This is a genomic window from Wolbachia endosymbiont (group A) of Anomoia purmunda, assembly GCF_947251545.1.
In the GTDB taxonomy this organism is placed as follows: Bacteria; Pseudomonadota; Alphaproteobacteria; order Rickettsiales; family Anaplasmataceae; genus Wolbachia.
Map to the genome: position 1 here is coordinate 57,672 of NZ_OX366362.1, position 57,671 is coordinate 115,342.

Annotated in this window: 45 protein-coding genes, 1 tRNA gene and 4 pseudogenes (2 of these 50 cut by a window edge); 26 read left to right on the top strand and 24 right to left on the bottom strand. The window is 35.0% G+C overall.

Translation table 11 applies throughout. The annotated features are described in order from the left end of the window. A pseudogene (locus OPR57_RS00300) lies at positions 1-150 on the top strand (IS110 family RNA-guided transposase); it begins 796 nt to the left of the window's first position. An 847-nt stretch (positions 151-997) separates the two neighbouring features. Here the strand turns inward: OPR57_RS00300 and OPR57_RS00305 are convergent. Beyond that, positions 998-2,401, bottom strand: a complete 1,404-nt coding sequence (locus OPR57_RS00305) for an NAD(P)H-dependent flavin oxidoreductase (RefSeq protein WP_265036605.1) — start codon at positions 2,399-2,401, stop codon at positions 998-1,000. A gap of 166 nt (positions 2,402-2,567) precedes the next feature. On the opposite strand from OPR57_RS00305, the gene coaE reads away from it, so the two are divergent. After that, a complete protein-coding gene (coaE, locus tag OPR57_RS00310; protein WP_265036607.1) occupies positions 2,568-3,155 on the top strand; it encodes a dephospho-CoA kinase in 588 nt (195 codons plus the stop codon). 19 nt (positions 3,156-3,174) lie between these two features. Beyond that, a complete protein-coding gene (locus OPR57_RS07965; protein ID WP_265036609.1) occupies positions 3,175-3,351 on the top strand; it encodes a hypothetical protein in 177 nt (58 codons plus the stop codon). Between the two features lie 86 nt (positions 3,352-3,437). Here OPR57_RS07965 and OPR57_RS00320 read toward each other — a convergent pair whose 3' ends face one another. Continuing rightward, positions 3,438-4,616, bottom strand: a complete 1,179-nt coding sequence (locus OPR57_RS00320) for a ribonuclease D (RefSeq protein WP_265036610.1) — start codon at positions 4,614-4,616, stop codon at positions 3,438-3,440. Between the two features lie 424 nt (positions 4,617-5,040). Between OPR57_RS00320 and OPR57_RS00325 the strand changes: the two genes are divergently transcribed. The 10 genes and pseudogenes from OPR57_RS00325 to OPR57_RS00370 form a co-directional block, all read left to right on the top strand. After that, entirely contained in the window at positions 5,041-5,211 is a 171-nt protein-coding gene (locus OPR57_RS00325) for a hypothetical protein (protein WP_265036612.1), read from the top strand. 66 nt (positions 5,212-5,277) lie between these two features. Then, positions 5,278-5,490, top strand: coding sequence for a hypothetical protein (locus OPR57_RS00330; protein WP_006279675.1), 213 nt, complete (start codon positions 5,278-5,280; stop codon positions 5,488-5,490). A gap of 5 nt (positions 5,491-5,495) precedes the next feature. Further along, a complete protein-coding gene (nuoG, locus tag OPR57_RS00335) occupies positions 5,496-7,544 on the top strand; it encodes an NADH-quinone oxidoreductase subunit NuoG (RefSeq protein ID WP_265036613.1) in 2,049 nt (682 codons plus the stop codon). Then, positions 7,528-8,553, top strand: a complete 1,026-nt coding sequence (gene nuoH / locus OPR57_RS00340; RefSeq protein WP_265036614.1) for an NADH-quinone oxidoreductase subunit NuoH — start codon at positions 7,528-7,530, stop codon at positions 8,551-8,553. The genes nuoG and nuoH overlap by 17 nt, the downstream gene beginning before the upstream one ends. Then, a complete protein-coding gene (gene hemB, locus OPR57_RS00345; RefSeq protein ID WP_265036615.1) occupies positions 8,546-9,541 on the top strand; it encodes a porphobilinogen synthase in 996 nt (331 codons plus the stop codon). Before nuoH ends, hemB begins: the two co-directional genes overlap by 8 nt. A gap of 146 nt (positions 9,542-9,687) precedes the next feature. After that, on the top strand, positions 9,688-10,446 hold the full coding sequence (locus tag OPR57_RS00350; protein WP_265036616.1) for a phosphatidylglycerophosphatase: 759 nt from the start codon (positions 9,688-9,690) through the stop codon (positions 10,444-10,446). 44 nt (positions 10,447-10,490) lie between these two features. Further along, positions 10,491-11,330 carry a glycine--tRNA ligase subunit alpha gene (locus tag OPR57_RS00355; RefSeq protein WP_265036617.1) on the top strand — a complete coding sequence of 280 codons (840 nt, stop codon included), beginning with the start codon at positions 10,491-10,493 and terminating at the stop codon, positions 11,328-11,330. Positions 11,331-11,333: 3 nt separating this feature from the next. Beyond that, entirely contained in the window at positions 11,334-13,451 is a 2,118-nt protein-coding gene (gene glyS / locus OPR57_RS00360; protein ID WP_265036618.1) for a glycine--tRNA ligase subunit beta, read from the top strand. Then, positions 13,435-15,252, top strand: coding sequence for an excinuclease ABC subunit UvrC (uvrC, locus tag OPR57_RS00365; RefSeq protein ID WP_265036619.1), 1,818 nt, complete (start codon positions 13,435-13,437; stop codon positions 15,250-15,252). Before glyS ends, uvrC begins: the two co-directional genes overlap by 17 nt. A 240-nt stretch (positions 15,253-15,492) precedes the next feature. Then, a pseudogene (locus tag OPR57_RS00370) lies at positions 15,493-16,089 on the top strand (transposase); the annotation flags it as partial. A 63-nt stretch (positions 16,090-16,152) separates the two neighbouring features. Here OPR57_RS00370 and OPR57_RS00375 read toward each other — a convergent pair. Next, complete coding sequence (locus OPR57_RS00375) at positions 16,153-17,328, bottom strand: aspartate aminotransferase family protein (RefSeq protein WP_265036620.1); 1,176 nt, start codon at positions 17,326-17,328, stop codon at positions 16,153-16,155. 65 nt (positions 17,329-17,393) lie between these two features. On the opposite strand from OPR57_RS00375, the gene OPR57_RS00380 reads away from it, so the two are divergent. The 3 genes from OPR57_RS00380 (at position 17,394) to recF (ending at position 20,559) form a co-directional block, all read left to right on the top strand. Next, positions 17,394-18,821: a sensor histidine kinase gene (locus OPR57_RS00380; RefSeq protein WP_265036622.1), complete on the top strand. Its 1,428-nt coding sequence runs from the start codon at positions 17,394-17,396 to the stop codon at positions 18,819-18,821. Positions 18,822-18,995: 174 nt separating this feature from the next. Continuing rightward, positions 18,996-19,463 carry a thioredoxin-dependent thiol peroxidase gene (gene bcp / locus OPR57_RS00385; RefSeq protein WP_265037623.1) on the top strand — a complete coding sequence of 156 codons (468 nt, stop codon included), beginning with the start codon at positions 18,996-18,998 and terminating at the stop codon, positions 19,461-19,463. A 16-nt stretch (positions 19,464-19,479) separates the two neighbouring features. Further along, positions 19,480-20,559, top strand: a complete 1,080-nt coding sequence (recF, locus tag OPR57_RS00390) for a DNA replication/repair protein RecF (protein WP_265036623.1) — start codon at positions 19,480-19,482, stop codon at positions 20,557-20,559. Between the two features lie 549 nt (positions 20,560-21,108). Here recF and OPR57_RS00400 read toward each other — a convergent pair. Continuing rightward, entirely contained in the window at positions 21,109-21,291 is a 183-nt protein-coding gene (locus OPR57_RS00400; RefSeq protein ID WP_265036624.1) for a hypothetical protein, read from the bottom strand. Between the two features lie 330 nt (positions 21,292-21,621). Here OPR57_RS00400 and OPR57_RS00405 point away from each other — a divergent pair. The 7 genes and pseudogenes from OPR57_RS00405 to glyA all read left to right on the top strand — a co-directional run bounded on the left by OPR57_RS00405 (position 21,622) and on the right by glyA (position 30,644). Beyond that, a pseudogene (locus OPR57_RS00405) lies at positions 21,622-22,433 on the top strand (IS5 family transposase). 811 nt (positions 22,434-23,244) lie between these two features. Beyond that, entirely contained in the window at positions 23,245-24,669 is a 1,425-nt protein-coding gene (gatB, locus tag OPR57_RS00410) for an Asp-tRNA(Asn)/Glu-tRNA(Gln) amidotransferase subunit GatB (RefSeq protein ID WP_265036625.1), read from the top strand. Between the two features lie 260 nt (positions 24,670-24,929). Beyond that, positions 24,930-25,736: a hypothetical protein gene (locus OPR57_RS00415; protein WP_406831471.1), complete on the top strand. Its 807-nt coding sequence runs from the start codon at positions 24,930-24,932 to the stop codon at positions 25,734-25,736. A gap of 161 nt (positions 25,737-25,897) precedes the next feature. Beyond that, positions 25,898-26,599 (top strand): hypothetical protein, encoded by a 702-nt coding sequence (locus tag OPR57_RS00420; RefSeq protein ID WP_265036628.1) that lies wholly within the window; start codon positions 25,898-25,900, stop codon positions 26,597-26,599. Between the two features lie 83 nt (positions 26,600-26,682). Continuing rightward, positions 26,683-27,879, top strand: a complete 1,197-nt coding sequence (locus OPR57_RS00425) for an IS4 family transposase (protein ID WP_406831627.1) — start codon at positions 26,683-26,685, stop codon at positions 27,877-27,879. 199 nt (positions 27,880-28,078) lie between these two features. Then, on the top strand, positions 28,079-29,299 hold the full coding sequence (locus OPR57_RS00430; protein WP_265036629.1) for an MFS transporter: 1,221 nt from the start codon (positions 28,079-28,081) through the stop codon (positions 29,297-29,299). Positions 29,300-29,366: 67 nt separating this feature from the next. Further along, positions 29,367-30,644, top strand: coding sequence for a serine hydroxymethyltransferase (gene glyA / locus OPR57_RS00435; RefSeq protein ID WP_265036630.1), 1,278 nt, complete (start codon positions 29,367-29,369; stop codon positions 30,642-30,644). Positions 30,645-31,171: 527 nt separating this feature from the next. On the opposite strand, the gene OPR57_RS00440 is transcribed toward glyA, so the two are convergent. From OPR57_RS00440 to OPR57_RS00465, 6 genes are all read right to left on the bottom strand, one after another. After that, a complete protein-coding gene (locus OPR57_RS00440; RefSeq protein WP_265036632.1) occupies positions 31,172-31,357 on the bottom strand; it encodes a hypothetical protein in 186 nt (61 codons plus the stop codon). 252 nt (positions 31,358-31,609) lie between these two features. Continuing rightward, on the bottom strand, positions 31,610-32,848 hold the full coding sequence (locus tag OPR57_RS00445) for a hypothetical protein (protein ID WP_265036634.1): 1,239 nt from the start codon (positions 32,846-32,848) through the stop codon (positions 31,610-31,612). A gap of 17 nt (positions 32,849-32,865) precedes the next feature. Beyond that, complete coding sequence (locus OPR57_RS00450; protein WP_265036635.1) at positions 32,866-33,156, bottom strand: GIY-YIG nuclease family protein; 291 nt, start codon at positions 33,154-33,156, stop codon at positions 32,866-32,868. Continuing rightward, the gene (locus OPR57_RS00455) at positions 33,153-33,314 is read right to left on the bottom strand and encodes a hypothetical protein (protein WP_265036636.1); all 162 of its coding nucleotides are present in this window, start codon (positions 33,312-33,314) and stop codon (positions 33,153-33,155) included. Before OPR57_RS00455 ends, OPR57_RS00450 begins: the two co-directional genes overlap by 4 nt. Positions 33,315-33,511: 197 nt before the next feature. Continuing rightward, the gene (locus OPR57_RS00460; protein ID WP_265036638.1) at positions 33,512-36,847 is read right to left on the bottom strand and encodes a peptidase M2; all 3,336 of its coding nucleotides are present in this window, start codon (positions 36,845-36,847) and stop codon (positions 33,512-33,514) included. A 129-nt stretch (positions 36,848-36,976) separates the two neighbouring features. Continuing rightward, the gene (locus OPR57_RS00465; protein WP_265036641.1) at positions 36,977-37,849 is read right to left on the bottom strand and encodes an Rpn family recombination-promoting nuclease/putative transposase; all 873 of its coding nucleotides are present in this window, start codon (positions 37,847-37,849) and stop codon (positions 36,977-36,979) included. A gap of 281 nt (positions 37,850-38,130) precedes the next feature. Between OPR57_RS00465 and OPR57_RS00470 the strand changes: the two genes are divergently transcribed. From OPR57_RS00470 to OPR57_RS00480, 3 genes and pseudogenes are all read left to right on the top strand, one after another. Next, a tRNA-Val gene (locus OPR57_RS00470) sits at positions 38,131-38,203 on the top strand. A 113-nt stretch (positions 38,204-38,316) separates the two neighbouring features. Continuing rightward, complete coding sequence (locus OPR57_RS00475; protein ID WP_265036642.1) at positions 38,317-39,126, top strand: cation diffusion facilitator family transporter; 810 nt, start codon at positions 38,317-38,319, stop codon at positions 39,124-39,126. Positions 39,127-39,178: 52 nt separating this feature from the next. Next, positions 39,179-40,384 (top strand): annotated as a pseudogene (locus OPR57_RS00480) (hypothetical protein); the annotation flags it as partial. Positions 40,385-40,433: 49 nt separating this feature from the next. On the opposite strand, the gene plsY reads toward OPR57_RS00480, so the two are convergent. The 14 genes from plsY to bamA all read right to left on the bottom strand — a co-directional run. Further along, a complete protein-coding gene (plsY, locus tag OPR57_RS00485) occupies positions 40,434-41,009 on the bottom strand; it encodes a glycerol-3-phosphate 1-O-acyltransferase PlsY (RefSeq protein WP_265037627.1) in 576 nt (191 codons plus the stop codon). A gap of 73 nt (positions 41,010-41,082) precedes the next feature. After that, a complete protein-coding gene (locus OPR57_RS00490) occupies positions 41,083-41,289 on the bottom strand; it encodes a hypothetical protein (RefSeq protein WP_265036644.1) in 207 nt (68 codons plus the stop codon). 28 nt (positions 41,290-41,317) lie between these two features. Beyond that, a complete protein-coding gene (locus OPR57_RS00495; RefSeq protein WP_320157496.1) occupies positions 41,318-42,784 on the bottom strand; it encodes an alanine/glycine:cation symporter family protein in 1,467 nt (488 codons plus the stop codon). A 1-nt stretch (position 42,785) separates the two neighbouring features. Continuing rightward, positions 42,786-44,129 (bottom strand): alanine/glycine:cation symporter family protein, encoded by a 1,344-nt coding sequence (locus tag OPR57_RS00500; RefSeq protein ID WP_265036645.1) that lies wholly within the window; start codon positions 44,127-44,129, stop codon positions 42,786-42,788. Between the two features lie 22 nt (positions 44,130-44,151). Next, positions 44,152-44,922: a CDP-alcohol phosphatidyltransferase family protein gene (locus tag OPR57_RS00505; RefSeq protein WP_265036646.1), complete on the bottom strand. Its 771-nt coding sequence runs from the start codon at positions 44,920-44,922 to the stop codon at positions 44,152-44,154. Further along, complete coding sequence (locus OPR57_RS00510) at positions 44,919-45,611, bottom strand: phosphatidylserine decarboxylase (RefSeq protein ID WP_265037631.1); 693 nt, start codon at positions 45,609-45,611, stop codon at positions 44,919-44,921. Before OPR57_RS00510 ends, OPR57_RS00505 begins: the two co-directional genes overlap by 4 nt. 179 nt (positions 45,612-45,790) lie before the next feature. Next, a complete protein-coding gene (recA, locus tag OPR57_RS00515) occupies positions 45,791-46,858 on the bottom strand; it encodes a recombinase RecA (protein WP_010963008.1) in 1,068 nt (355 codons plus the stop codon). A 475-nt stretch (positions 46,859-47,333) separates the two neighbouring features. Beyond that, positions 47,334-48,086, bottom strand: a complete 753-nt coding sequence (gene surE, locus OPR57_RS00520; protein WP_265036647.1) for a 5'/3'-nucleotidase SurE — start codon at positions 48,084-48,086, stop codon at positions 47,334-47,336. 235 nt (positions 48,087-48,321) lie between these two features. Beyond that, positions 48,322-49,665 carry a signal recognition particle protein gene (gene ffh / locus OPR57_RS00525; protein ID WP_265036650.1) on the bottom strand — a complete coding sequence of 448 codons (1,344 nt, stop codon included), beginning with the start codon at positions 49,663-49,665 and terminating at the stop codon, positions 48,322-48,324. After that, on the bottom strand, positions 49,650-51,209 hold the full coding sequence (locus tag OPR57_RS00530) for a proton-conducting transporter transmembrane domain-containing protein (protein WP_265036652.1): 1,560 nt from the start codon (positions 51,207-51,209) through the stop codon (positions 49,650-49,652). The genes ffh and OPR57_RS00530 overlap by 16 nt, the downstream gene beginning before the upstream one ends. Positions 51,210-51,512: 303 nt before the next feature. After that, on the bottom strand, positions 51,513-54,425 hold the full coding sequence (locus tag OPR57_RS00535) for an FAD-dependent oxidoreductase (RefSeq protein WP_265036654.1): 2,913 nt from the start codon (positions 54,423-54,425) through the stop codon (positions 51,513-51,515). Positions 54,426-54,470: 45 nt separating this feature from the next. After that, the gene (gene fabZ / locus OPR57_RS00540) at positions 54,471-54,911 is read right to left on the bottom strand and encodes a 3-hydroxyacyl-ACP dehydratase FabZ (RefSeq protein WP_265036655.1); all 441 of its coding nucleotides are present in this window, start codon (positions 54,909-54,911) and stop codon (positions 54,471-54,473) included. A 4-nt stretch (positions 54,912-54,915) separates the two neighbouring features. Further along, complete coding sequence (locus OPR57_RS00545) at positions 54,916-55,425, bottom strand: OmpH/Skp family outer membrane protein (RefSeq protein WP_265036657.1); 510 nt, start codon at positions 55,423-55,425, stop codon at positions 54,916-54,918. Then, positions 55,426-57,671, bottom strand: the 3' portion of a protein-coding gene (bamA, locus tag OPR57_RS00550) for an outer membrane protein assembly factor BamA (RefSeq protein WP_320157497.1). 91 nt of this gene lie beyond the right edge of the window; 2,246 of the gene's 2,337 nt are visible here — the last part of the coding sequence; its start codon lies beyond the right edge, outside the window; the stop codon is at positions 55,426-55,428.

Sequence of the window (57,671 nt, forward strand, 5' to 3'; positions counted from 1 at the left end):
CTGCTACAAGGTCAAAATCTATACTTGGCGCCTTTTATTCTAAGCTTGTTGAAAGTGGTAAGAAGAAGATGGTAAGTTCTAATGCGTAAAATTATAGTTATTGTTAATGCCAGACTTAAAGAAGCAATTAATTTACACAGCAGTCACTGAAATGGGTTAATGAATATGTGAATAAGTACGTTCACACAGACTTAAAGTACTTATACCAATTCCCATGACGCGGGACAATAACGAAGAAGAAGCCCATACTGAAGCAAGTAGAATAGCGGGGTAAAGTAGCATCATTGTCTATCCGATTCCTGTGTAGTGGGAACTGGTATTATTCACATATTCATTGGCTTAAGCAGGCAGTAGCTGTTTGATATAAAATTCTATTTCTATGACAAACGGGTTTTTATTGCCCACATGATTGAACAAAGTTACAGAATTACACAAATAAAAAATTAAAAAAAACATAGTTGATTGGGTGGAAAAGAAGGTAAGACGCAACTTAATGCGAGCCAGGAAAGCAAAGAAAAGGTTTGGTTGGAAGAAGTGGAGTAGCGAATGGATATACAAAACGCTGGGTCTATATTCAGACTACAGAATAAGGTATTACAAACCGAAAGCATCACCAGTACAATACGTTATAAACTTTGGCAAAGAATCTGCTAGGAAAGCGTAGTGCGGATGCTGCGTTTGAGGAGGCGGGAGCTAGAAACGTTAACATGGGAATTTGGATTGAGACCCACCACGAAAGTGATGACCAAACCCTAAAGTAGGCGCGCCAGTTCTCGATCCTACATATTTTTTTGAAGGTCAAATCCAGTTTAGGGTCGAGAAATTTTGATGGCAAAAATGCCTAAAAAACATTAATAATTATACACTATTCTATACAAATATTCAATCTTTTTTGATATTTGTTCAAGTGTGGCAGAAAAACTTATTCAAATAAAGTAGGTGGTAAAATATAAACATTTTATAAAGTGAAAAATGGACTTTTCAGGCCACTGCTGACTCAATACCCAGTCAATATCCTTTCTACCAGTTCTTTTACTGTCGGTACGTAGCCATTCTCATAAAACGGATCTTGCTTGAATTTATATACATTATGTCCGGAAAACATGAGTTCGTTCTCAATATCACCATCGTGTATAACGTTTTGCAGTGTTTTTTGTATGCAAAAACTACGCGGATCTGGCTTTCGTCCTGTTGAATGGTCACCATGATCTTTCCAATTGCTAAACAAACAATGACTTAAGCATCCCATACAATTGATTTGATCTTGTCTTATCTCTGCAAACTTGCCTGGCGTCACAAAAATAACAGTTGTATCTGGAGTTTTCATTGCTTCTGTATACCCTGCTTTAGTCCATGTATTTGCCAGTTCTTTGTCTTTTGCAGTAAGGTAGATCTTTCTACCTCTGCTACCCATTGCAAATTCATTATCAAATTCTTCGCTAGCATTTTCTGAAAACTTTATTTGACGTGAATTCCGTTCCTGCAACTCACGTATGAAGTTATTTTTTACTGCAGATGAGTAAAACCCTGTTGGACTGAATTTATTTAAAAATACATCACCTTCTTCTAAAGTGAGTAGCTTCTTTTTCCACTCTGCAGAAATTGAGCTTTCTTTCGTCAAAAGTGGACGAGTGCCAAACTGAAAAGCTATCGGTCCAATTTGCAGATTGTCAAACCAATGTTTCCAATCTTTCAAATGCCACACTCCTCCTGCCATAACAATTGGTGTTTCTGAAAGACCGATCTCGTTCACGAAAGATCTAAGCTCTGCAACTCTTTCAAATGGAGCATGTGGTAGCTCTGGATCTTCACTGTTACTGAGTCCATTGTGCCCTCCAGCAAGCCATGGATCTTCATACACTACTCCACCAAGCAAATAGGAAGATATTCTTTGGTAAGCACGCTTCCATAATGCTTTAAAAGCACGCACCGATGAGATAATAGGGTAATAATAAACCTGATATTTAGCTGCAATTTCTCCAAGCCTATAAGGCATGCCAGCACCGCAGGTAATACCATGAATCAAACCTTTCGCTCCTTCTAATATGCCATGAAGCACGCGTTCTGCTGCTCCCATCTCCCAAAGTACATTCATGTGTATTCTTCCATGACCTTTTGATATTTCATTTGCTATTCTTGCCTGACTAATTCCAGCTTCAATACTATACTCAATCAATTCACTATGCTTTTCATTTCTTGTTTTGCCTTTGTAAATCAGCGGCACTAACTCGCCATTATCATCAATAAGCTTAGCATTTGCACCAGAAAATGTACCCACAGCATCTGCTGCAGCAAATGCTCCGCTTGATCTTCCATCACTAACTGCAATGCCTTTGCCGCCCTCGATGATTGGCCACACTTCCTTTCCTGAAATTACTATCTTTTTTATCTTATTTTTCAAAACTTCCTCGCAATCTTTCACTCTATTTTACTTAATTACTAAAAAAATGATAGCTGTTTATTTTTTCTTGTATCATCAGAGCCTCTGCATAGCCAAATTTGGGTTTTTAGTAGACACAGCAGCTACTGTAAATATAGTTTCAAAAGAAGTTAATGCATTTTGCTATATGATTATAGGTCTAACAGGCGGAATTGGGGTAGGAAAGAGCTTTGTAACTAATTGCTTTCAAGAGTTTGGTGCTGCTGTCTTTAATGCTGATTCTGTTGTACACCAACTTTATAGAGTGGATAAAAGCATAATAAGTTATGCAGAAAAAAATTTTCCTGGAGTGGTGGCAAATGGTGAAATAGATAGAACAGTACTGTCTAAATATTTCTTAGCCTATGATGAAAATTGGAGACAATTTCAATCTTTGGTTCACTCTGCTGTGCTGCGTGAATTAGAATTTTTTATTGCTAAGGAAAAAAAGATCGATAGAAAGCTTTTAGTTTTAGATGTGCCGCTTCTATTAGAAACAAAATTTTATTTATATTGCAACCTTATTGTTTTTGTCCATGCAGATAGCGTTGTGCAAGCTCAAAGACTTAACGAACGCAACATAGATAAAGAAAAGCTAAATTTAATCTTCAATGTTCAGTTATCTATTGAGGAGAAAAGGAAGATGAGTGACTTTATTATCGATACCAGTGTAAGCAAAGAGTATGTTTTTTCTCAAGTAAAAAAAATAGTGAATTCATTAAACCTAAACACGTAGCTCTACGTCATACCGTCACTTGGCCGCTAACAAGCAGCGGGATGACGGTTGTCAGGGTAGCTGTCATCCCAGTAGCCTCCCTCTCTTGTCATCCCAGTGCTTGACACTGGGATCTAGCTTTTTGGTAATTTTATCGAAAATGTTTGCTCGTTTACAATCAATTTTCCTGGATCCCAGTGTCTGGGCACTGGGATGACACCCTACTTAACCGTCATACCGCCGCGGTATCTCTTAGCCGCTAACACCTAGCGGGATGACGATTGTCGATAAATCTAAGTTACTTTAGCAACAGTTATTCTCCACCAAATTACTCTGAATTTTGGTTATATTATTTGCGGATTTCACTGCTGAAATTTCAAACCTCGAGTTTGTGTTCAGAAATAATTCGATTGACCTACCAAAAAAATCATATCTCCACCCCTTGAATAATTTATCTGTCTGTCCAGATATTGACCCGGTTAACTCATCTTTTGAAGAAACTAATTTCCTTGATATGTTACTTTCTTTACATTTACTATCTAAAATAATTGAGAGTATATCAAGTACAGATTTGTCATAATTACTCGATAAGGTGTTGTTTTGCTGCATCCAATTTCTCTCATTTTCATTAAAAATATTTACAAACTCTAGTAAATCTGCATCTTTTATATTTTTTGTATTCCTCTTGAGGTCATCTAAAATCTCATCAACATGCTCTACATTTTTTTCAATAAAATCAGCTATTACAGCATTATTGATTATTTTATTACGGTTCATATTATAGCGCTGTGCTAAGGTTTCTTGCCACTCACTAACTGCTTTAACAGTTAGTATCAATCTTGGATTTACTTCATAATTAAATTTAATCCTCTTCCATGCATCTTTTGGGCTATGTAAATACTTATTTATATCAACTATTGATTCCATCTCTTCTTGAAACCAACCCATCCTATTATTTTCTTCAAGTTTATTGCACAATATTTGGTATAGGTCATATAGGTGTACCACGTCTTTTACTGCATAATCTAACTGATCTTCGGACAATGGACGCCTTAACCAATCTGAATTTTTAGCTTTAATTTTATCCAGTGCTATCCCTTGATATTGCTCCACTACTTTTGAGTAACCAATGAAGTCATGATAATAATGACAAAACATAGCAGCAACTTGGGTATCAAAAATGGGAGTGGGAATACATTTAAACACAGTGAGTAAGGATTCTATATCCTGCCGGCAGCTATGAAACACTTTGGTTATCCCCTGATTTAGCATTATTTTCTTAATGAATGATAGATCAATTTCTGGCACTAATGCATCTACAATAAAACTCTTCTCTCCGTAAGAAATTTGAATTAACGATAATTTTGGGTAGTAGATTAAATTATTTCTAATGAACTCCGTGTCAACTGCTATAAATTTCGGCTTTTTTGCTATCAATCCCTCACATATGTCCTCCAGCTCCGACGTTGTATTAATTAACATATATTTTTTATTCAGTGGTTCTACTTTACCACTTACATTAAATTTTTGCAATTAATGACTTCTTGCAGAACTTTCTATCACTCATTGGTGTCATTCAAGTAGCTTTTCCATGGCTTTGTTGCATCGCTAGCTATGATGGATTAAAGATAAAAAAGATGGCGAATATTAGTAGCTTATTATTCTGGTATTTATAACAAGAACGGTCAGTGAATACCTAAATTTGAGTAAAAGAAATTTCACTACCATTCACCAATCCGGCTAAAATTCAAGAATTTCAATGCTTTAGCTATTTTCAATAGAATTAAATTTATTAATATAAATAACAAATTACTATTCTTAAATTTGATCAGATTGATTGCAAAAAAACAAGATTTTCAATAGGTTGCTTATAATCCTAACTATAGTTAGCCTTTCATAAGTAGCGATGCAACAAAGCCATCCCAGTGTCAGCTACTTGAATCTGCCACGCAAATTGCCTGCAAATTGCAATGTTCGTACAGCTGTGCGTCATGCGCTGGAATGGCATCAAGGGGTAACTTTTTATTTAAACAATGATTGTAAAATGATTATAATAAGAGATCTATTGAAATTTTAAAGTTATTAAATATTGACGCTATATACTTAAGTGTTAAAATAGAATGAAAAGTTTTTAGGAGTTTATATGGCAGCAGGTGGGAAAGCAAAGACAGCTAGTAAAAATAACCCTACTCAGCGTAAGAAAGCTGAGCAAAAAATGTATAAAGATAAACCGGTAAAACCTGTTAGATATATAGATCGTGACTCGCGCATGAATTATATGTCTGCTCAATATGACAACGGCAATCTGGTTGAAGATGAGGTGAGCGGCAATCCTATAAAGTGGGAAGCTGTATAATAGTTGTGGTTAAAGTTACTATTAATTCTAAGGAATGTGAAGTAGAGCATGGGCTCACTATAATTCAAGCTTGTGAAGTTGTGGGCGTTGAAATTCCACGTTTTTGTTATCATGAGCGTTTAGCAATTGCTGGTAACTGCAGAATGTGTTTGGTTGAAGTGGAGGGTGGGCCTCCAAAACCAGTAGCCTCTTGTGCAATGCCAGTTGCAGAAGGGATGGTTATTCACACTGATACCCCTAAGGTTAAAAAAGCACGCGAAGGAGTACTCGAGTTTTTGCTAATTAACCACCCGCTTGATTGCCCAATTTGCGATCAGGGTGGTGAATGCGATTTGCAAGATATCACGATGGCTTATGGGAAAGGAACCAGCAGACTTGATGAGCATAAGAGGGCTGTGCCAAAAAAACACTTCGGACCACTGATTGAGACTGCGATGAATCGATGCATTCATTGCACTCGGTGTGTTAGATTTTTGTCTGATGTTGCAGGTACAAATGAACTTGGAGGAATCGGAAGGGGAGAAAATGTAGAGATTAGCACTTACATAAAAAGGCATATTAGTTCTGAATTATCTGGAAATATCATAGATCTCTGCCCGGTAGGGGCTTTAACTTCAAAGCCTTACTCCTTTACAGCGCGTCCATGGGAGCTATCATATTGTGAGACTATAGATGTGCTAGATGCTGTGGGTAGCGCAATTAGAGTTGATTATCGTGGCCTGGAAGTTATGCGGATATTGCCAAGACTGAGCGAAGAAGTGAATGAAGAGTGGATATCAGATAAAACCCGCTTTGCCTATGATGGACTAAAAGTTCAGCGTCTTGATCGACCTTATGTAAAAAAAGATGGTAAATTAGCCCCAGTTGATTGGAATGAAGCATTAACTGTTGCTGCAAAGAAATTAAAGAATACAAAATCAAATAAAATAGCTGCAATTGCAGGTGATTTAGCAGATTGTGAGTCTATGCTTCTACTCAAAGAAGTGATGCAGAAGCTCGGCTCGGGGAATATAGACTGTAGGCAAGATGGTGCAAAGCTTGTACCAAGTAATCGTGGATCGTATGTGTTCAATACCACTATTGAAGGTATAGAAAATGCAGATTTGTGTCTGCTTATAAATACAAATCCAAGGATAGAAGCACCGATCATTAACGTAAGATTGAGAAAGAGATATTTACAGGGCAACTTTCCTGTTGCAAGTGTTGGTCCTGACATTGAATATTTATATCATGTTGAGAAATTGGGCGATAATCCTGGTATTTTGAGTGAAATAGCAAATGGAAATCATAAGTTCTGTGAGCTGCTGAGTGCTGTTCAGAGCCCTATGCTGATTATCGGTCAAGATGCATTAGTAAGAGACGATTCTGAATCAGTTCTAGTTCTGGCTGGCAAAATTGCAGAAAAATTTAACATGGTCAGAGATGACTGGAATGGCTTTAATGTGCTGCATAAAGCTGTAGCAAGAGTTGGTGGGCTAGATATTGGGTTTGTTCCTAAAAAAGGCGAAAGGGATATTAATCAAATATTGGAACATGCAGAAAGTGGTGAAATAGAAGTAGTTTATCTTCTTGGTGCAGATGAAATTGATACATCAAAATTAGAAAATACATTTGTAATTTATCAAGGTCATCACGGTGATAAGGGTGCACATGTGGCAGATGTTATCTTGCCTGGTGCTGCATATACAGAAAAATATGCAACTTATGTAAACACTGAAGGTCGAGTGCAAAGAACAAATTTAGCTGTATTTCCTCCAGGTGAAGCGAAGGAGGATTGGTTAATTATTAAAAATCTCTCGCAATATTTGGATCTCTCTTTACCATATGATAGTTTATTTGACGTGAGAAAAAAATTAGATACTATCGGTCCACAGTTTAGAAATGCTGATCAAGTGGTAAAGAACACATGGGTACCAATTAGCAATGGTAAAATAAATTTAAGTAATACACCTTTTACTTTAAAGGAGTGTAATTTTTATATGACGGATTCAATAAGTCGCGCTTCAAAAATAATGGCAGATTGTACTAAAGCTTTTTATGAACACGCTAGTTAATATTTTATTTATTTTAGTACCTCTACTACTTTCAGTTGCATATTTGACATACTTTGAGCGTAAGGTCCTTGCTGCAATTCAACTGAGGCACGGCCCAAGTGTAGTTGGACCTTTTGGGCTATTGCAGCCGTTTGCAGATGCCATCAAACTCATAATTAAAGAGCCGATAATACCATTTAGAGCGAGCACTATACTGTTCATTATGGCTCCAATGCTTACCTTTATCTTGGCATTAATTGCCTGGGCAGTTATACCGTTTGGTGCTGAAGTAATTGTAGAAAATGGCCAGCAAGTAGTTATTCCTAAGGTTATAGCAAATATTAATGTTGGAGTGCTTTATGTGCTAGCTATATCGTCGCTGGGAGTATACGGCGTAATTATTGCAGGCTGGTCAAGCAACTCCAATTATGCATTCCTTGGCGCTATACGGTCGGCTGCTCAGATGATTTCATATGAAATTTCAATAGGCTTAATAGTTGCTACAGTTGTTGTTACAACTGGTACGTTGAACCTTGGAGAGATGGTGGTAGCGAAACACAATATGCCATTTTGGGTTGATTTGCTACTAATGCCTATAGGAATAATATTTTTTATTTCTTTGCTTGCAGAAACTAATCGTCACCCATTTGATTTACCAGAAGCTGAAGCAGAGCTTGTCTCTGGATATAACGTTGAATATTCATCCATGCCTTTTGCCCTTTTTTTTCTTGGAGAATATGCAAATATGATTTTAGCAAGTGCTATGATGACGATATTCTTTCTAGGAGGGTGGTATCCTCCGTTAGAACTTGGTTTGCTTTATAAAATTCCAGGTTTGATTTGGTTCGTTTTGAAGATAGTTATACTTTTATTCGTATTTATTTGGATTAGAGCAACAATACCTCGTTATCGATATGATCAGCTAATGCGCCTTGGTTGGAAAGTATTTTTACCAATATCAGTGTTTTGGGTGATACTCATTTCAGGGGTGTTGCTCTTTACTGGGAATTTGCCTGGATCCAATGTTTAATTTCCCAAATACAAGATTAAGACGCAGGCGCTCGAGCAAATGGGTTCGCAATTTAACAAGTGAAAATAGTTTATCAATAAATGATTTAGTTTTTCCTCTATTTGTTCATGACAGAGAAGAAACAACTGAACCAATTTCTGGCTTACCAGGTATAAAGTGTTATTCAATAGATGGATTAGTGTCTATAGTTAAGGAAGCTAAAGATTTAGGAATTAATGCTGTTGCAATTTTTCCTGTAGTTGATAGTAAATTAAAATCTGAAAACGCTGAGGAAGCATATAATTCTGACAACTTAATCTGCAGAGCAATTTGTGCTGTAAAATTAAAGGTACCTGAAATTGGTATTATTGCAGACGTTGCATTGGATCCATACACTATTCACGGCCATGACGGCATTTTAAAAGCCAATCAGATGGATGTAGAAAACGATGAAACTATATCAGTGCTGTGTAAGCAAGCGTTTGCTTTAGCGAAAGCAGGATGTGATATAGTTGCTCCTTCTGATATGATGGATGGTAGAATAGGAAGAATCAGAAAATCATTAGATGATAACAACTTTCAAGACGTATTAATATTATCTTATGCAGTAAAATACTGCTCTAGCTTCTATGCTCCATTCAGGCAAGTCGTTGGTTCATGTGGGCTATCACATTCTATAGACAAAAGTGGTTATCAAATGGATTATAAAAATGCGTGTGAAGCAATGTGCGAAATTGAAATGGATATAAATGAAGGTGCAGATTTTATTATGGTTAAACCTGGTATGCCATATTTGGATATTATCAAAACAGCAAGTGATAAGTTTAATTTTCCGATTTTTGCTTACCAAGTAAGCGGTGAGTACGCAATGATAAAAGCTGCTGCAAATAATGGCTGGCTAGATTATGACAAGGTGATTTATGAATCTTTGATTGGTTTCAAACGTGCGGGTGCAAGTGCAATATTCACTTACGCTGCACTTGATATTGCAAAAAATTTAAGTGCATAAGCCCTATAAAATTATTAAATTTTTGGCGCATGTTCTTCTACTGTTGCTGCATATTACTTAAAGTTTTCCAATACATGTTTTAAGTTGTTGATAAGTCCGTTACAATACAGTATTATAAATAATATAAACCAAGTGTTACTTAGAACATGGGGATTTTTTTTGAATTTTTGGGAAAGATGCTAGGCAAGGTTTTTCCTGCCAAAACAGTAAGCTCTTTTTTGGGAATAGGATATTTACCAGGTTGGCAGAACTATTGGTCTTCTTTTTTAATATTATTTATTGTCGATGTTATATTAACTCTTACATATGGAGGCGAATATTTACTATATAAAATGCCAAATTCAGGAATAGTTGTAGCTGCTATTTTTACAAAATTGGCAATAGTTATGTTAGTAATGCAATTAATTGGAATATTTATTTTTCATGCTCAGGACCCTTCAGCAAACAGTGGTGAAGACATAGTAATACAAATAGCGTCAGGGCAAGTACTGACTGTAGCACTTTCAATGCCAGCAATAATGTCAATCTATTATGCTGTAAGTAAACTATATGGGAATATATGTAAGCAGATGTTTCAATGCCCATTTTGGTTTAATGATTTTATGCACTTTTTCTTTTTTCTTATTATACCTTACGTATTTTTTAATGTCGTAGAAGTGATAAAACCATGGCCAATAAGTTCAATACAGCTCAGCTATAATAATGCAATGTCAATTACATTTGAGGGAATTTTTCACACATTTTATGCGGTGATTTTAGTGTATTTAACAGCATTTATATTCTGCGATTTAACTATGCATGATGCAATTGTCCTAAATAAAAGCATAATTCAGTATGTGAGGGAAAGTTCAGCAGTTTTAGGTGATTATTTACATGATACTGTTAAAAAAATAGGTATTGAATAGTACTTATTTATTTATATATTTAGTATAAAAAGTGTACAATTTGTGTGAACTTACAAAGTATAATAAAAGAGTTGCAAGATTTTTGGGCTGGTGAAGGGTGCGTTATACTTCACCCATACACATCTGAAGTTGGTGCTGGCACATTACACCCTGCAACAATTATGTCTGCAATTGATACAAAACCGACAAAAATTGCATATCTACAACCAGTAATTAGGCCAGCAGATGGGCGCTATAGTGATAATCCTAATCGTTTGTATCAACATCACCAATATCAAGTTATAATAAAGCCATCTGGTAATAATTTACAAGACGTCTATTTAGATAGCTTAAAAGTTCTTGGCATATCTACAGAAAAATATGATATTAAGTTTGTTGAAGATGATTGGGAAAATCCAAGTGTTGGTGCATCAGGACTTGGGTGGGAAGTTACATGCAATGGAATGGAAGTAACACAGCTTACTTATATACAGCAAGTTGGAGGGATTGACTGCAAGATGATTCCTGGTGAGGTGGCATATGGGTTGGAACGTTTAGCAATGTGCATACAAGGTGTAGATAATGTTTATGATATAATTTGGAACGATAACGGTGTAACTTACGGAGATATTTTTAAACAAAGAGAATATGAATTTTCTTATCTAGCATTAGATTATTATGATACTAAAGTGGTACAGCAGCAATTCGAAGATACGGAAAAATTGTGTAAGTTCCTTATTGAAAAGGAGCTACCAATGGCAGCTTATGATCAATGTATTAAAACTAGTCACCTACTTAATCTGCTTGATGCAAGAGGTGTGCTTGGTGTGAATGAACGTACAGCTTATATTGGTAGAGTTAGAGAGCTAACAAAAAAATGTTGTGAATTGTACATGAGTAAATAGCGTATGTCGTTGCAGTTATTATTTGAGTGCCTTTCAGAAGAAATACCACCGAGAATGCAGAATGTAGCTACAACTCAAGTTAAGAGCTGTATTGCCAATGTTTTTAACAAAAATAATGTAAAATTTACATCAATGGAGGTTTTTGTAACGGCACGTCGCATTACTCTATTTGTTGACAACATAAATGCTTTGGAGCTAAAGGATTCCAATAACGAAGTTAAGGGACCAAACATTAATGCACCAAAAAGTGCTATCGAAGGTTTTTTAAGAAAATATCAGAAAAATGAAGAAGATTTGCTCGTTCGAAAAGTAAATAATGAGAATTTTTACTTCATTAAAAGAGAAAGCTGCTCATTTAACATTCAAGAGTTTCTTAAAAATCAACTAGGAGAAATATTAAAAAATTTCTCTTGGCCAAAAAGTATGAGATGGGGCGAAGGAAAAGAAAGGTGGGTTAGGCCAATCAAAAACATTTTATGCATTTTAAATGACGAGATAATACCTGTATCTTTTGCAGGGATTACAACATCTAACACAACATATGGCCATCGATTTCTCTCAAGTGGTAGGGCGCTTACTGTTAAAACACCTAAAGACTATTTTGAATTGCTAGAAAAAAACAGTGTAATTCTCCAAATGGACAAAAGAAAGCAATTTATACTAGATCAGATTAATAAATTCACAAAAGAGCAGAATTTACAACTTGAGAAAAATGATTATCTACTGAATGAACTAACGGGGCTTATAGAGTGGCCAATCGTACTGTTTGGTGAAGTAAATCAAGAAAAGTCATTTGGATTACCGAAGGAAGTAATACTTAGTATAGTTAATACACAACAAAAATACCTTGCTTTAAGTAATGGAAAGAGAATTTCACACTTTGTCACTGTTGTCAACGTCAACAATGGTGAAGTTGTTAAAGGGCACGAAAGAATATTAGAAGCACGTCTTGCTGATGCCCAATTTTTAATATCTCAAGATAAAAAGGAAAATCTAGATTATTATGTCAAAAAATTAGGTTCGATATTATTTCATGCTTCTCTTGGCAGCGTGGGGGAAAAGGTGAAGCGTATTACGGCTCTGTCAAAGTATATAGCTATATTTATTCCACATGCTTCGCTGATAAAAGTTGAACGTGCTGCATATTTGGCGAAAGCTGATTTGGCAACATCGATAGTAAGAGAGTTTCCAGAATTACAAGGAGTAATGGGTGGATATTATGCTTCTTATTTTCAAGAAGATAGAGAAATAGTGGAAGCTATAACTGAACACTATAAGCCAATCGGGCCAGAGCAGGAGTGTCCTAAATCCCCTTCAGCAATTGCTGTGTCAATTGCAGACAAAGTGGATAGCTTAGTTGGTTTAATTGCAGCAGGTGAGAAAATCTCTGGTTCGTATGATCAGTTTGGTTTGCGGAGAATGACAATTGGTATAATTAGGACAATACTTGAAAATAATTTGTATATTCCAATTAGGCTAATGATAGACAAGTCAGTATCTTTATATTCAAGGCTTCTATTTAATAAAAATACAGCGTCAGTTGATAAGCCAAATAGAAAACAAATTTCAGAACTAGTATTTAAATTCTGCTTAGAAAGATTCAAGGTTATTTTAAAAAATAGAGATATAAGGCAAGATGTTGTAGATTCAATACTATATAAAATCGATATTAATGATCTGCTGACAGCAGAAAAGCAAACTGTTATATTGGATCGTTATCTTAGTACGCCAGAAGGTGAACAGATTCTAAGCACTTACAAAAGAGTCAGTAACATGATGAGCAAAGTAAGGAAAAGTGATGGCACTACTTATAGTGCATCTTACGGTAAGAGGTTTTTGATTGAAAATGAAGAAATTGCGCTATCAAATTGTGCTATAACTACTTGTAAAAACATAAAACAAGCAATAAAAAATAACCACTTTAATGCAGCACTTGATGAACTTGCTGGTTTTGCTCCGTTTATCAATCAGTTTATGGACAGTGTAAAGATTAACTGTGATTCTGATAAGCTGAGAAGAAACAGATTATCTTTGCTTGAAAATGTAGTTTCCATCTTTCATTTAGTAACAGATTTTAACCTCATACAGGTTAAGCAATGGATAAATGCTCAGGCAATATAAAGAACAAATCAAATCATCTCCACAGTCCTGTGGCGTGTATAAGATGGTTGGAGATAAGAATAAAGTTTTATATGTTGGAAAAGCAAAAAACTTGAAGTCGAGGTTATCCGACTACCTTCAATTCGAAAACCTTTCTGAACGAATTAGAGTTATGCTCTTACAGGTTATTAAGGTTGAAATATTCATCACTGAGAATGAAATCGAAGCACTGCTTCTTGAAGCACAGTTAATAAAATCATTGAAACCACTTTATAATATTGTGCTCAAGGATGGAAAATTTTATCCTTATATCACAATTTCTAAACACGATTATCCAAGAATAGCGAAATATAGAGGCAAATTTAAGAAGAATGAGTTTCATTATTATGGTCCCTTTACATCTGCCGCTGCTGTTAAGCAAACTATATTGTCATTGCAAAAAGCTTTTCTCCTAAGAGTATGTTCAGATCAATACTTTTCCTCAACAAAAAGACCATGTATTGAATATCAAATTAAGCGCTGCTCAGCACCATGCATAAACAAAATCACAAAAGACGACTACTGCCAATCAGTAAAACAGGCACGAAATACATTGCTTGGAAGAAATAAGGAAGTAAAAGAACAGTTACTTTTCACAATGAGAAAGTACAGCAGTGAAGAAAACTATGAGCTTGCTGCTATATATAGAGATCGGGTAAAGTTTCTTGAGCAAATTCAAATACAGCACACGGATTTTTCTTTTGAAAAAGATGCAGATTTCTTCAGTATTGCACGTGAAGAGGATCTAGCATGTATTAGTGTGTTATCGTTTAGAAATAAAGACAACTACGGCAGCACTCCTTACTTTGCTGAGAACTGTGGTGATCACTCAAATGATGAAATTTTATCCACCTTTTTGGTCAATTTTTATAATTCAGCTAACATACCTCCAATACAAATTTACGTTCCAGATTCTATTGTGGATAAAGAAATTATAGAACAAGCACTATATAAGGTTGCTCAAAAGCCAGTAAAAGTTCTGCATGCAAAGAATAAAAAAGAGCGTGATTTATTGAAATTTGTTTATGATAACTCTCAGCATAGCTTAGAGCAGAAGCTTATCGATTATAGAAATAATCTAGAAAAGCTTGAAGAGCTTAGCAAAATCTTCTTGTTACCAAACATTCCAAAGCGTATCGAGGTTTATGACAATAGCCATATATCTGGAAATCAACAAATTGGTGTAATGGTTGTTGCAGGGCAGGAGGGTTTTTTAAAGAGTGAGTACAGAAAATTTACTATAAAGGAAAAATTTTCAGGCGATGACTATAAAATGATGAGGGAAGTGCTAACCAGACGTTTCTCCGGCAATATAAAAGGCATAATACCTGATTTTTTACTGATTGATGGTGGACCAGGACATGTTTCCATAGTACAGAATGTACTGGAAGTATTGAATATAAACGTTCCTTTTGCTTGTATGGCAAAAGGTCCTGATCGTAACGCAGGAAATGAAAGATTTTATATGCTGGGCAGGGAAGAATTCAGTCTGGCAAATGACAGCAAAGTCATGCTTTACTTACAATCGCTGCGTAATGAAGCCCACCGTTTTGCGATAACTTCACATAGAAAAAAACGCGATAAACAGTTTATAGTTTCACAATTAAGGAAAATACCCGGCATTGGCAACAAAAGAAAAAAAGCGTTGATGTCTTATTTTGGTTCAGTGAAAAATATAAGCAAAGCTTCTCTGGCTGAAATTCAAAACGTACCTGGAATTAGTAAAGGTTTAGCAGAAGTCATTCTTAAATACGTGAATTATAAGAGAGGAGTACTGGAATGACACAAAACCCGTTTTATTGTTAAAGCAGATATTCATATACTTTCCTTCAGAATCTCTTCATTGAGAAGCCACTCTGTTAAAACGTAACCGTTCTCCCAATGGCGTCAACTTAAGGAAAAATATCAGCGATAGTGTGTAAAATTTCTCTCTAAATTTTTTATCATTAAATTATCCAAAGAGTGCAAGAAACAGCACTTTTGTTTCTGCTTTATTTCAACAAAAAAGTCTAAAGTGTGTCCTTATGAATTAAAAGTAGACTTTATTTTTCGCTTGCAAAAAAGAAATTATAGCAAGCTATGGGAACGCTGGCGAACTAGATTTTGATTTTATACTAGAAAACAAAAAGCTAGAAAATAAAATGAAAGGACAAAAAGTAAGGGTTATAGTACTTACATTAGCCAATGGAGAAACAGAAGACCTCACTTTTTGACCGAGAAAATTTACTTTGGAAGACATCAGCAAAGCTTATGTATTAAGGTGGCACATAGAGGAGTGCTATAAACGACTCAAAATAGGTGCAGAATTAGAGAATTTTTCTGGAGAGGCTGTATTACAAGAATTTTGGGCGAACTTAGTTATGTGTAATATATTATCGCTTCATATGTGTGATGCACAAGGGCCTTGGAACCCAGATCAAATTACTGAGTATCGTTTAAATTTTTCAGTTTTATTTGGTGTAATGAGGCAGAAACTCTATCAAGTGCTTGTCGTAAATTGTTCGCCAAAAGATTTTCAAGCCCTTTTTAAGTATACGCGCCAAAGTTAAAATCCGACCAGGACAGCCGCGATAAGGTAGATAAGTCCAAACGCCATCATGTCTTTAGGAGAGTTTGCTAATGGAGGCTCTTAAGTTGACGCCATTGGCTGAACGGATACCCTGCATCTGCTTGTACGTAGCGCTTAATCAGAAGATTTCTCAGATAAATATTGAGTCAAAATCTCGATGCCTTCATCAATCTCTTTTTCAGTGATAATGAGCGGAGGTAAAATTCTCACAACGTTATCTGATGTTACCCCAACAGTAAGCAAGCCGCGATGACTTAATTCTTCTGCAAACTTTTTATTGTTTGCTTTCACCTTTATTCCAAGCATTAACCCTTTCCCTCTTACTTCCTCTATTATTGGAAATTTACTTGCTAAGTCTTCTAGTTTATTTTTTAGGTATTTACCTCTAATTTCAACATTTTTCAAAAAGCCGGGGCTGAGCAATTCTTCGAGTACAGCATTACCTACTGAGGTTGCAAGCGGATTGCCACCAAAAGTGGAACCGTGCATACCAACTGCCATGTATTTAGCAGCATTTTCAGTTGCAAGACAAGCCCCTAGCGGAAACCCCCCGCCTATTCCCTTTGCAAGAGCACATATATCAGGTTCCACTCCTATATGTTCGTATGCAAATAATTTTCCTGTCCTACCAGCACCGCATTGCACGCAATCAAAAAATAACAATATGTCATTTTCATCACACAGCTTTCTTAGTTCCCTCATGAAGGTATCATCCATTACTTTGATACCACCTTGCCCTTGTATTGGTTCTATTAATATAACACCTATACCACTTGAAATTGCTTTCTTTACACTCTCAATATTGGGCTCGATATTATCACACCAATCAATACAGGGACTCAGTAATTCAGAAAATTTCTGTTTATCGTTTGCAGCACAAGTTAGGAAGGTTCTTCCATGAAATGCACCATGGAATGTTAAAATTCTGTGACGGTTTTTATTGCCTTTTCCGTTTTGATAGACCCTAGCAATCTTAAGCCCACATTCTACTGCCTCTGATCCAGAATTTGAGAAAAATACAGTGTCAGCGAAACTGTTGTTTATTAATTTTTCTGCAAAATTATTGGCAGCAGGTATATTATAGGTATTTGATATATGCCATAATTTTTCTCCTTGGAATTTAAGAGCACTAATTAATCGTGAATTAGTGTGACCTAAGCTACTAACGGCTATTCCAGAGTGAAAATCTACGTAGCGCTCACCATCAACATCATATAGGTAGATACCTTTGCCATGAGAAAAATTTATATTAACAGGAGAATAAACTGGCAAGATAGGAAAAATTGTCATAAAATATTATATGCTAAATTTTATTATTAATAACATAAAAACCGTTGTTTCACAATAAGAAGGATATGTATAAGCTAGGTAAATTAATGTTTTCTGCACTGGAGAAAAACAAATACACAAAAGTTATTGTATTACTCTCATCGATCTTTATGATTTTATTCAGTGTGATATATTGTAATTATTTACTAAGGAGTAATTTCCTTTCTTCTTACCGTGATTCAAGTGTAAACTTAAAAAGTGTACTGGAAAATGGCATAATAAAAAAATACCATTATTTACTAATAGAAAAGCATCACATTAAATACAAAAGTTTTGATTACATAAACCAACTGGTAAAACTGCGTGCTGAATTATTACAATCAGTGAGCAAAGTAAAGGATTTCAGCTTAATACTGTATGATCAAAACGGCAGAATAATATTCAGTAATTTTAACACTCAAGATTATGATTATGAACAGTTACTTACAAACGATGAAATTGATAAACTATTAAGTAACCAAGAAATATTTTATACTACAGGAAATACATTAACTTCTATTTTCCCTATATTCCATGAAAATAGCATTAAACCGTCGTTTTTTTTGAAGATTCTTCGAAACTACAATAATTCTTATATTATAGCATATGGCCTATTTTTAACATTCTTAGGCTTATTATTAATAATTTTAATATTAATAATGTTCTATTTGCACTTTTCTAATACCCAAATGCTAGCCAAGCAACATAAAACTAACATTGAATTACAGCAGATAAAAGAGACATTAGAGCAAGAAAATGCAAACAAGCTAAAGTTTTTTGCAAGCTTTACACATGAATTACGCACACCTCTTAATGCTATTATTGGATTTGCGGAGTTGATCAAAAATAAAACTTTAGGTTCAATGGATAATTCTCAATACAAGGAGTATGCAGACGATATATATAATGCAGGAACACACTTACTTACCTTAATTAATGATGTGCTCGATTTTTCTAAAGCTGAATCAAGTAGTTTAACAGTAGAAAAAGTGAAGTTTAACCTGAACAAAATAATGGATTCATGCATAAATATGCTATTACCTAAATTAAGAGAAACTGAGATTAATTTAAAAAAAGAGATACCTAATAAGCAATTATTAGTTATTGCAGATCCTAAGAGAATGAAACAAGTTATAATAAACTTATTATCAAACTCAATCAAATTTACCCCAAAGGGTGGTTTAATAAGAATGGTGGTAAAAGAAAATATAGAAAAAAACTTATTAACTATTGAGTTTCATGACAATGGAATAGGAATAATGCAGCAGGATATATATAAAGTTATGTCTGTTTTTGGCCAAGCAGATTCGGGATATAGAAATGAAGGTACGGGCATCGGATTGCCGCTAAGCAAGAAATTAGTAGAGTTAATGGGTGGAACTTTTGACATTAAAAGTGAAGCAAAACTTGGTACTACGATAACATTGAACTTCTTTTATGAAGAACAAACATGTGAAGATTCGATTGATTTTTAATAGGATCTATTGATATGGTCTTGAAAACCACACTTTATCAAAAGCGGCAAGCCGAGAAGGCAGTTATCAATAAGCCCCCTGTCAAGAATCTTATCTGTGTTAGCTATATATAAAATTTGATACTCTGACTACAATATACTACTATAGATAGAAGTGTTATCAATGGAGCAAGGTATGGAGTTAGTAGTAGGAAATAATGCACCTGATTTTAGCTTACCAACAGATTCTGGTGAAAATTTATCACTGAGTGAATTTTTTGATAAAAAAAATGTAGTTCTTTATTTTTATCCTAAAGACGATACTCCGGGTTGTACGATGGAAGCAAAAGGCTTTAGAGATAAAATAGATGATTTTTCTTCCCTTGACACAGTGATAATTGGTGTATCAAAAGATAGTGTTAAGTGCCACACTAACTTCAAAGCAAAATACTCTCTGCCGTTTTCTTTAGTTTCTGATGAGAATGCTGAAATGTTGGGAAAATATGGTGTTTGGGTAGAGAAAAGTATGTTTGGCAAAAAGTATATGGGAATAGAACGCACTACTTTTTTAATAGATAAAAAAGGTAAAATAGTGAAGATCTGGAAAAATGTAAAAGTTAGTGGACATGTTGATGAGGTTCTGGAAGAAGTAAAGAGAATATAAACTAAAGAATAGGTTAATGGCTACCCATTGCTACATAAAAAAGCTGAAATTACATAATTTTCGTAGCCACTCAAACTTTGAACTGGATTCAGATGATAGCTCGGTTGTGATAACTGGCAAGAATGGTATTGGTAAAACTAATATACTTGAAGCAATCTCGTTGCTTGCTAAAAGCAATGGAATGAAAAAAGCAAAAGCCAGTGAGATACAAAATAGATTCAGTAATGAAGATTGGGTAGTGCACTATGATTTTTTTAATGGAATGGATTTTAATTCAATTGGTATCGCAAAGAGTTTTGATAAGAAACTAATACAAATTGATGGAAAAACGCAATCGAGTTATTCATCTTTGTATAAGATATCCAATGTAATATGGCTGATTCCACAAATGGACTATGTTCTTCTTAATTCTCCAAGTGATAGATTAAAATTTTTAGACCGTATAGTCTCACTGTTTGAGGAAAATTACACTTGCTGCTACATGAAACACAGAAAAGCTAAACGTGAGCGAAGTAAACTGTTGAGAGAGAACACCTTGGACGAAAATTGGCTCTCTAGTCTTGAAAACATAATGGCCGTCAATGCAGTTAGTATTTTACATATGCGATCGTCTGTTTTAAAGATACTACAAGACACAATTGATAACCATTCCAGTGAGTTTTTTCCGAAGGCAAGTTTGAAATTCAGCAGCCAGCTAACTTTGGACGATACTGCAGAATATTTTCAGAATCGTCTAAAGGAAAACAGAGAAAAAGATTCATTGACTGGTAGAGTAACCTTTGGTGTGCATAACGATAATTTTCGGGTTTTTTGTCAAAAAAGAAACGTACCAATAAATCTGTGCTCCACTGGAGAACAAAAGTTATTACTACTTTCTATTATTTTATCCAGTGTAAAAGCAAGGTGTATTCATTACAATAAGGCACCACTTCTTCTACTTGATGATATAATGTTTCATCTGGATAAACATTACAGAAAGGCGTTAATAGAGGAAGTGTTAAGTATTCAATGTCAAACTTGGATAACTGATGTAAATCAAGATAATTTCAATAGCTATCTTTATTCTTTCAAGTTTTTTGAATTATCAAATGAATAGTACCTCTTTCAAAGCTCATACAGGCAACTCCCAATTGTAAATTCCGGCAATTAAATTAAACCTCAAACCAGAACATTTCTGTTTTTTTTACTTTAAGTTAAATGCAAAACCTACTTGACAAATTCCGCCAGCGCCCTTATTATAGTATTAAGGGTATTTCTGACTCAAAACTTGTTTTTGATCTGCGCAGGTTCAATGACAAAATTCAGTAAAAAACTTAGGGTATTTTTTGGCGGATTACATAAAATTATAGCGGCTGCATGTCTTTTAAATTTTTTCTACATTCAGCCAAATCGCGCTTAAACTAAGCGTCAGCAAATTATTACAGCGCCAATTTAAAGTATTAGAGGGTCAAAACTCGCACTACGGGGCTTCTTTTGCCTTTTTTTTCATTTGGTAAATTTCTTAATGTTTGTGGCTAAAGCAATTTAAGAGACCGAAAATGGTGTCATTCCAGTGCCCCTGTGATGTCATTCCAGTGCTCCTTTTTTGTCATCTCAGTGCGTGACACTGGGATCTAGCCTTTATTATGCAGCCACTTGGTTGAAATTAAGTTTCCTGGATCCCAGTGTCTGGGCACTGGGATGACATCCTTCTGGTAGGCTCAAATTGTAATGTTCGTACAGTTGTGGAATGAATCGCGGTATGACGGTTAAGTAATTCGTCATCCCACTGCTTGTTAGCGGCTGAGATACCGCGAATGAATCGCGGTATGAAGTAGATTGCTGTCATTCCAGTGCTTGACACTGGACTCTTGTTTCAATGTTAAACAAAATACCATAGAATTCAAAAAGACAATTCCTAGAAAATTTCTACATCCAAAAAAGGCATAAGTTATGTTAATGCTGTTTGAATGAGCTGATATAAAGATAAGCCAAATTTTTACAAAGAAAACATTTCAAGCAGCAAGACACCTTTGATTGAAAGAGAGCACCAAATTTATGGGGTGAGTAACTGCGCTATTTCAACTACTACAACTAAATCAATAAATCTTAATAGGGGCAAAACATTAGACTTCTTTCAAAATTGTTAGAGGGAGTGTAAGATGAAGTATTTGAAAGCATGAAATATAAGGAAATAGAAAAGTTAGAAGGAGAAAAGTTTCGACGTTTAACAGGGGTAAAAAAAGCAACATTTGAGCGAATGGTAGAAATTCTAGAAGTGGAGGATAAAAGAAAAAAAGCTAGAAGTGGAAGAAAAAGTAAACTTTGCATAGAAGACAGGCTACTTATGGCACTGGAATATATAAGAGAATATCGTACATATTTTCATATTGGGCAAAGCTATGGCATGAGTGAAAGTAACAGTTTTAAAATAATAAGATGGGTAGAAGACATATTAATAAAACATCCAGATTTTGCATTACCAGGAAAAAAAGAGCTATTAAAGAGTGATGTAGAATATGAAGTTTTAGTAATAGACGGAACTGAAACGCCAGTAGAGAGACCAAAAAAAAGCAAAAGCCCTTCTACTCTGGAAAGAAAAAAAGGCATACTATAAAAACACAAATAGTAACAGAGAAGAAGAGTAGAAAAGTCATATGCACATCTTTCTCGAATGGTAGAAAACACGGATGTTTAGAGAATCAAAGGTAGCAGTATTGCCGCAAACTAAAATCTTAGCTGATGCCGGCTACAGGGGAATGCAGAAGATACACAAAAATGTTGTATTACCGCACAGGAAAACGAAAAAGAATCCGTTAAGCAAAGAACAAAAAAAAGAGAACAGGGCACTTATGAGCCAAAGGGCAATTGTTGAAAACGTAATTGAAAAGGTTTAAAATCATCTCGGACAGGTATAGAAACCGACGAAAACGTTTTGGTTTAAGGTTTAATTTGATTGCTGCAATTCACAATTTTGAGCTCCCTACATGAATTTTGAAAGAAGTCTAATGATGTCATGCAAGTAGCCTCCCCCCCCTGTCATCCCAGTGCCCAGACACTGGGATCCAGGAAAGTTTGCTTGTAAGCAAGCAAACTAGCATAGAAAGTGGTTACAACATTTTCGATGAGATTATATGGAAAGCTGGATCCCAGTGTCAAGCACTGGGATGACAAAAAAGGAGCACTGGAATGACACCATTTTCGGTCTCTTAAATTGCTTTAGCCATAAACATTAAGAAATTTACCAAACGAAAAAAAAGGCAAAAGAAGCCCCGTGGTTGGCTAATTACTTACATTATACTTTCAAGTATGGCGTTTTTTTATTCTAAACACTTAATAACCGCGATTTAGCTGCTTTTAAGCCGCAACTAATCTAAATTATAAACGTTAAGAAATTTACTAAACAGAAAAAAAGGCAAAAGAAATCCTAGGGTAGCTAGTTATTCACTATCCATTTTTTAAGTTGGCGTTTTTTAATGTTTTAAATGCTTTATAAGCGTATTTCAGCTTGTATAGGTAAAAACCTAGAAATTTGATAAAGACATAAGGTGCACATAGTGCAAAAAATTAAACATGAGACGCCAGATACGTGAACTTTTTTGTCATTTAATCTGTACAGAGAAGATAAATAAATAGCTTCAGTTTCATGATAAGGGGGCTGGCGAAGGGTGTCAAGGAAGTTTTGCATTTAATCCGTTTCTATGCGTAGAACAATCTGCATACCACTTAGCTAACATGAGTTTTGTTTTGACTTTTTGTGCTAATTTTGCAGAATATTAAGATTATCATTTAAATAAAATACATGACGAAAGAGGATTGGGAAGCGGTAATTGGGCTTGAGGTACACGCTCAAGTTTCTTCTAATACGAAGCTATTTTCTAGCTCATCAACGGAATTTGGTGCTGAGCATAACACTCAAGTTTCTCTAGTTGATGCAGCAATGCCAGGTACGCTGCCAATACTAAATTATTACTGCATAGAGCAAGCAATACGCACTGGTCTTGCACTTTCTGCAGAAATTAATAAGTGTTCTTACTTTGATCGGAAAAATTATTTTTATCCTGATTTACCGCAAGGTTACCAGATAACCCAGTTTTTTGAGCCAATAGTTAAAAATGGTAGAGTATTTATCAACGATAATGAAAAAGAAGTAAGAATCGCGAGAATTCATTTAGAGCAAGATGCAGGAAAGAGCGTTCATGAGGAAAGCAAAACTTATGTGGATTTAAATCGTGCAGGGGTTGCTTTAATGGAAATTGTTTCAGAACCAGATCTCCGTTCATCTGCGGAAGCTGCAGAATGCATGAAAAAATTGAGGCAGATTTTGCGTTACATTGGTTCGTGTGATGGTGATATGGAAAAGGGATCACTTCGTTGTGATGCAAATGTTTCTGTCCGTCTAAAAGGCAGTAGCACATTTGGCACTCGTTGTGAGATAAAAAATCTGAACTCGATACGTTATATTGTGCAAGCTATAGACTATGAAATACAAAGGCAAATTGAAATTTTAGAAAGTGGGGAAGAAATAAGTCAAGATACCTTATTGTTTGATGTTGCTTCGGGAAAAACAAAAGTGATGCGAAACAAAGAGGATGCAAGCGACTATAGATACTTCCCTGAACCTGACTTGTTGCCAATTGAGGTAAGCCAGGATAAAATCGATTCTATTAAATCATCTTTGCCCGAGTTGCCAGATCAAAAAAAGCTGCGATACATTGGGGAATTGGGTATCAACGAATACGATGCAAACGTCATTACTTCCGATAAGGCAATTGCTGATTACTTTGAGGAATTGATAAAAAAACATGATTCAAAGCTCGCCGTTACCTGGTTAACTGTAGAGCTTTTCGGTCGTTTGAATAAAGCAGGTATTGATATTGTGAGCTCTCCAATCAAAGCGGATGCTTTGTCCGAACTCTTAGATTTTATCGTTGATGGAACGATCTCTGCTAAACTTGGCAAACAGGTATTCGATAGTATGTTTGAAACTGGCAAACCTGCATCTTTAATTATAGAAGAGCAAGACCTAAAACAGATCACAGATAAAGGTCAAATAGCAGAAGTTATCGACAAAATCGTCAATAACAACCAAGATAAAGTTCAAGAATACAAAAGCGGTAAAACAAAGTTATACGGATTCTTTGTCGGCGAAGTCATGAAACTTACCAAAGGAAAAGCCAGCCCTGATGTCGTGAATTCAATTTTGAGTGAGAGATTAAGTAATTAGTTACATTTTTTTATTTACATAACAGCACATCTCGTAGATATTCCAAGGTCTTTGTTACGATATCTCTACATCATGACATATAACTTTTTTACCATTTGTCGGTACTATTTTTAAAATTATGTGAGGTTGAGGATGCTTGAAGATCATCCTGTTTGGGGGCAAAATGTTCTCGCCATGGTATTGACTATCAAGAGTTGTGGCTCATATTATTTCTCATGCGTGTGATGGATAAAAAATGTCCTTTCCGCTTAGCTACAGAATTGAAGTCAGCTGCAGGCTTTGATGATGTTGTTCTCCAATGTAAGCAAAATAAAACAACAATACATAGGTTTGTGCAAGTCAAACACAAACAAGATGGAACTGAAAAAATCAGTGTAGGTAGCTTATTAACAAAGAGTGGTGAGTTTAATTTGTTGAAATACTTTATTGCTTATTTAAAGATCAAAAGTAATGGAAAGTTTAAGGGTGAGATGAAGTATTTTGCTATTGTTACGAATATTGATTTTGATTTCACAGATTCAGCACAACATGAAGTGAGAAAGATGAGAATGATGTCGAGTGGAAAGAATAAAGAAAAGGAAATTTCAGTTATAAGAATAGACACACAAGATGAGTTTCTGGATGTAGGTGATGGTGTAAGATATAAATTTGATAATAGTATTATCTCATACTTGCAGGAAAATAAGGATTTTATAAAGGGTAAGGTAGGTAGAGAAGTCAGTGATAAAGAAGTTGAAGACTTTTTAAATGAACTAGTGTTTGCGGTTAATTTGCCCAATGAAAGTCAGCTAAAAGAATTGTTTAAAGGTGAGATGAGTGGTAGATTGGCCAAAAAGTTTGGCTATGTTGGTGACAATGAAATCTTTTGCAATGACCTTCTGGAGAAAATATCAGACTGGGTGAAAGATATAAAAGGACGTTTTCTTTCGCCAGAAGAAGGAAAAGAATTTTTCCAAAAAGTGGAGCTATGGGCCAGCACTCTATGTGGGATAGAACGAGGGGTAAAGAAAGGGAATAAAGGAATTGATAAAATAGCAAAACAACAGCATAAGGATGTAAAACACTGAATGAAATACATGCAGCTGTAACAGCGCAAAATAACAAGCAAAGGCCCCATAAGAAACCTTATGGTCCTCGTGACAAAAAATCGAAAGCAAGAGAAGAAGGAGATATAGAAGAATCAGATGAATTTGATGAAATAGAAGCTTTAGAATTTGTTAAAAGGGCTTTGAATATAGAAAACAATTTACAGAATAAGGAAATAAAAAAGCTAGCACAGGAACTACAATATTCCCAATTGGCTTTAAAACTAGCGGTTACATATATTAGTGAAGAAAATATTGTATTTAGTCATAGGGGTAGAAAAAGGATTAGAGTTGGTGGCTATCTGAAAAAGTGTGAAAAGATAGCAGAGAAGCTACTTGACTTTAAGTCCAAATATAAAAGTGATCGTTATGCTAAGGCAACTTTCATAACTTGGAAAATTACAATTGATGCTATAGCGCAAAAAAAATTTGGGCCGGAAGCATTGAGCATTCTCGAGATAATTGCCTATTTTTCTCCTAATGAGATTTATATAGAAGAAATCTTTTCACAGCAAGTAGCTAATGATAAAGAAGCGTTGTGGAATGCTGTTGAGTTACTTAATCGATATTCAATGATTAAATTAAGGGAAGGAGTAGTAAATATTTACAGACTAGTGCGAAAGGTGACTAGATTAAAATTACAAGAGAAAGGCCGAGAAGAAGAGGTCTTAAGGAAAGCTCTAGAATTGATAAACAGTTATGATGTATTAATAGATAATTCTATTGTTGCATCTGTTTGGGGATATGTGAGTAAGTATGGTGAGTTAATTGACGAATTTTACTTTAATCCTATTTATGGTAAATGGAAATATACACCGTTGCATTCGCCATACGCGTCAAGTTAAGGAAAAGTGTAAGTAAAATTGATAGAGTGAAGGAAAAGAATAAGGTATAAGTTCTCTTGGATATGTGAATGAGAGAACTTACAATGGACAGAATAGCTTGCTTATCAAAAGACCTCAATGAATTCTTTAATGAAAAAGCAGACGAAATATCAATTGCAGTAGGTTTTATAAAAAGAAAGAGAAAACTTAATGGCTCATCATTCATAAAAGCTATGGTTTTTGGTAACATAGGAGTTGGTGATTGCAGCATAGAAACAATGTGCCAATTGCTAAATGAAGACTCGATAGAAATTACAAAACAGGGTTTGGATTATATTAGCCTGCCCAGTAGCATGGAAGATATGTACAAAGGATATGGGAGTAGCTATAGAGATTGTGAGAGTAATACCAAATCAGGAATAAAGCTGCAGTTAGTCTTTGATTACCTGAACCAAGCGCTAGATAAGTTAAATTTAATAGAAGGAATAAGGTCGGATCAAGGTTATAGGGATTATCTGAACGGTTTATCAGCCAATGATTTGCTAATATTTGATTTGTGCTACTTTGTGCCTAGTTCTTTTAAACAGATTGATGAAGCAGGTGCATATTTTGTTAGTCGTTATAAGTCTGATACCAATATATATGATATAGAAACAAATCAAAAAATAGAGTTGTTGGAATGTTTAGAAGGTCAATCCCTTCTAGAGATGGAAGTGCTATTAGGAAAAGAAGTAAAAATTAAAGTGAGAATTATATGTCAAAAATTAACTGAAGAACAGTCTATAATTAGAAGAAGAAGGGCTAATAAGTTAGCAAAATCACATGGATATACATCTTCTCAAAAGAATCAAAAATTGCTGGATTGGTCGATATTCATAACTAACGTTCCAGAGAGTAAAATCAGCGCTGAACAAGTATTAACAGTTTACAGGGTAAGATGGCAGATTGAATTATTATTTAAATTGTATAAGAGTCACATCAGGCTTGACGAACTTAAAGGAAAACCATACAGAGTATTATGTGAACTATACGCTAAATTGTGCGCAATTCTTATATTTCATGGAATAGTTGGTTGTATAAAACTGAAAGAGAATACAGAGCTGAGTTTAACAAAGGCATTCATTGAATTAAAAAGAAGGATTAGGGAGTTGTTTTTAGCGTTAAGCAGTAAAATTAATAATTTGAGAATTTTCCTGAAAAAACTTACCACAGACTGGTCACAATTTTCTGTGAAAGATAGATATAGAAAAACTAGAGTATCCACCTTAAGTTCATTGAATTTTCTTACCCTTGCTTCTTAACTTGACGCGTATGTTTTACATTAGCCTCTGCCATACCAATCTGGGATCTAGAGGATTTAGTTAATATGTATAGTTGCTTACGCTAGTTATCTATATTAAATTTCAATGGATCGAAATAAATATTTATAAAATTTTGATAAATATTTATTTTGTTTTTTATAACTAAAGTATCTATAATCCTAAATTTTAGCTGAGATTCATGTTGCAGAGGAATTTTTTAATCTGGTTGTTGGCGTCACTGTTTTATGCATACCAATATATATTACGCGTAATCCCAAACATAATTGCGCCTGAATTAATAACAAAATTTAACATAAGTATTGCAGATGTTGGCCAGTTTGGCGGGTTATACTATGTAGGCTATACGCTAGCTCATATACCTATTGCTCTTTTCCTCGATAGATTTGGACCAAAGTTTGTTTTGCCTGCTTGTACCATTTTGACATTTACCGGAACATTACCTCTTATATGCTTTGATGAGAGGAGTTATTCAATAATTGGAAGAATAATTGTGGGAATTGGGTCATCCGCTTCGGCAATTGGAATCTTTAAAGTTGCAAGCATGTATTTCTCGCAAGAAAAATCAGCAAGAATGGCCAGCTTATCTATAATAATAGGGTTACTAGGAGCTATTTATGGTGGATTACCCCTGGACTTCTTACTCGATAAATTTGGTTGGGACTATGTTATTTACACTTTCTCAGCGTTTGGTTGTTTGCTTGCCTTGCTGTTATTCTTTGTAACGCCAAGCAGTAACCTCCAGGAAGGGGAGATTGGTAATGTATTTCAGGATTTAAAAACTGTGCTTCTCAACAAATATATCATTCTAATCAGCTTTTTTGGTGGCTTAATGGTTGGCCCATTGGAAGGTTTTGCTGATGGTTGGGCAAAAGCATTCTTATGCGAGGTATATCAAATGACCGGAGATTTGGCATCTTCACTTTCTTCTCTCGTGTTCGTAGGCGTGGGAGCTGGATCGTTCTTTTTGGCTTACTTTCTAGAGAAATATCCAAATAAACATTATGAAGCAATTATTGCATGTTCTTTTGCAATGATTGCCAGTTTCCTCTTGCTTTTCACGCAGGCTGGCGGTCTGTATATTGCATTGCCGGCACTCCTTGTTATTGGCTTCGCATCTGGATATCAGGTGGTTACCATTTACAAAGCGATAAGTTATGTGAATAATAACTTGGTAGGCTTGGCGACAGCTGTGTCAAATATGATAGTCATGGTTTTTGGCTATTTTTTTCACACTGGGATCGCAAAAATAATAGATTTGTGTTGGGATAGAACAGTAATACAAGGAAATCCTGTGTATGGTGCTGAATTGCTGATAAAAGCAACATCAATTATTCCTGTGTGTTTGCTAATAGCTGTTTTTGGGCTCTTATGGTTAAAAAAGCAGGACAAGCAGTCTTAAAATTGCTTGTGGTAAATGTACATCTTAATATCATTGAATTAAAGCAAATTAAAGCGGGGTTTGATCTATGATAAGTGCTTTAAAAAAAGTCTGTGGCTCTAAAAATAATTTAAAGTCTTTTGATAACGAGGTTTATCAATCTATAGAAAAAGAATTACAACGCCAAAAATCACAATTGCAATTAATTGCATCAGAAAATTTTGCAAGCAAAGCGGTAATGGAGGCACAAGGCTCTTTTCTGACTAATAAATACGCAGAAGGTTATCCAGGCAGAAGATATTACTGTGGTTGTGAGCATGTGGACAAAGTTGAAAGTCTGGCTATAGAAAGACTTTGTAAGTTGTTTGGTGTAAAATTTGCAAACGTTCAGCCTCACTCTGGTTCTCAGGCGAATCAAGCAGTGTTTGCTTCACTACTTGCTCCAGGTGATACAATACTTGGATTGTCACTGAATTGCGGTGGGCATCTAACTCATGGTGCGGCACCAAGCCTTTCTGGTAAATGGTTTAAGTCGATTCAATATACAGTGAATAAAGACACTTACTTGCTGGATATGGATGAGATAGAAAAGCTGGCGCTGGAGCATAAACCAAAATTGATCATAGCTGGTGCTTCTGCTTATCCAAGAAAAATGGACTTCAAACGCTTTCGCGAAATTGCAGATAGAGTTGGTGCTTATTTGCTTGCAGACATTGCCCACTATGCGGGGCTTGTTGCAGCAGGTGAATATCCGTCTCCTGCTGAATATGCGCATGTTATGACTTCCACAACTCACAAAACTTTGCGTGGTCCTCGTGGTGGAATAGTGATGACCAATGATGAAGCATTACACAAAAAAATTCAATCTGCAGTTTTTCCAGGATTGCAGGGCGGGCCACTTATGCATGTGATAGCTGCAAAAGCTGTTGCATTTAAAGAAGCATTAGCGCCAGAGTTTAAAACTTATAGCAAGAAAGTCGTGGAAAATGCGAAAGTGCTGGCTCAAGAATTGCAAAAACATGGACTCAACATTATAGCCGGTGGCACTGACTCTCATATAGTGCTAGTTGACTTAAGATCGCAGAAATTAACCGGAAAAGACGTTGTAGATAGCCTTGAAAGGGCTGGTATTACCTGCAATAAAAACTCTGTGCCATTTGACACAGAAAAGCCAACCATTACCTCAGGGCTCCGTTTTGGCACCGCTGCTGAGACAACACGCGGACTTGAGGCAGAAAATTTTAAAGAAATAGCCGGCCTAGTAAATGAAGTGGTTCAGGGATTGATCAGCGGAAATAGCTCAAGTGCCGAAAAAGCAGTAAAAACTAAAGTTGAAAGGATTTGTAGTAATTTTCCTATTTATTAGCTGTGGTAATTTATGTGGTGTCATCCAAGTAGCCCGCAGAAACGAAAAAACTTACTTGACACCCTTCGCCAGCCCCCTTATCATGATACTGAAGCTATTTATTTATCTTCGCAATCTCTGCAGTAGATTAATGACAAAAAAACTTAATGTATTTGGCGTAAATCATGCTTAATTTTTTGCACTATGTGCACCTCATGTCTTTATAAAACTTCTAGGTTTCTACCTATACAAGCCGAAACGCGCTGTTTAAGACAGTAAAAGACGTCAAATAGACAAGGGAGAATTTGAATACTAGCTACCCTAGGGTTTCTTTGCCTTTTTTTCCACTTAGTAAATTTCTTAACGTTTGTAATTTAGGTTAGTTGCATTTAAAAGCAGCTAAATTCCAGCGTTTAGAATAAAAAACGCCAATATTTTGAAGTACATATAAATAACTAGTTAACCATGGGGCTTCTTTTGCCTTTTTTTTCATTTGGTAAATTTCTTAATGTTTATGGCTAAAGCAATTTAAGAGACCGAAAATGGTGTCATTCCAGTGCTTGGCACTGGAATCCAGTTTTCCATATAATCTCATCGAAAATGTTGTAACCACTTTCTGTGCTAGTTTGCTTGCTTACAAGCAAACTTTCCTGGATCCCAGTGTCAAGCACTGGGATGACGAGAAAGGAGCACTGGGATCTATTTTGCATGTAACTCCAATTGTGTTTTGGCATAAAACGCGACGCATATTAGACTTATTTGCAAGCAAAGCTTGCTAGATCCCAGTGTCAGCTACTTGGATGACAGGAGAAAGAGGCACTGGAATGACAAAGTGGAGTGTCTGCTTCTGTCATCCTATGATAGCTAAAAAGACCTGGTCACGCGCTGGAATGACGTAGCGGGGTGTTCTCCGAGTCCTTTTTTCCGTCATCTGAGGACCGTATGACGTCATCCAAGTAGCGTGACTACTTGGATCTAGCGCTGGATTACCAATCCGCAGAAATTGGAGCACTTGGATCACTTGGAATCTCAAAATGCTGTTGTGACATTACTTCTCTTACAGCTCCTTGAAATCCATTATTACTAGCATTGACATCAATTGTAACGCTTGTTTTGAATTTGTCATCGCTTGTGAGTTTAGTAAATATTGCATCCTCTGATGGAATTAGTCCTCTACTGTTTAAGAACTGTTTTGCTGTTTGTTCAGTTCCAGCATTATACTCTGCTGTATCTGTGCTAGCTATGGCGTCTCCCAATTTATCCACTAGAATTGATTTGTCGCCGTCTTTTGCAGGAAGTATAGCTTCCGCGAAAGCTGTTTTGTTTTTTGCATCTGTAAGGTTGGAAGCATTGATTTTAGCAAATGTAGTACCTAGTTTGGTTTCAGCGATGTTTTTTGGATTAGCTGCAGCTCCATCTGTTACATCAAATACTTTCCCTACAAAGTCTTTGTCAATATTGGAACCATCAGTTTTAGCAAAAGGATATTTATCAGCTAAGAAATCTTTTGCTATTTTTTCATGACCGGCAGCACCATATACTTTGTCGTCAACGGTATCTTGAACCCTATCCAAAGCTTCCCCAAGTTTATTTACTAAAATTGATTTTTTGCCATCTTGTACAGCAAGTATAGCTCCCGCAACATCTTTATTCGCTACTTCCTCCGCAAGAACTGTTTTTGTACCAGCAGCATTTTTTACGCCAAGAATTTCTTTCACAACATCTTTGTTTGCTACTTCCTCCGCAAGAACTGTTTTTGTACCAGCAGCATTTTTTACGCCAAGAATTTCTTTCACAACAGGCTCTTTTGTTACTTCTTTTACAAGGATTGATTGCGTATCGGCAACATTTTCTTTTGCACTAAATATAGCTTTCACAACATCTTTTTCTGCAACTTTTGTTGCAAGATCTATAGTTTTAACAAACGCAGTATCTGCTGCTGTTTTAGTATACATTTTTTGATTCTGGCCTGTTGTAAGCTTTATTGTCAGATTATCTATAAACGTACCATCGTCTATAAGATTTTGTACTGTGGTTAAATTACCTTTACCAAATTCATCAGTCAACGCCATATCACACTCTCCGTTAATTATAAAAACCATAGCATGCATGAAAATAGTATAATTTTCATTAATGCTAGATTTTACATAAGATTTCCTTGAAGCTTGTTGTTTCAGAATTCTTCTCTTGTCATTCCAGTCCCCTCTCCTGTCATCCCAGTGCATGACACTGGGATCTCATTTTATTTTGTAATTTCATCATATAAATCAGCCCAATTTGGGTTTTCCCTTTCAACTAAATCAATTTTCCATTCTCTTTTCCAGCTTTTCAAAAGTTTTTCTCTGTTCAGAGCTGAACCTACGTCTTGAAATACCTCAAAGTAAACTAATTTCTGTACATTGTACTTTGATGTAAAGCCAGAAATAACTTTATTTTTATGTTCCCAAATTCGTTTAGTTAAATTTGACGTTATACCTATATACAGAGCCTTATTGTGCTTGCTTGTAAGTATATAAACATAATAACTTTTCATATATAGTAAATAAATTTACTGGATCCCAGTGTCAAGCACTGGGATGACAGGGGAGGGAGGCACTGGGATGACAGGGGAGGGAGGCACTGGAATGACAGGGGAGGGAGGCACTGGGATGACAGGAGAAGGTACTGGGATGACACCCTGACAATCGTCATCCCGCTACTTGTTAGCGGGATCTATGCTAATACCAAGTCTCATTAATAATAAGACAAATTAAAAATAGCACTTTTGCCTGTAATCGCGGAGTTTAAGCAAATTCATAATATGTCCTATTTGTCTTCCCAATAACGAAGATTGGTATAAGAGATACCGCGAATGAATCGCGGTATGACGTAGGAAAACCTTTCTTGGGTTAGCTATAGATATAGGCCGAGTTATGGTCGTGATAAACATGATCGCTTGCGCAATCGAACATTTTCACAAAACCATTCTCTAGATAAAGATTATATTCGTGATGTTGATCTGATAATACAATATTATCTTGCTCCCCTGAGTTGAAATGACTTGAATCTGACAGCAATTCGTAATTTGGATTATCTATTTTACTAATGCTGCTTATTACTTTGCCATTACCACTTGATATAGCTAAACTATAACTATCACCATCCTTCATTATCTTGATGGACACCTTATCTTCAGGTAACACTATAAGCTTCTTTGTGCCACTATCGTGGATTACGAATTTGCCTTTTTCAAAATAGTATTTGTCTTCCGGCAAAGCACCAACCTTATATTCTGATTCGGCCAATTTTTGCCAAAACTTTAACACAGAGTTTTTATCTTCCCCTTCTGCCCTATTGTACAAAGCTTTTAGGTCATGATAATCTATGGTTACATTTGCCTTATGCTTCCCTTCTGAGTCCTGCTCGTAGCTCTTTTCTATTTTGAGAATTGTGTCTTTTAATACTACCTGTTCTTGCTCTTTCTCCTCCACTGAAGCTGACCTTTTTGCCCTTGTTGGAATTTGTGGCTGATCAGACTGCATTTCACTATTGTCGTTTGATGCAGTTTTCTCTTCAGCAGCTTGTGCAACAACATTAGTAGTACTATGAACTTCTGTCTTAGTTTCACTTACTTCCCCTTTTGGACTTTCGGTTTGTTTCTCTTTTGTGAATATTCTCTGATAGTCCGTGTAGCCTCTATTAGTATCACCGATATCGCCACTGCCTTGATCAAAAGTTATTTTTTTACTTCCATTTCCCATATCCTCAATTTCAACTTGAGGAGAAACAGATGCTAGGAAATCGTTATAACTGTAGTTGTAGTCAGCAGAAAAGAATATTTTCCCTTTGAAATTGTGAAAGTTATTAGACAACATTCCAATTTCTTCATCACCATCAAACAATTTTACTTTAGTGAAATATGTTTGATCTTTTATTCTAACTATTTCACCGCTGGAGTTTCTTTGTATGTGATAATCATTTGGGTCGTACTTTATAGCAAAAAGTTTGCCAGAGCCATATTTCTCTAAGTTTATAAGGCCCACATTTACATGTTTATGGGAATAATCTCTCTTTTCATATTCATGTGCAAATATTGGATCTATGTATCTATATTCATCTGATATATTTGGCATACCTATTGGATGTTCATTCCCATCTTTCGTCACCGGAACAAGCTTATATGCTCCGTCTTTTTCCACTAATTTTAGATGAGTAATACTTTGTGGTAGTTGAAACCTTACATTTGCTCCATGGTCATGAATAAATAGATCACCTTTTTCGGTAATATAAAAGCCCATATTTTTGAATGTATGTAAATTTTCGCCTCCTTGTTTTACAACCGCTTCGTGTACATCGTCGTCTGTCCTGTCGGTTCCCTTATTATCCAGCAATTTTCCTTTTTCTACGATTACTCCATTTGCCTTTTGCTCATCAGAATATTGGGCATGCTCTGAATCCTGATGATTCAAAATTTTGGTACCTCTAAGGAGCAGAGAATCTAAATCTTTTTGGATGTGTCCAGTGCTAGGATGCAATAATTCATTTTCATGTAAATGCGCTTCATCAAAGTATTCATCGCGTTCAACTGTTCTGCCATCTATTAGGGAAGCTTTATAATGACCGTTTTCTTTTGTAACTGCCATGTAAGCACCACCATCATATTGAGTATTTAAGTTGTGCAATATATCCTCAAAAATGAAAGTTTCTTTAGTTTGGCCTTCAACTTGCTTAAAAAATCCTGATTCGCTCAATAACTCTCCAAGCTTTGTATTTCCGTCATATATAGACAGTGCACCCATATTTCCTTGACCATGAGCTTGCATAGAAAAAATCTTACCTTCTTGTAGATCAATATGAGTACCTCTGATTAAGTTTGGATCGATATTGACCAGCCCATCTAATATTTTTGCTGCTTGGGAATTATTTTCAATCTCATCAACAGCTTTGTTTTTTAGTTGATCAAACTTTAAAAATGCTGGTCTGTATTTTGTATTTTCCTCATTACGTAACTCTTCAATAGTAATCTCTCCTTTATGATATTTTTGATACATTTCACCACATTCTTTATTCAAATTATCAAATTCATCTACCTGATTCTTAATTTCTGTATCATATTTTGATAATATCCTTAAAGCCTGATTTTTATACTCTTGACTGTTTTGATATTCATTACCTTGTTGGTCAGAGTAAGTTAGTTTATCCTGTCCATCGGAAGTTTTTACTACCTTGAGGAAATGATATTCCTTTGATATATCAAGTGTATCATTTGTTGCTCTATTTATAGCACGAGCAACATCATAAAACGCAACGTGTTCTACAGGAGAAAAACTTCCGACGTTTTCTCCATCTATTTTTTCTATATTTGCTTTATAGTAGGATATGTTTTTAATTTCTCCACCCACTATTTCTTGACCAGTTGCTATAAAATCTCCTTTTGTAACTTGCAAAGCGTTAAGGTGTTCCATTGCAGTTTCTGTATCATTCTCAGTAAGCCAACTTTTAAAGTCAGCATTATGCCCTTTTATACTTTCCAAGAAGCTTTCTGACTTATGTGAATCACCTGCACGTAAGGTATCCAGGTAATCTTTTAATAAATCAGGATTGGTTTTCTGTAAGTACATCACCAACGCATGACCTGTTTTATAAACTAGCCTATTTGCTTCGCTGTCATCTGAATATTTTAAGCTTAAAATTTTATCTAAATCCAGATTTGCAGCTTCGGTCTTTTCAATACTTGATCCTTGAGAATTGAATTTATGATCTGAATGGTGCTCAAAGTAATCTGCAATTCCTTCCATTAATACTGTTGGTAAAGATTCGCCTCCTGTAGCAAAGTAAGTTAAACCATGTGCAAATTCATGCTGAAGATTATGAACGCCACCTTGCTGATAGACGTACATTTCAGCAAAAACATCAGCTTTCCCTTTGTAGTAACATTTATCACCCTCATCTCTAAGGTAAGAACCGAAACCCTCGCTTCCGCCAAGGTGAGTGTAATCATCCTTGTCATCAAACATATAAATTTTAAATGTTTGTTCTGAGTCGCCGTGCTCTAACTTGAATGTATCTTTAAAATTAGTAGCTGTTTCTCTTATCTCACTTTCAATGTTAGCAACTTTACTTGCTCTTAAATTATGAGAATAAACCTCTACTTTAATGTTTAAATCACTAATTTCTATAATATGCTTATTGTTGAAATATTCTGCTTTAGTTATATTTTTATTTATTTGTTGATTGATTGCCATGATTCTAACCTCTAATTTATTAACTCTTCAAATATAAGGTGATCTCTACTAAAAAAGCGTGAATTTTCATGTTGGTATAATTTATATCTTAGTGAAAAAATATAAGTAATTAATTTAGTGTGTAAAGTGTTAGTAACCGTTCACACTTAATTCTTCAATCTCACTAATAGAAAGGCCAGTAAACTTGACAATAGTGTTGACATCAACATTATTAGCCAGCATTGCTTTTGCAACTTCAATTTTTCCTTTCTCTATACCTTTCTCTTCAGCAAGATCAAGTCTGTATTCAAGAATGGCTTCTTCTTTTCGTAGATCCATTATCCTTTCTTCATAGGCTACTAAATCTTTTTCGTTCCAACGAAACTTATCTAACTCATCATATGCTAGCTTTATTATTGGTGCTTTTTCTTCTATCTCTTTTAAGTCCTCTTCTGTTGTTTCTTCTGCGTATTTAAAAAAGAAACACCATCTTTCTACTGTACTTTCTAGCTGCTCTACTTTACTTTTTGAAAATTTGGGCAATTCTATAAAGATAAATTGAAAATCTTTTAAGTAATGGCCGTTGGTTTTTATATCACGTATATTATGAGTAGAGATATAATCAACTTCTTCAGGAAGTAAGTTACAATTTGATATAGCAATAAAGAAGACTTTCTTTAAATCAATGTAATTTCCAGATTTATCTAATTGTCTTGAGTAAGCCTTAGCAGCATACAGTTGGGCACGTTTCTCAAAACCTTTATCACGAGCAAGCTGCATCTCAATTACAAACCTATTACCAATAGAATCCTTGCAGAGAACATCAACAATACTTTGTTTATCAGAGGCAACTTCGGGATCCATGATAGTACTTAAGAATTCAACTTCTTGTATTGCATTTATCTCAGTAAACCCTAAAATATCGTTCAAAAAGTGGATCAGGATATTCTTATTTTTTTCCGTTCTAAAGATTTTTTTGAAACACAAATCATTGCGAGGATCGAGAAATTTTGAAAGAGCCATGACAAAAATGCTTGAAAATGTTAATAATTATACACTATTATTAACAATTATTCAACCATATTTTTGGAAATAGCAATTTTCTGTATTTACTTTAAATTGAAGAAAGCTCAAATGAAAGATCATGTTTTGCTAAAATCACAGAATGCAGTCTGGTTACAAGTATTAGGCTCTATAGCTTGACCACAAAAAAAATCTAGATTCTAACGTTACGTTAGGATAGGGTAAGAATTTAAAAGCAAATTGACTTTCATTCCACCAAAGCACTATACTAAAACCACGATGGGTAATTAGCTCAGTTGGTAGAGCACTTGCTTGACGTGCAAGCGGTCGCTGGTTCGAACCCAGTGTTACCCACGTTTTTGTTTATGAAAAGATTTTATATGACAGCAGTGCATAACGGTAAACACTCAGCAGCGCAGTCCAAGCGCTTAATCTATTCCATAATAATAGTTGCGATAACAATGTTTATGGAAATAGTAGGTGGAATAATTTCACATTCGCTTGCTCTATTATCAGATGCAGGGCATATGCTCACTGACCTCTTTGCCTTGGTTTTAAGCTGGTTAGCACATAGGTTTTCAGCTAAGAAATCCGATTTGCAGAGATCATACGGATATCATCGGTTGCAGATAATTGCAGCATTTGTTAATGGTTTAACTCTATTCCTCATTGCAGTAATCATTATAATTGAGTCAATAAAGAGGTTTATTTTTCCAGTCAATGTTGAGTGGGAAGTAATGTTAATAATTGCTACACTTGGCCTGATCTCTAATATCATAGTCTTTTTTATATTACATAGTAAATGCGAAAGCAATATAAACATAAAAAGTGCTGTATTGCATGTTATTGGAGATATCTTAGGTTCTGTAGCTGCTATACTTGCATCTATAATTATTATGCTTACTGGATGGCAAATGGTGGATCCTATTCTGTCAGTACTTGTTAGTGTAATAATTTTAAATAGTGGCTACAAAATTCTAAAGAATTCTTGCCATATACTTCTTGAAGGTACACCTGAAGGCATATCAACTGAAGAAATAAAAAGTAAAATTGTATCTAAGCTACCTGAAGTGATAGATGTGCACCACATACATGCATGGTCGCTGTCTGATAATTATTTTATAATTACCATGCATGCTAAAATAAAGCAAAATGTGCAGCACACCAATGTTTTATATGAAATAAAAAAAATATTGCTAGATAAGTTCGAGATAGCACACTCTACAGTCGAGATCGAATACGATGAGTGTGCAGATAATAAGATACTTAAACATTGACGTTTTAAATTATTATACTATTACTATAATGTAATGATGTTGAAGGTAACCTATGATAGGTATTTCTCAATTACAATTTCCTTCAAAGGAATCTAGCAGGCTAAAGTTTGTTAGTTATTTTGCAACTTTTGTTTCTTTAAGCATTATCACTAATTCCGTTAATGTTCTTTTTTCTCTTGGTACTATATTCTTCAGGTCTGAAATTAAAACTCTTTATACCTACAAAGAAATAAAAGCGGCAAAACAGCAAAAAATGAGCAAAAGGGAATATTGGGAAATATTTTTTAAAAACAATACAATCAAGGTAGCAGCCTTCCTCTTGTTTTCTGCTTTCATAACATATCTAACTTTCACTACCACTTTCTTGCTTATTTCGTTACTGGGAACTATACCACTTACAATGCTATTAATTTTATTGCAGAGTGAACTAAGGCCAAAAGATTTTAACCCATTTACGCTGCTTAAAGCTTCTATAAATTTCTTTTTGGAAGGTATAAAAGAGAATTTACGTGGTATGGTTAATAGTTTTGATGTTAAGCTCGAGCATTTGCTTCCTCATAAGTTAAATGATGATATCATTAAAAATATTGATAAATTAAAAGATAAGTATGGTGAAGAAGTATCCAAAGACGTTATTAATGATAGGGAATTCAAGCAATTTATTGAATATATAAATGATTTATATGAACTTAATTATCGTCAATTTAGTGATGAAGATAAAGGAAGAGTAATTGCATTTTTAGATGACTTTTGCAAAGATGATCAAAAGCATAGCTCCGGCTTTACAGGTGGGCAGGTTCTGCTTTTAGTTTTAAGGGCTTGCAATGATGGAGACGGAGAAGCCGTTAAGAGTAAAAAGGATGCATTGATTTCTAATTTAATTGATAGCCAAACTTTCTCTAGAAAAGAGCGAATTCCTAACACTTGCTTCACCGGTATTATCTATAGAATGTTAAGCACGCTAGAAGGTATTCATCCTGATCCAGAAATTAGATTTACTCCCCCAAGGGAAATGTTGCTCTCAGAAGCACAAGATAAAGCACGTGAGTTTATGTTAGACAGGTTAAAAAACAAGAAAAACAATAAAGAAATTTTTAAGGCTTGGGATAAGTTAGATGATAGCAGTAACCAAATAACTTCTAATTTTATTCAAGAGATCAGGATACCTTTAATGAGAAATTTGTTTAGCTTGGATTGTAGTGAACAGAATGTAATAGATACAATAGGAAACCTTGAGTATATTAATCCAGGAAGATTAACCGACCCAAACATCGATAATATAAGAAGGAACAGGGTCAGCACGTAAATTATAAAAACTTATGTTCCTTGCCTTGTAAAAGATTCGCAATATTTCTATGGTGTTTTAGGAAAACTAGTGTTCCTATAACTAGTAATGTTAAAAACAAATTCCTCTGAAAAAAAAAGGACCATGCTACAGCCGTTGAGGTAGCACTTAATGAAGCAAGGGAAGAATATCGAAAGGTAAAAAACACTGCTAGCCAAACAAATATAAACACTAATGCCACAGGTATGTTAAACGCTATCAACACTCCCAGAGTTGTTGCAACTCCTTTGCCTCCTTTAAATTTTAGCCAAATAGGAAATATGTGCCCTAAAACTGCTAAAATTGCAGATACATATATATAAAAATCGTTATCATCAAAAATTTGTTGTGCTATATAAACTGCAATGAATCCTTTCAAGGAATCCAGAAGTAATGCCAAAGCAGCAAGAAATTTATTTCCCGTCCTTGCAACGTTTGTAGCACCAATGTTTCCTGAACCTACTTCTCTTAAGTTTATCCCTTTTATTCTTGTAATGATTAAGCTAAACGGTATTGAACCTAGTACGTAGGATAGTATAAGGACTATATACTTCTCCATCATATCCACAGTTGTTGTAATTTGAAGACAATTTGTTGCCTTGAACGACGTCGTTCCAGCGTCTCTTTTCGTATCATCTGAGTACCAGAAGGGTGTCATTCCAGTGCTTGACACTGGAATCCAGATATAAAAGTATTTGCAAATTATGCAGTTGACAACGGATTCTAGGAGCATATCTTAAAAATAATGTCCATGATGAAATAGACTGGATCCCAGTGTCACGCGCTGGGATGACAAGAGAGAGTTCTGAGGTAACAAGAAGATGGTACTGAAATGACATCTGTTATTGTACCTTCATATGCCAAAATTTAATTAATTTTATTATTCCTCAGCCTTTTTAGGTAGCACTGAACTTCATCGTTAATCTGATTACTAAACAGTATAAGTGCTGTCATGTTGATAAGAGCTAAACAAGAGAATAAAGTTCCACCGATATTGGCAATAGCCATTATATCTTTAGAAAGGCCAGAGAAAAACGCCACAATTATTACCGCTATGCGATATATCACTATACTTTTTGCACCAAACAAATATAACCACCCCATTTCACAACAATATACAAATGAAATTACCGAAGAAAATGCAAACAAAGGTGCAGCTATGGTTAAAAGTATAGGGAACCATGGAGAAACTGTCTCAAATGCCTTTTGAGTAATTAATATCCCTTCACCAACACTAGTCTGGTATGCACCTGTTATTACTATTGTTATTCCTGTTAAACAGCAAATTAACATTGTGTCAAAGCATGGTTCTATCATAGCAACAAGCCCAGTTCTTACTGGTTCTTCATCTTTAGTTGTTGCATGAGTAATTGAAGCAGAACCAACACCCGCTTCGCTGGCAAAGATTGCCCTTTGAATTCCAGCAACAAATGCTCCTACCATCCCTCCACCAACAGAATTGAAATCTATCATAGTGGAAAATAATATTTTCAACGTATAACCAAGGTTATGAATATTAAATGCAATAATAATAATACAACTAAAGATATATATAAGTGACATAATAGGCACTAGTGCAGAAGATACTCTAGCTATCCTTTTAATTCCGCCAATAATCACTAGAGCAAGCAGCGCAGAGATTATGGAAGAAAGAAACCAAGAGTGACCATCTACCCAACTTGAATAGCCAGATAATATGGAAACCATTTGGTTGGTTTGAAACGCTACACTTCCACCAAGACCTGATAATACAAAGAATACTGCATACATGGCAGCCAGCACAATACCAAGTTTTTTAAATCCAAATTCCTCCAGACCATTCCTTATATACTGAAAGGGACCACTAAACAATTGGTCCTGATCTTCTGTTCTATGTCTAAACGCCAACGTTACCTCAGCAAATTTTGCTGACATACCAAAAAAACCTGTAATCATCATCCAAGGCACCGCTCCTGGTCCACCCATTGAAACTGCAATTGCGACTCCAGCAACAGTTCCAAGGCCTACTGTGCTTGAAAGTGCAGTCATAAATGCCTGAAAATGCGTAATATGACCATCATGGTGATTCGTGTCATATTTTCCACATAAAATAGCAAACGCATGCTTAAACATTCTTATGTTGAGAAATCCAAAACGTAATGTTAGAAACACATAACCAAAAACTAGTAGAAGGATTATAAATGGCACGTAAAGGATCTTGAAAAACAGTACTTCATTCATGAAATTATTTATTCCGTTCAACACAGCGTCATAACTTTCGTGAAAACCTGAAGCAGCGTACACATCATTAAACAATAGGCAAAATAACACCATACAAAGCAATCTATAAATCATGTTAATACCCTTTAGAATTGTAATAAGAATCTATTGTATTCAAAACTTCCCTTCTCAGTAGATATATTGCAACAGCATTTGGAATCATAAGGCAAATAAACAAACTGTCACCTAGATAAGATATAAATTCTATATTCTTTGACATACAACTAATATACACTGAAACCACTATAAGAATTTGGAACAGTATCAGTATTTTTTTATTACCAAATAAGTACAGCAAAGCAACTTCACAGTAGTAACAATAAGCTATTATTGTCGAAAATGCAAAGGAAAACATCATTAGCGGAAAAACTAACTTGCTGAACAAGGGCAAAGCTGTTGAAAATACCGAACTAATTAGTGTAATATCACCCACGTTATCAGTGCTGTGCATACCAGTGATAATTATCACGATACCAGTCAAAAATGAGATTAATATTGTGTCTATAAGTGGTGCAATCATTGCAACGCACCCAACTTTAATTGGATCTTCTTCTTTTACAGCTGAATGTGCTATAGCTGCTGTTCCGGTACCTGCTTCGTTAGCAAACACTGATCTTCTCACTCCGGCTATTAATCCGCTCAATACTCCGCCTCCTATAGCCGATTTATTAAAGATGTCTTGAAATATTATAGATAAAGCATTCAGCAAATTACTTCCGTTTACATAAATTAAATATATACACATACAAACATATAGCACTATCATAATTGGTGCTAAGCTCGTTGAAACGAAAGCAATGCGCTTTATTCCTCCCAATATTACAATAAAGACAAGCAGGGATATAATAATGGACGCATTGTATTCTAGGAGGTTATTTGATAGTGCTGCCATTTGATTTGCTTGAAATGGTATACCGCCCAAAATCATTGCAATAAGTAGCATAATCGCATAAGTGAAGGCAAGAAATCTACCAGTTTTTGCAAATCCAATCTTTGCAAGCCCGTATTCCATGTAATAAAAAGCACCACCAGTTGTATTTTCAGAGCGATAAGTGAATGCAAGCACCACTTCGGCAAACTTTATCCACATACCAAGTATTCCGGTAATTACCATCCAAAAAACTGCACTTGGGCCCCCTATTGTGATAGCTATTGCAACTCCTGATATTGTTCCAAGACCAACTGTTCCTGAAATTACTGTTGCAAACGCTTGAATATGAGTAATTATGCCATTGTTGCTGTTATTACACTTTAGATTAAATAGCGTCTGTATTCCATATTTAAGTAACCTAAAGTTAATGAATTTGAACTGGGCAGTACAAAAGATTCCAGTTGCAATCACCCAAATAATTATGAATGGAATGTTGAATATCTTTATATACAGAAATGAATTTAATAGTTCACTTATCTTCAAAATCATGCAGTTTTCTATTTTTTGTTAGCTAACGAGTTTTATATGTAAAATATATATAAAACCCAATGCTTATTGGAATAGTAAGCGTATACACTATACCTAAAATTGGTAGAGTCATCCAGGGCTTACTGATGAAAAATACAATAAGTACTCCAAAAAATGACACAAATATATAGGATAGGCTTTTGGGAATATAAATATATTTTGCAGAGAAAGTTGGAATGTGACTTATCGAAAAAAATGAAATGGCCAGAAAGTAACAAGCTACGTTTCTTGTGTTAAAAAATCGCTCTATGAGAAGTGAGTATTCACTCTCATGAGATTGAAAGGTAATAATTATTGGTAACAAAGAAAGTAAAGCACACACTGGAGCTGGAACACCAGAAAAGAAAAATTTTTCCCAATGTGATTGTTCTGAGTGTAGCGAAACATTGAATCTTGCAAGTCTTATTGATATGCAGATTACATATATCATTACTAAAATCCAACCTATGACTTTGATTTCGTTTAGCTTCCAAAAATACAAAAGAAATGCAGGCGCTGCACCAAAATTTAGAAAATCTGCAAAAGAATCAAGCTGGGCTCCAAAATCGCTAGTGGATTTTAGAATTCTAGCTATTCTGCCATCCATTCCATCTATTATTGCTGCAATGATGATAAAAATTACTGAGAATTCCCATTGTTCATTAAATGTAAATTTAAGTGAAGTGAGACCAGAACATAAACCCAATAAAGTTATAAAGTTTGGGAATAATTTAGTAATAGGTAAGGATCTACTGTTACTTCCATCGTTATTCATATAACGTCAAAAGTAAGCTTCTCTTGAACGTTTTCCTTATTTAAGTTTGCTATAATTGTTTCACCACCAATAACAGTTTGCCCTTCTGAAACTCTTACTTCTATATCAGCAGGAACATAAATATTCACTCTACTGCCAAATCTTATAATTCCAAACCTTTCACCTGCTTTTACGTTCTGGGATACTCCTAAATTACAAACGATACGACGTGCAATTAATCCAGCTATTTGCTCCACAATAATTTCTTTTCCCTTTTCGTATTCAATTACAATAACCTGCTTTTCATTTTCATTACTAGACCTATTGCTCATTGCGGATACAAACTTGCCTTTTTTATAACTCATTTCCTTTATCGTACCAGATATTGGTATACGGTTCACATGGACGTTCAAAACACTTAAAAATATGCTAACAAGCGTAAACTTCTTCTCTTCTCCATTTTCTGCCGATAAAGGATAATTAACTTCTTCAATTTTTGAAATCACACCATCAGCAGGACTTAATATAAGATCCTTATTGTTTGGCACAGCTCTTGATGGATCACGAAAGAAATAAGTACACAATAATGTCGGGAACAAGCACGTAACACCAAACCCCCAAGATATAGAGAATGCTATACACGTTACTATAAAGGAAACTACTATAAATGAGTAACCTTCCCTGTTTATATTAGGTAAACTAAAACACATAATCTTATTCACAATAACCTATTGTTAACAATTTATCATTTATAATTTCTCATGAAAAGCTTTTTTTAACTGCTTCAGCAAAGTCTTTTTGATACAAGACAGATTGTTATATTAGCACATAGAGTTACCATCATACTGTAACAACCCGTCCAACACAAAATCTAATGCCTAAGTTTAGATCAGAAAACTGATTCTTCTAAAAGTTGCTCACTATCTTCGTCTATTATGATAGAATTATCATGATTTCTGAGTAAATCTCTGATTTTCGTTTCTATTTCATTTGCGACTTCTTTGTTTGTTTTTAGGTAAGTTTTTACATTCTCTCTTCCTTGTCCAAGACGTGTGTTGTTATATGAATAGTAAGCGCCTGCTTTTTCAAGCACACCAAGCTTTGCTCCCATATCTATTATTTCTCCGAGTTTTGATATACCTTCATTGTACATTATATCAAATTTCGCTTCTCTAAATGGAGGAGCAACTTTATTTTTTACAACTTTAACTCTTGTTTCATTGCCTGTAATATTTTCTTTGTCTTTTATTACACCAACTTTTCTTATATCAAGCCTTACAGAAGTATAGAATTTTAATGCATTTCCACCCGTGGTAGTTTCAGGATTTCCATACACTACTCCTATTTTCATACGAATTTGATTAATAAATATCAATATACAGTTCGCTTTTGAAACGGCAGAGGTTAGCTTTCGTAGCCCGTGACTTAGAAGCCTTGCTTGCAGCCCCATGTGCTGATCACCCATATCACCTTCAATTTCAGCTCTTGGAGTTAATGCTGCAACAGAGTCAATAACTATCACATCAACCGCACCGGAACACACTAAATACTCAACAATATGCAACGCCTGCTCTCCAGTGTCTGGTTGTGAAATTACTAAATCATCAGTGCTTACCCCAAGTTTACGAGCATATAAGACATCCAATGCATGTTCTGCATCGATAAATGCGCATGATCCTCCTTTTTTTTGTGCTTCAGCAATCACGTGCAAGGCAAGAGTGGTTTTACCAGAACTCTCGGGACCAAATATTTCAATTATACGCCCTTTTGGCAGACCTCCAACACCTAGAGCCGAATCAAGCGCAATTGATCCTGTGGATATTGTGTCTATTTTCTCTACAGGGTTTTGCTTCAACTTCATTATTGCACCTTTACCGAATGCTTTTTCAATCTGGCTTATTGCGTTATCTAGCGCTTTTTGTTTATCACTATTTCTTTCTTCTGGGTTACTTGCCATAGATCATTTATTAATTTATATAATTTTCTATGATAATCGAATGCAAGTAACCTGCCAAGGGTTTTCTAGTATTTATTTATTATTTTAATAAAAATGTTAACTTTTTCATAAAGCGGATATTTGTTTGCCTTATCGATTCGTATCCGTTCAGCCAATAGCGTCAACTTAGGGAAAAATATAAGCGATAGTGTGTAAAATTTCTCTCTAAATTTTTTATCATTAAATTATCCAAAAAGTGCAATAAACAGCACTTTTGTTTTTATTTTATTGCAACAAAAAAGTTTAAAATGTGTCCTTTTTAGACGAGACGTGCAGAAAGGAAAAAATCTTATTCTACAAATTAAAAATACAATATACTCAAAAACTTTTCAGAAAATCCATAGGAGAGTTTGCTAATGAAGGCTCTTAAGTTGACGCCATTGGCTGAACGGATACCAATAGAAAACATCTATTAGGAGCAATGCAAATGTTTTTCTCAGTCAGCTATAGAAGAAAATTCGTCTGCACAAGAATTTTTCATAGCATTCAATGTATCATAATCTGTAAAATCTAATTTTACTGGTGTGATAGTAATAAATCCTTCTTTTATTTTATTTACACTACCACTGCCTGAGTGCTCTCGAGACCAATTTAAGCTAAAAGAGCCATTCGAATTTTCAGTAAAAGTTAAATCCCCATCAATGTTATATTCACCTTGTTCAGCAAATTCTACTCCTTTTACTTTTTCCGTAGCAGGAAAATTTACACTCATCACTATGTTTTTAGCCCAACCAACCTTAACTAGCTTGGCAATAACCTTTGGTGCAAAAACCTTTGTATTGTGCCAGTCTATTTTATCATGATAAACTTGGCTCAGCGCAATAGAAGGTATAGACCTTGCAGCACCTTCCATTACAGCACCAATTGTTCCTGAATAACAAATATCGTCCCCGACATTTGATCCAATATTTACTCCGGACAATATTAAGTCTGGTTTTTTATTCATAACTTTATTTAGTGCAATAATGACACAATCTGCAGGAGTACCAGACACACTAAATTCCCTTTCACTATGTTGTTTTATTCCAATAGATTGTTTCACTGGATAATCAAGAGATCTTGCAGCCCCGCTTCTATCAGTATCTGGTGCCACTATCCATATTTCTGACGCAAAATTCCGTGCAACCTCTTTGAGTAATTTTATTCCTTCACTTCCAAAACCATCATCGTTTGTTATTAATATTATCATATACAATACTCAGCTATACAGTTCCAAATTATGTAAATCACTGGCTGTAAATAAACTCATGAGGCTTTAAGTTTCTTTGCATAACTATGAACTGTAACAAAGAACCTGCTGTTAATCAATAAGAAAAGGTTAGGAGTGCAAACAGGGAAGCTGTAAATTTTTTTGCGAGACCTAAGCCGCTTTTGATATAGCCAAAGGTTTACTGATGATTTGTCTCATTCCACTACCTGCTGACTTACTTTCTGCTTAGCATATCCATTAAATCAGACTCTTTGAGTTTACTATGGTCAACTTTACTGAACTTATTTACCATAGAGCTCATTTGATTATACTGCTTAATTAGAAGATTAACGTCAGTTACACTTGTTCCGGACCCCTTAGAAATTCTAAGTCTTCTTTTGCCATTTAAAATATCTGGATTTTGCCTTTCTTTTTCGGTCATTGAGTTTATGATGGCTATATATTTTTTCACTTTATTGTCATCTGGCACACTGCTACTTAGCTTTTTTGTGAATGAACTAGGAATGAATTTCATTATGTTGCTAATGCCATCCATTTTACTCAGAGTTTTTAACATTCCCACTAGGTCGTTTAGGTCGAATTTACCCTTTTTTACTTTCTTTTGTAACTTATCAATTTCTTCCTGACCAACAATCTCAGCAGCTTTTTCAACCAATGATACAACATCACCCATGCTAAGTATCCTTTTTGCAATTCTATCGGGATAAAAATCATCGAGGTCACTTAATTTTTCACCACAAGCAATAAATTTAATTGGACAATCGGTGATCATTTTCATAGAAAGAGCAGCACCACCACGTGCATCACCATCAACACGGGTGAGAATAATGCCGGTTACACCTATTACCTCATTGAATGATTTGGCAATGTTGACCGCATCCTGGCCTATCATTGCGTCGGCTACTAAAATAACTTCTGCAGGTGAAGCTATTTCCTTTACGGCTTTCAGCTCATTCATCAGATTATTGTCAATATGAAGCCTGCCTGCGGTGTCTAGTATTAATACATCATAATTATCGTTCTTTGCTGCTGCCAGTGCCCTTTTTGTAATTGCAATAGGCTCCTCATTTATTACTATAGATAAAGTTTGTACGTCTATCTGTTTACCCAGCACCTCAAGTTGTTTCTGGGCAGCCGGCCTATAAATGTCTAAAGAGGCAAGCATCACTTTTTTCTTTTGCTTTTTTAGCTTTAAAGCAAGCTTTCCTGAGGTAGTTGTTTTACCTGCACCTTGTAAGCCCACCATCATAATCACAGCAGGGGATTTAACTGCTAGATTTAAGTCACTTTTCTCTGATCCGAGAACTGCAACTAAATTATCCTGCACAATTTTAATTATCATTTGTGCTGGAGAAACACTTTTTATGACTTTTTCCCCAATCACTTTATCTTTAATGTCGTTGATGAATTTTTTTGCAACTTCAAGTGAAACGTCAGCTTCAATTAAAGCTATACGTATTTCACGCATGGCAAGATTAAAATCATCTTCAGAAATGATTGACTTTCCTCTCAGTTTACTAAATACAGAATTTAAACTTTCAGTTAACGATTTAAACATAATAGCATTAGTAGAATACTCATTAAAAAGAGAGAAGAAGCTGAAACAAAACTCACTGAGTTATAACCCAGCACTTCTTTAAGTTTAGTAATATTATTAAAGTATAAACCAGTAAGTGGATTAGTCAAGTTTTGCACTATGCTGGCAAACATTTCTCTAGTTTTAGAGACTAACTGATTGAACAGCAAGACAATATAGGATATGAAAGCTCTAAAAATCCAATCAACATCCATTTTAAAATTTACTCTCGGGTAAAACAACTTGCGTAAAGGAATAAACAATAAAGTGGTACATAGTAACAAATTAAATTGCGACAAAACATTTTTTGTGTTGTACACAAAATCGAAAATCGAAGGTTTATTGTAAATAGGTAAGTAAGGATTGCCAGCGATTACGCATATAAATGCTAAAATAATCATAGTCATTTTGCCTCCCCTCTCTGCTAAAGGTTTTGACTTACTTTTTGCAATAAATAAGTAATAAAGAAACTTTAGCCCCACGCTTAAATGAAGCAGCAAATTTAGAAGCTTATATAAATTTTTATACCCTTTTAAGGCAACAGTGTTCATTTCAATTTCAGCTGTGATATATGATTTACTGATAAATCCAATGGTTCCAGGAAATGCAGCCATTGTAAGTATTGCGATTATAGCACACATGCCTTCCACTGACATCAGTTTACCCACTCCATTAAAACTAATTGTTTTTGTTCGTGAAATAATCGAATTACTGACCACAAACAATAATGATTGATAAACAAGAGAGAAGATTATATGCAATATCAAAATTGGTATTGCCTTTTCCGAAGGGCTGAGTAAACTTCCTGCAATAATCAGCAAGCCCATTTGTCCTACAACGTTATAGCATAAAAATCTGCGAATATTTTGCTCAAGAGAAGCAAATATAATGCTGTAAATTGCAGTGATGGCGCCTACAAGCGCTAATATTTCAGTACAATCTTGCCATAGGTTATAAGTGTGTAAAAGCATCACTAAAAAAGAGACTTTAGTGGTAAATAAAGAGAGATATGTGGTGCCATGTAGCGATGCAGCAGGATATGCATCAACAACCCAAAACGAAAAAGGAAAACAAGCGCAGTTTATCAATAAACCCAAAATTATCAGGTTAGTGCTTTGAAGTGCCAATCCTGCTATTAATATAACTCCAACGAAAAAGTGTACACAAGCGTACCTTATTGCAGGTCCACTATCTCTACAGCCAGCTGCGATAGTAAAAAATGCACTGACGGTCATTAATTCACAGAATATTATAACCAATATCATATGTTCAGATAAAACTGCATAAAGTGAACTAATAGTGTAAGCAGCAAAAGATAGCATCTCTGAAAAAGTCAAATTTTGTGCTGGTAGAACAGCTAAAAATGCAACTGATAAAAAAGATATTAGTATGGTACGAAAAGATAAATCAAAATCTAGAATTGGGAGAGACCAATTTACTGCAATGCTCAAATTTTCAGGTAATTTTAGGACTATAACTATTAATACAGTCAGTAGAAGTAACAGTGACGATTTATAAAGTTGCACAATAATTAAAACCAATATGGTTTATGCTATCTCAATATATGAATAAAATCAATTTGCATATTAACCACTAATTAAACTAATTATCATATAATTATATCAGAGTTTAGAGGGTTATAGAGAAACCGGTCAGATTAGGTTTTTAATCTAATCTGACCGATAGCTTTAATAGTGAGGTAAGCTTTAATATAGCACTCCTAATTCATAATGCTACACTCGTGCATAATTTATTTTTAATTTGTGCACGAGCGTTAGTAAATTATTTACTTTTTGAAATAAAATTTGGCATCACTTTAATATTGAGACTTAGTAAACCTCAGTAGGGCTGCCAGTTGGGCCCATAAGAATTATTTGCTCGCCTTCTCTTAAGTGTCTGCATAAATTAGTGGAGCCGCCGATTTCCAGCACAATAGTGGAAATAATTCCTTTTTTTTTGTCTACTTCAGTGCCGGTTACGGCTATACCTTCCATAGCAAGGTTTGTATTATTGGCTTTTCTGCTATTGGTTTCAAAATTTTGCAATCTAAAGAATTGCCCAGGCTTAAAATTCTTTGCCGCAAGTGGTGCTTTGATCACTATTTCCACAACTTTGTCTGTTAAATATTGAACTTTTATAACCTTTGCAGTGAATTGCTCTTTTATTTTATTGAAGAATTCTTTGTTAGCCAGGTCTTCAACACTTGACCACGCATTTTTTTTCTGGCCCACAACATCACACACTGGAATGACAGAAACGAAGCTATTAACTCCACTCAAAAGCTGGGAAATAATAGGGTAACCGTTCTTAGCACTTGCCATAGCTTTCACGACGCTGCCGCTATACGAAGGGTGAAGATCACCAAAAAAGCTGATTGTTTTATTGCCTTGCTTATACACTAATATTCTATCTTTATTTTGCATTTTTGGAGAAAATATTGGATCTATTTCTTTTCCCAATGAATTCAATTGAGTAAAATACCCATTACTTAATTTAAAATGCTTTTCATCTTCTGTTGCAACAACCGTATTTGGCTCAGTACCTGCTGCTATAAAAATAGAACGTGCTTTCATGCATTTGATTTCGCCGGATTTTGTGTCTATCAGTTTTATTGACTCAGCATGGTTATATTTATCCGTCACAACTTCAACTGGCTCTAAGTTTTCAATAAAGTAAATCCCTTCTGATAATGCGTTTTGCACCTCTTCGCTATTTAATCGATAACTTGGCGAGTCTTTCAGCTCTTTTCTATATATAACTTTCACTCCCCCAAGACTCTGCATTAACTCTAATATTTTTATTTCTCTACTCTCTTTTTTTGCTAATTCTTGCTCTGCTTGGATCAATTTTGCGTGCGATATGAGCTCATTCGCAATTTCGTGCTCTTCTTCTGTCCAATCTTTTTCAACACAGTCCTTTCCATACTTATCAACTAATATCTCATAACGAAGGAGAAATTTTTCTACTTGAATTGGATAATACGCTAAAGCTTCAGTGGCAGTGTCAATCGCAGTAAGCCCAGCCCCTATTACAACTATCGGCATACGAACTTGCAGATTTGCTATAGAATCAAATTTAAGAGCGCCAGTCAGTTGTAACGACATAAGAAAGTCAGATGCCATACGCACTCCACGAGCTAGTATATTCTTTATTTTGATCATTCGTGGCTTGCCAGAGCCAAGTGCTAGGGCGATGTGATCAAAACCCGAGTTGAACGCGTCATCAACATTAATCGTGCCACCAAAACGAATGCCTCCATAAAGTGCGAAATGCTCACGTCTTTCCAGCAGTAATCTAATAATCTTTAAGTAATTCTTATCCCACCGAGAAGTAATACCATATTCTGCCACCCCACCAAACCCTCCTGCCATGCGTTCACTCAATTTTTCGTGTTTGAAATCTTTAATTAGCTGGAAATTATCGATCAAAGGTTCAATCTTTAGTCCATCAATGGCGATAACGTTATGCCCATCATTCAACAAATGATGAGCTAAATTAAAACCAGCAGGACCAAGGCCTACAACTAGAACGTTTTTTCCGGTGTTTTCTCTTGGCAATGAACGCTGAAAATTTAAAGGATTCCAACGGCTGAGCAGAGAATATATTTCAAATCCGTACGGTAAACTGAGCACATCATCCAGAATCCTTGTTTCAATTGCTGGCACATTTACGGGTTCTTGTTTTTGATATATGCACGAATTCATGCAGTCATTGCATATTCTGTGTCCAGTAGCCGCGCATAATGGGTTATCTATCATCACAATTGCAAGACTTGCTATGCTGTACCCTTCGCTTTTCACCAGATTCATTTCTGATATTTTCTGCTCTAGTGGGCAGCCGTGCAGTTCAACTTTAAGTGGAGACTTTTTGAAAGTATTGTCATCATTAATTAGCCCCTTTGAGCAGCTATCCTTACTTTGCTTATGACAAAATATGCAGTAGTGAGCATTATCTAGTGCTTTATTCAAACTCACCTTTTTGCTTGTTAGATCAAAACCATATCGTCTTTTTACTTCATTTGAATACAGCACTTCAACTTTGTCTACTTCTTTTTTAGAAAATGCTATGAGGTTTTCGTGGTCGATTTTTTTATGAATACTGAATAATATACTCTGTTTATTTTTTACTCTCCACACTGCATATTGTGCTGCAAGTTCTATTTCTTCTTTGTGATTTTCTTTGTCTTCAAACCAATGCATCACCTGCTCAGCAAAATTTTTTTCTGTTGTCGGCAAAGTGAGAAAATGACTTAGTTTGTTAGTAATATCTATATTCGCTACATTAGTGTATTTCTTCAATGCATAGCGTTGGACAAATAACCTTTTGCACTTATATATTACAGCAAAGTCGTTGTGCTTTTTCTTTAGCTCCTCTATTTCTTTTTCAATATTGAAAAGTTTTGCAATAAATTCATCAAGTAAGTACGAAAGGTCTATTATTAACTGGCTATCTGTCATCCAAGTAGCTGACACTGAGATCCGTCCTTCTTGTTTTCTAGATCCCAGTGTCGAGCACTGGGATGACGGGGGGTGACACTGGGATGACGGGGGGTGACACTGGGATGATGGGAGGTGACACTGGGATGACATCGAAGAAGAAGCTGCTTTTTTTCTTGCTTCAATTAATGAACAAAACAAGCTTTCATCACATGATTTAATATAATTCAAAAATGTCTCATCTAATTTTATTAATCCATTGCGAGTATATAGATTAGAAAATGAGGTGTTGAAATTCAGTTGCATTGCTATACTATAAAGTGTACATGCTGTTTCTTACAGATGAAGATTTTATTTATTTTGCAGTACTGCTGAGATTGTTGCTTCTGCAACTTTTTCTTCGCTAACAGATGCAATACACCTAAATTTGTGTACACCTAAACACACACTTTGAATGTTAGCTTGAAGAATCAGTGTGTTCCCTGGAGTTACTGGCTTTCTGAATTTTGCATTTTCAATGGATCTCAAGTAAACAACTTTATTTTCTATTGTACCTTGACTTTCTTTACCAAGAACACATATTGCAGATGCTTGAGCTAGAGATTCAATTATCAAGACTCCCGGCATTATTGGATGACCAGGGAAATGGCCAATAAAAAATGGCTCATTGAAAGTCACATTTTTGATTGCTTTTATACTTTTGCCAGGGTTGCACTCTATAACTCTATCTACTAAGAGAAACGGATAAGAATGTGGTAATATTTTTATAATATCACTGATATTAAATTGCATAAGCCTACTCAATGCCTTTTAAAGCAAATTCAGGTATTTCCTTGTTTATATTGTTTAATACCATATCCGATAAATCAACTTTATCCATAGAGTATAAAACTTGGTTCTTTTTTGAAATAAATAGTACCAAATCTATGTTGTTTTTTTCTGCCGTTTTTTTAGCAACTTCTTTTATCTTGTTAAAAACACTCTCTACTGCATCTCTATAACTTTCTTCTAAATACAACATTTTTTTAGCGTAATTATCTCTAACGTTTACAGTGTGCTTATTAAACTGTTCTGTCTTTTCCTTTTTTGCTTCTTCTGACAAAAGTTCAAATTCTTCTTGTAGTCTAGAATTCTGCTCCTTTATTTGCTGTTGTATGTTTTGCAGAGCAAGGGACTCATTGATAACTTTATCACTATCAATAATGGCAGCCTTTGTGTTCTGAGGTTGATGTCCTACAAACTTATACCCCACAAATAAGGAAACAATTAAGGCAATAACTGATATAAATAACTGTATATATTTCATTCAAATCCCCGCTTCAATAGAAAATTTAACATTTGGTGATGGTATTATATCATAAGATTCCTTTACTAAAGGAAACCCGAAATCCAATCTAAGTCTACCAAAAGGAGAAGGCATTGAAAAGCCAAAACCTGGTGACACTCTTATAAGCTTACTATCATTATATGGATCTTTATATTTCCCATTTTTATCATCTAAGCCAAAAAGTGTTGCATAGTCAACAAATAATGAGCCTTTGATACCAGCATAGTCATATAGTTTTGGTAGTGGGAAATCTACTTGCTGTGTTAAATTAAAATAAGTTTTGCCTCCTAGTGAGCTTTTATTTTTGTCATTTGTTCTCGGTCCAATACCAGAGAGGTCAAATCCTCTAATTTCATTACCACCTTTAAAAAAGTGCTGGCCAATGTTTAGATCTTCATCGGTATAAGAAAAAATATGACCTGCCGCCATCTTAAAGCGTAATATTATGCTATCGTCAATTTTACTTAATATAGGATGCGTGTAAAAAGACAAGAACTCAGATTTTAGGAAGTTTACATTCCCTCCCAATCCTGAAATATCCTGACTTAAGCGCAGTAAATACCCTTCTTTTGGAGTATAGAGGTTATCCAGTTTATTATACGCTAATGTGTACCCTACTGATGAAATCTGATGTTCACCTTCTTGCCCCTTTATTATATCAGAGATGTCATTGTCTTTTTCACCCTTATTATCCATGTGTATACGGTTATACTTGTAAGAGTAGCGAATGGAATTAGTTAAGTTTTCTATAACTTTGTATGATAATTTTGTTGAAAATCCCATGTCACAACTATCGAAGCTAGTGTGTGGTTTATCTTGTTTTTCATAAAATACGCCCACACCTAGTGATGTATCAGAATCGTTAAAATTATTTTCAACAACCTCTATATTAGTAGAAAGTGAATATTTATTTTTCTCAAGAGCAAAAGAGAGCTCTTTACCACTACCAAATAAATTACGATCTGTGAAATCAGTTTTTACAAACGCTCCGCCAGGAAAGGACATACCTCCTGCTAAAGATAATGAGGCAGTTCTTTTTTCTTTAACATTTAAGTCAAGATTTACTGCATTGTCATTAACTCCGTAACTATTTACTTTTACTGTTTCAAAAAAATCACTACTCATTAGTTTTTTACGTGATTTTTGAATCTCAGATATATTGTACGCATCACCTTCTGCTATACTTAGCTTACTTCTGATCATCTTATCTAAAGTGCGATCATTACCATCAATTGTAATTTGATTTATATAAATCTTTTTACCTGGCAGCACTCTGTAGGTCACATCCACAACATTGTCACGTTGTGCATACTCTGGATTAACTTTTGCAAATATATATCCTTTCTCATTTAAATACTTGTTTATTTTTTCTACTGTATTATTAATTTTAACTCTATTAAATATCTTATCGTTTTCCTCTGTTATAAAGTCCAATATTTCTTCTTTTAGGCTCAAATCCTGAATTTCAGTTTCAATATTAACCTCATTATTTCCAAACAAATATTGCTGTCCTTCGTCAATCAAAAAAGTCAACTCTATTTGGTTGTTATTATTAACCTCAACAATCGGTTGAATATTATTTTGAATATATCCTTTAGATGAATAAAAAAGATCGAGCAATTCTGTGTTAATCAATAAATATTGTGGTGAATAACGAGTTCCGCCCTTAAACATGGCTCTAAATAACTTACTAAATATGTCATTACTATGCACTTTAATAGCTTGCTCTAGCTCGTTTTCAGAAAAGTTTTTGTTACCTATAAATCTTATATCCTTAATTTTAGAGGTTTTACCTTCTTTTATTTTGAAAATTAGATTGACCCTATTACTATCGAGCTTCTCCAACTCACATTCAATTTTAACGCCGACCTTACCGTTATTTCTATAAGTAGTGATTAAATTCATTAAATCGCTTTGCAATTTTGTTTCAGTGAAAATAGTTAGCGATTTTGACTGAATCACATTATTTAGTAACTCTTTGCTATTAAATAACTTATTACCCTTTAATATTATCTTGTTAATTAGTGGATTCTCTTGAATTTTTACTACTAAATTTTTTTCATCATCAACATAAGCGTTAACGCTAGCAAACAACTTTGTTTTATATAGATCTTTTATAATTGAATCTATACCATCGTCGTCTACATAACTACCAGGTTCTAACTTTATATAAAACCCTATTGTCTGGTTGCTTACCCTCTCATTACCAATACATTTGACATCTT

What these genes read in the sequence shown, in the direction of transcription:
- OPR57_RS00460 (WP_265036638.1), bottom strand. Translation starts at nt 36,847, where the DNA reads ATGGCAATCAATCAACAAATAAATAAAAATATAACTAAAGCAGAATAT.
- OPR57_RS00465 (WP_265036641.1), bottom strand. Translation starts at nt 37,849, where the DNA reads ATGGCTCTTTCAAAATTTCTCGATCCTCGCAATGATTTGTGTTTCAAA.
- glyA (WP_265036630.1), top strand. Translation starts at nt 29,367, where the DNA reads ATGATAAGTGCTTTAAAAAAAGTCTGTGGCTCTAAAAATAATTTAAAG.
- OPR57_RS00325 (WP_265036612.1), top strand. Translation starts at nt 5,041, where the DNA reads ATGCAACAAAGCCATCCCAGTGTCAGCTACTTGAATCTGCCACGCAAA.
- recF (WP_265036623.1), top strand. Translation starts at nt 19,480, where the DNA reads ATGGCTACCCATTGCTACATAAAAAAGCTGAAATTACATAATTTTCGT.
- OPR57_RS00490 (WP_265036644.1), bottom strand. Translation starts at nt 41,289, where the DNA reads ATGTCATTTCAGTACCATCTTCTTGTTACCTCAGAACTCTCTCTTGTC.
- OPR57_RS00350 (WP_265036616.1), top strand. Translation starts at nt 9,688, where the DNA reads ATGGGGATTTTTTTTGAATTTTTGGGAAAGATGCTAGGCAAGGTTTTT.
- plsY (WP_265037627.1), bottom strand. Translation starts at nt 41,009, where the DNA reads ATGGAGAAGTATATAGTCCTTATACTATCCTACGTACTAGGTTCAATA.
- OPR57_RS00425 (WP_406831627.1), top strand. Translation starts at nt 26,683, where the DNA reads ATGGACAGAATAGCTTGCTTATCAAAAGACCTCAATGAATTCTTTAAT.
- glyS (WP_265036618.1), top strand. Translation starts at nt 11,334, where the DNA reads ATGTCGTTGCAGTTATTATTTGAGTGCCTTTCAGAAGAAATACCACCG.
- ffh (WP_265036650.1), bottom strand. Translation starts at nt 49,665, where the DNA reads ATGTTTAAATCGTTAACTGAAAGTTTAAATTCTGTATTTAGTAAACTG.
- fabZ (WP_265036655.1), bottom strand. Translation starts at nt 54,911, where the DNA reads ATGCAATTTAATATCAGTGATATTATAAAAATATTACCACATTCTTAT.
- bcp (WP_265037623.1), top strand. Translation starts at nt 18,996, where the DNA reads ATGGAGTTAGTAGTAGGAAATAATGCACCTGATTTTAGCTTACCAACA.
- uvrC (WP_265036619.1), top strand. Translation starts at nt 13,435, where the DNA reads ATGCTCAGGCAATATAAAGAACAAATCAAATCATCTCCACAGTCCTGT.
- surE (WP_265036647.1), bottom strand. Translation starts at nt 48,086, where the DNA reads ATGATAATATTAATAACAAACGATGATGGTTTTGGAAGTGAAGGAATA.
- OPR57_RS00475 (WP_265036642.1), top strand. Translation starts at nt 38,317, where the DNA reads ATGGAAATAGTAGGTGGAATAATTTCACATTCGCTTGCTCTATTATCA.
- OPR57_RS00500 (WP_265036645.1), bottom strand. Translation starts at nt 44,129, where the DNA reads ATGATTTTGAAGATAAGTGAACTATTAAATTCATTTCTGTATATAAAG.
- OPR57_RS00430 (WP_265036629.1), top strand. Translation starts at nt 28,079, where the DNA reads ATGTTGCAGAGGAATTTTTTAATCTGGTTGTTGGCGTCACTGTTTTAT.
- OPR57_RS00320 (WP_265036610.1), bottom strand. Translation starts at nt 4,616, where the DNA reads ATGTTAATTAATACAACGTCGGAGCTGGAGGACATATGTGAGGGATTG.
- OPR57_RS00455 (WP_265036636.1), bottom strand. Translation starts at nt 33,314, where the DNA reads ATGACGATTGTCAGGGTGTCATCCCAGTACCTTCTCCTGTCATCCCAG.
- OPR57_RS00330 (WP_006279675.1), top strand. Translation starts at nt 5,278, where the DNA reads ATGGCAGCAGGTGGGAAAGCAAAGACAGCTAGTAAAAATAACCCTACT.
- OPR57_RS00375 (WP_265036620.1), bottom strand. Translation starts at nt 17,328, where the DNA reads ATGACAATTTTTCCTATCTTGCCAGTTTATTCTCCTGTTAATATAAAT.
- OPR57_RS00535 (WP_265036654.1), bottom strand. Translation starts at nt 54,425, where the DNA reads ATGCAACTGAATTTCAACACCTCATTTTCTAATCTATATACTCGCAAT.
- coaE (WP_265036607.1), top strand. Translation starts at nt 2,568, where the DNA reads ATGATTATAGGTCTAACAGGCGGAATTGGGGTAGGAAAGAGCTTTGTA.
- OPR57_RS00445 (WP_265036634.1), bottom strand. Translation starts at nt 32,848, where the DNA reads ATGCACTGGGATGACAGGAGAGGGGACTGGAATGACAAGAGAAGAATT.
- OPR57_RS00495 (WP_320157496.1), bottom strand. Translation starts at nt 42,784, where the DNA reads ATGATTTATAGATTGCTTTGTATGGTGTTATTTTGCCTATTGTTTAAT.
- OPR57_RS00510 (WP_265037631.1), bottom strand. Translation starts at nt 45,611, where the DNA reads ATGTGTTTTAGTTTACCTAATATAAACAGGGAAGGTTACTCATTTATA.
- OPR57_RS00545 (WP_265036657.1), bottom strand. Translation starts at nt 55,425, where the DNA reads ATGAAATATATACAGTTATTTATATCAGTTATTGCCTTAATTGTTTCC.
- nuoH (WP_265036614.1), top strand. Translation starts at nt 7,528, where the DNA reads ATGAACACGCTAGTTAATATTTTATTTATTTTAGTACCTCTACTACTT.
- gatB (WP_265036625.1), top strand. Translation starts at nt 23,245, where the DNA reads ATGACGAAAGAGGATTGGGAAGCGGTAATTGGGCTTGAGGTACACGCT.
- OPR57_RS00380 (WP_265036622.1), top strand. Translation starts at nt 17,394, where the DNA reads ATGTATAAGCTAGGTAAATTAATGTTTTCTGCACTGGAGAAAAACAAA.
- hemB (WP_265036615.1), top strand. Translation starts at nt 8,546, where the DNA reads ATGTTTAATTTCCCAAATACAAGATTAAGACGCAGGCGCTCGAGCAAA.
- OPR57_RS00440 (WP_265036632.1), bottom strand. Translation starts at nt 31,357, where the DNA reads ATGCCAAAACACAATTGGAGTTACATGCAAAATAGATCCCAGTGCTCC.
- OPR57_RS00400 (WP_265036624.1), bottom strand. Translation starts at nt 21,291, where the DNA reads ATGACAGCAATCTACTTCATACCGCGATTCATTCGCGGTATCTCAGCC.
- recA (WP_010963008.1), bottom strand. Translation starts at nt 46,858, where the DNA reads ATGGCAAGTAACCCAGAAGAAAGAAATAGTGATAAACAAAAAGCGCTA.
- OPR57_RS00505 (WP_265036646.1), bottom strand. Translation starts at nt 44,922, where the DNA reads ATGAATAACGATGGAAGTAACAGTAGATCCTTACCTATTACTAAATTA.
- OPR57_RS00450 (WP_265036635.1), bottom strand. Translation starts at nt 33,156, where the DNA reads ATGAAAAGTTATTATGTTTATATACTTACAAGCAAGCACAATAAGGCT.